The following is a 57,671-nucleotide window of genomic DNA, read 5'->3' on the forward strand; positions in this document are numbered from 1 at the left end:
AGTCTGTCCGTAAGGATCTATCAGCTCCCCTCCCTGCCGGAATTTCAGCGTTTTTGCCGAACCGCCCTGATAAACGACCGTCCGGCCGTTCTCCTCCCAAGCTACCGTATCGATCCGCTTATCCGCTCTTAGGACATCGGCGATCTCCTTTAAATCCGCCTCCGGCTTTAAACTGTAGACATAAGCCATCATGTCGTTGACGCCTAAAGCAATCTCGGTTGCAGGCGATACGGTTTCGCCTGCGGGCAGCACTTCAAAACGGCTTAGCAGCTTGGGCAGATCTATCGCCGCAGCTTGATCCTTCGGCAGCACCTTATCCATCCCGTTGTCTCCGGCTATAATGATGACACACTCCTTAAGCGCTTGCTCCAAGCTTCCGAAGGCCTCCAGCATAGATCGCAGCTCGCGATCCGTGTCCCTGATTCCGCTTAAGTCCGCCGGGCCGTGTTTATGCACCTTTCCATCGAGCTCCGGTAAATAAACGTACAAGAAATCAGGCAGTTGCTTCGACCGGATCAAATATTTGACGGTTTCAACGACGTAGCGATCGTTAAAGCCCATTAGGTCCGCCGGACCTACGGGTAAAGAGAGCTTTCCCGCCAGCGGGTTCGACAATGCCCCAAACGTCAAAAAATCCGGTCCCTTAACCGTTAGTTCCTTGGGCAAAGAGGTGATCGCGGTAACCGGATCCGGCAGCGTTAAACGGTGCTCCGCAAGTCCGCGGTAAATCAGGCCGTTTACCGAACCGGTGGTCAATCCCCGCTGCTGCAGAACTTCGTAAATCGTCGGCACTGCAGGATTTAAATCCCGCCCGTTCATATTAACGAGCGCGTCGGTCAGCACCTGTCTCGTCCCCCGCCGCAGCACCTCGAACGGCCCGGAGCCGTAGCCGATCACTTTATCGCCGTCTTGCGGATACCAGGTTAATCCGGGCAAGTGATGCCCGTCGGGGTAGGTTCCGGTTAGCAAGGAGCTGTCTATGCTTACGGACATCGTTGGAAAAGAACTGACCATATCTTTGAAATACTGCCCGCGTTCAATGAAATAGCGAAAGGTCGGAAGCTCATTTTGCCGGATCCCGCGGTCAATCGCTTGCGCCATCAGGGAATCGACCATAAAAAAAATGATCTTTTTCGGAACGGCTTGCCGCTCTGCGGCGGTTTGGATGCGAAGCAAATCTTGCTCTTGCGGAGCCTCCTGCTTATGGCAGCTTATCGTTAACAAACAAACGCCAATGACGGTCAACAAACGTTTCAGGTGTGCGTGCAGCAGCATGTTATGTACACCAGCCTTCCCTGTTTAGGGTTAGTATGTCACCTCGATCCGAGTCGATTCCAAATCGGCCTCAATCTGGCTGATATAAGTTCCGTCTCGGCCAATAGCCATGTTTTAAGAACATTCGTTCGCAAGAAAAGGTTGACAATCTCCGTCTGGAAGGTTATAGTAAATACACCAAATCGAATTAGGTTCCGCGAGTGAAGCACCTCGCAAGACAGGCATTTACTGCCTTTCTTGGAGGTGCTTTTTTGCGTGCCTGGTGATGATTAAAAAAGGTTAGGGAGCTGACGAAGTATGAAAATGCGGAAACAAATGCGTAGCCTGCTGCTTGTGATCATGATCCTGCCATTTATGTTTTTGGGGAGCGTGCAAGTTCGGGCAGCCGATTCCTGGGAAGCGGCTTGGTCCGGCATCGACGCCGTTTACGACGGACTCACCGCGGTGCAGGCCGTCGTTAAGCAGGAAAGGGCATCGATCACTGAGCTTCGCAAGAAAAATAACACAGAGTTGAAGGCGGTGAACGCCAAAGTGAAAGCGATCGACAAGACGCTGATCAGCCGCTTGTCCGCCGAAGCCGAAACGGTCCAGCGCAAACACGCTTCGCTGCTCGAGCAGTATTCCAATCTCGGCAAGCAGATTACCGCCGCGGGCAAAGCCAAAAATACGAAAAGCGCCGATTTGCTTAAATTAAAACGCAACAAACTCAAGCCCTCGGTCGCATCGGCCAAAGCGGAAATCAAAGCCAAAAAAGACGCGCTGACAGCCGCCAAAAAAGCGGCCAGCGCCAAAGCCAAAATCGTGAAGGAGGCGCTGGCCCCGGTGCAAACATTTAAGAAACAGATCTCCGCGGAAAATAAAACGATGGCCGCGGCAAAAAAATCGGTTACGGCCGCAAACAAGCGTTATAGAGCAAGCGTTAAGCTTGGTGACGCAATCGGGGCCGTAAGCGGCCTGAAGGAGGCGTATGATCAGACAAGCAAAATTCACGCCTCTCAACAAAAAGTATACGAATGGGAGAAGAAAATTTCGCAAACGATCAGCTCCGCGGCCGCCAAGCTGCCGAAGTAGGATGACGGGCTGATTCTGGAGAAGAGGCAGCGATGGAATTACACTTCCCCCGTCTGCCTCTATCCATACGTATCTGACGATTCCCCCCATTTTTAAGCGGACTTTATCTTTGGAAACGCAGCCGATTTAAGAAAGCTTGAACCCTCTTCTTTTAACACGGCCCTAGCCTCCACTTTAAAAAAGCCGTCTTCTTCCCGGGCCGATAATCGCTCGGGATACGGATTGCCCAAGAGATCATTTTGCCCCCCGAGATCGCTCTCCTTCAGCGCCATGAGCCACAAGAAGCATAGGTGTGATAGAACTTCGCGCAAACAATTAAACCCCTCCATCACTTTTCCGGAATTCTCCTTCAAATAAATCTAATATTGTTATATCGTAATATTGCGATATAATGATACATATAAAAACGCGAGGTGGTGCGCATTGATGGACAACAACTTCAAGGCCTACCAGGAGGCCGCCGACATACTCAAAGCTTTGGCCCACCCTGTTCGCCTATGCATCGTTAAGGGCTTGCTGGACAAAAAAGATTGCAACGTTACCTACATGCAGGAATGTTTAAAACTGCCCCAATCTACCGTTTCCCAGCATTTGCAGAAATTGCGCAACCTGGGCATCGTCGAAGCCGAGCGCAGCGGATTGGAAGTAAAATACCGGATCGCCAACGATCATGTAAAAAAACTGATCCGCACCTTATTTGAGGAGGAACAATAAATGAGCAAAAAAGTGCTTATCATCGGCGGCGTCGCCGGCGGAGCTTCCGCAGCGGCAAGACTCCGCCGGCTGGATGAAGACGCGCATATCGTCATGTTCGAACGAGATTCGTACATTTCATTTGCGAACTGCGGACTCCCCTATTATATCGGGGATTCAATCAAAGACCGTTCAAAGCTGCTGGTACAAACTCCGGAGGCCATGCACCGACGGTTTAATATCGACGTCCGGACCGGAAGCGAAGTGATCGGCATTGATCCGTCCCGCAAGACCGTTCGCGTCCGCAGCAAAGACCGCGGTGAATACGAGGAAAGCTATGACGCGATGATTTTGTCGCCCGGCGCCAAACCGATTCGTCCGTATTTGCCCGGCATCGAAAGCAGCCGTATTCATACGCTGCGCAACATTCCCGACACCGACCGCATCAAGCGGCGGGTCGCCGACGAACAGGCTGCTTCGGCCATCGTCATCGGCGGTGGTTTTATCGGCGTGGAAATGGCCGAAAACCTGAAGGAAATCGGTCTTGACGTTACCTTGATCGAAGGCGGGCCGCAGATTCTCTCGCCTTTTGATCCGGAAATGGCGGGTGTGCTGGCCAAAGAACTGGAAGATCGCGGCGTTAAACTGCTGATGTCGCAAACCGTAACTTCGTTTGAGGAAATGGGACAGCAAATCGTGGTCCGCACCTCAAGCGGTCTGTCGCTCGCCGGCGACATCGTCATTTTAGCTATCGGGGTTGCGCCGGATACGGCTTTCCTGAAAGAGTCCGGAATCGAATTGGGGCCGCGCGGCCATATTATCGTAAATGACAAGCTGGAAACGAACCTGGAAGGCGTCTATGCGGTGGGCGACGCCATAGAAATTAGTGATTTTGTGAACGGCTCCAAAACCGCGATTCCGCTTGCCGGACCGGCAAACAAGCAAGGCCGGATCGCGGCCGACAACGTATGCGGTCTAGGTACGGTCTATAAAGGAACACAAGGCACATCGATTATCAAAGTGTTTGGCCTTACGGGAGCGTCCACCGGCAACAACGAAAAAACGCTGCAGCGCCTGGGAATTCCCTATCATGTCATCTACGTCCATCCAAATTCCCATGCCTCGTATTATCCCGGAGCCGCGCCGATCACGATGAAGCTGCTGTTTCAAGCGGACGGGACTCTGCTTGGGGCCCAAGCAGTCGGGTATGACGGCGTCGATAAGCGTATCGACGATATCGCCACCGTCATTCACTTCCACGGCACCGTAACGGATCTAACGGAACTTGAGCTGGCTTATGCCCCGCCCTACTCGTCGGCCAAAGACCCGGTGAACATGGCCGGCTATACGGCGGAAAACGTGCTCAGCGGGCGCACGAACGTTTTCGTGCCGAAAGACTTGGCCGCACGGGACGAGCAATCGACGCTGCTTGTGGACGTGCGTTCCGAAATCGAGCACGCGGGCGGCCACATTCCCGGGTCACTGCTAATCCCTGTCGATGAGCTGCGGGACCGACTCGGCGAACTCGATCCGGCCAAGGAAATCTGGGTGTACTGCCAGGTCGGTCTTCGCGGGTACACCGCATCGCGCATCCTCCAGCAAAAAGGATACCGTGTCCGCAACCTGACCGGCGGTTATAAGCTTTACCGGATGGCTAACTATGAGCCTGGAGGAGCTCAGCTTCCTCCGGGTCGTCTCGACGCGGCGGAGGCGAAAGCGGAAGTTGCCGCGGCTGCGGCTGCGGCCAAAGAGAGCAATCCGCTTCAAACCGCAAATGAACCAGCTGTGGCGAACGAGCCGCTACGCTCCGACGCGGAGTTGGACGCCTGCGGGCTTTGCTGCCCAGGTCCGCTCATTCAAGTGAAACAAACGATGGACCGGCTTCAAGAAGGCCAAGTTTTGCGCGTAACCGCCTCGGACCCTGGATTCTACGAGGATGTGCAGGCCTGGGCCAACATGTCCAAACACCGGATGCTCCGGGTCAGCAAAAACGATAACGGCATCATCGAAGCATATATGCGCAAGGGCGGCGCGATGGCCGGGGAGGCGGCAAATGCTGAGCAGCCGGCGGCATTGCCGGAGGGCACGACAATGGTCGTGTTCAGCGGCGATTTGGACAAGGCGATCGCCTCCTTTATTATCGCCAATGGGGCTGCAGCCAGCGGAAAGAAGGTCACCTTGTTCTTCACTTTCTGGGGTCTTAACATTCTCCGCAAGCCGGAAAAAGTACCCGTAAACAAAAGCTTTATCGGCCGCATGTTCGGCGCGATGATGCCGCGGGGCAGCCGAAAATTGGCATTGTCCCGCATGAACATGATGGGCATGGGTGCCAAAATGATTCGCGGCGTGATGCAAAAAGGGAACGTATCCTCACTTGAAGAGCTGATGGACACCGCGATAAGCCAAGGCGTGGAAATCGTCGCCTGCCAGATGTCCATGGACCTGATGGGCATCGCCAAAGAAGAGCTGATCGACGGCGTCAAAATCGGCGGAGTCGGATATTATTTAGGCAAAGCGGACCAATCGGGCATTAATTTGTTTATTTAATCAGGTATCATCGAATCATCGATGTCCTAAAATTTCATTGTCCGAAGGAGTGATTTCCTTGACCGGCCAGATTCGCCAAAATAACGTGGACCGTTTCAACGGCTTCGGAACGCTTTATGATCAGAGCCGCCCGCAAGCCCCGGAAGAAGTAGCCAAAATTTTAACGATGTATCTGGGCCGAGCGCCTGAGTACGTTGCGGATGTCGGATGCGGAACCGGCCTCTCCACTATGATTTGGCTGAAGCATGCCGAGCGGGTCATCGGCATCGAGCCGAACGACGACATGCGCGGGGTCGCTTTAAGCCGTCTGCGGGAGACGGGTGCTCAGGAAAAGCTGACGTTCGTCCAGGGCCTCTCCGACCAACTCCCGCTCGCATCGGCTTCCGTCGATATCGTCACCTGTTCACAATCATTTCACTGGATGGAGCCTCAACCAACGCTGCGGGAATTCGCTCGCGTGCTGCGCCCTGGCGGCGTGTTCGCCGCCTATGATTGCGATTGGCCGCCGGCCATCGCCCCCGAACTTGAACAGGCGTACGAGCGGCTCATCGATTTTGCCGACCAGCGGGCCAGCGAACTGGCCGAAAGCGGCAAACAAGCGTACAAGTGGCCCAAAGACAAGCATTTACAGGAAATCCGGGAGAGCGGATGGTTTCATTTTTCCCGAGAGATCGTGTTCCACCATTGGGAAAGCTGCGATGCCGGCCGGTATGCGAATCTGGCCTTCAGCCAAGGCGGTCTGCAGACGGCGCTGAAATTAGGAGATGGCGAAGTTGCAGCCGCCGCGGAGCGGTTCCGCAACCAGGCCATTCAAGCATTCGGCGGCGAAACCCGGGAAATCCTGTTTAACTACCGGATGCGGCTTGGCGTTAAGTAATGACTAAAAGGCCGCCGGAGGAATTCGCTTCGGCGGCCTTTTTATGCCTAACCTCGGGTAATAGAGGTGCATAGCGCAAAATAGCGGAGATTTTTTCGTGTTGTTTAGGGACTAGGTTTGGAAAAAGCGACGAGAAGCCGCCCCAAAAAACAAGGTCAAAAAATGCATTTATTCCAGCGAAATCGGTTCATTTAAGAGAAATAGAAGCAATATATGTGGCTATTTTGTAGGCAGGTTGTCCTACCCGATCGGTCGGCTCCGGCAGACGCTGTCAAATTTCATAAAAAAAAGCAAGGCCAAAATTTCGGCCTTGCCCAAATATGCTTAGGAGAACACTTCCTCTTAGGAGGAGTGGAAAATCAATTGCAGTGCACCGCTGGATTAGCGAGCGATGACGTGGATCGGATGGCCTTCCACGAGTTCCGCGGTTTCCATCACGATTTCACCCAGCGTCGGGTGAGCGTGAATCGTCAGCGAGATGTCTTCCAGCGTTGCGCCCATTTCGATCGCGAGGCCCAGCTCGGCAATCAGGTTGGAAGCTTCGATACCGACGATTTGCGCGCCGAGAACGACGTTATTGTCGGCATTTGCGACGATTTTGATGAAGCCGTCAGGCTGGTTCAGCGAAGTTGCGCGGCCGTTGCCCGCAAACGGGAATTTGCCGGCTTTCACATTGATGCCTTTTTCCTTCGCTTCTTTTTCGGTGTAACCAACGCTCGAGCATTCCGGATCGGTGAAAACAACCGCAGGAATCGCCTTGTAGTCGACAACGGAAGGCAGTCCGGAAATCGCTTCGGCCGCTACCTTGCCTTCGTAGGAAGCCTTATGCGCAAGCGCAGGACCCGCTACGATATCGCCGATCGCGAAGATTTTCGGGTTGCTGGTGCGCCCTTGATGGTCGACTTTGACCAGACCGCGATCGGTCAATTCCACGCCGGCCAAATCCAGGCCGAGATCTCCGTCCGTGTTAGGACGGCGGCCCACCGTTACCAGCAGGTAATCGGCGGTGATTTCTTTGCTTTCGCCGTTTACGGAGTATTTCACCGTTACGTTCTTATCGGTTTGCTCCGCGCTTTCGGCTTTCGCGTTCGTTACGATTTCGATGCCGGTTTTGGCCATGCTCTTGGCCACGAGGCGGGTCATGTCCTTGTCGAAGCCAGGCAGCACGCTGTCCATGCCTTCGATAATCGTCACTTTCGTGCCGAATTTGGAGAACATTTGACCGAGCTCAGCACCGATATAGCCGCCGCCGATGACGATCAGGCTGCCCGGAATTTCTTGCAGCTCAAGAGCTTCCGTGGAGGACAAAATGCGTCCGCCAAACGGGAACGGCTTCAGTTCAATCGGACGGGAGCCGGTCGCCAGAATGCAGTTTTTGAAACGGTAACGCGGGGATTCGTGTTCGTTGAAGCAGCGGGCTTCGCTGTCATTGATGAACATAACCTCGCCGCTGAACACTTCCACTTTGTTGCCTTTCAAGAGCCCCGTTACGCCTTGGGTCATTTTCTTGACGACGCCGTTTTTGAATTCTTGCGTTTTCTTAAAATCCACTTTGACGTTTTCCGCCGTAATCCCGAAAGCATCGGCATGCTGTGCGGATTCGTATTGATGCGCCGCCGAAATCAGCGCTTTGGACGGAATACAGCCGCGGTTCAAGCAGACACCGCCAAGCTCGGATTTGTCCACGATCAGCACTTTTTGCCCCAGTTGAGCAGCGCGAATCGCTGCCACGTAACCGCCGGGACCTGCTCCGACTACCAGTGTATCGATATCAATAGATGCGTCTCCTACTACCATGATGGTATTACACCTCCATAACAAGCAGCTCAGGGTTGGCGAGCAGCTGTTTAATATAGTTCATCGCGTTTTGAGCCGTAGCGCCGTCGATCAAACGGTGGTCGAAGCTGAGCGACAAGGCCATAACCGGAGCGACAACGATCTCGCCGTCTCTAACGGCCGGTTTTTGGCTGATCCGGCCGGTGCCCAGAATGGCGACTTCCGGATAGTTGATGATCGGCGTAAAGAACATGCCGCCAGCGGAACCGATGTTCGAAATCGAAATCGTGCTTCCTTTCATCTCGTTTGCGGACAGCTTGCCTTCGCGGCCGCGCAGCGCCAAATCGGAAATCGCTTCGGCGATCATCCAGATGCTCTTGCGGTCGGCAGCTTTCACCACCGGCACGATCAAGCCGTTGTCGGTGTCGGTAGCGATACCGATGTCGTAGTGTTTCTTGTAAACAATCTCATTGTTTACGTCGTCGATGGACGCGTTGAGCGCCGGATATTTGCGGACCGCCGCCACGAGCGCTTTAACGATGAACGGCAGGTAAGTCACCTTGATGCCTTTCTTCTCGGCAACAGGTTTCATGCGGGTGCGGAAGGCCACCAGTTCCGTAACGTCCACTTCGTCCATGATCGTAACGTGCGGCGCGGTATACGCCGATTTAACCATCGCGTTGGAAATGGCTTTGCGGATGCCTTTGAACGGCACGCGTTCTTCTTCGTCGGCCACTGCGATCGGCGTAGGTGCCGGAGCCGCTGGAGCCGCCGCTGCTGCACCGCTTGCCGCAGGCGCTGCCGAAGCTGCCGCAGGTGCACCGCCGTTCTTGAACGCATCAACGTCTTCACGCGTGATTTTGCCGGCTTTGCCCGTGCCTGGCACTTGCGTGATGTCAATGCCCAGCTCACGAGCGTATTTGCGTACGCTTGGCGTAGCCAATACTTCGCGGTTCGGCGCTGCAGGAGCTGCCGCTGCCGCCGGAGCCGCCGCACTTGCAGCCGGTGCGGCTTCAGCCGGTGCCGGTGCCGCCGCTTCCGGTTCGTCATGCGCCGGTGCGTCCGCTTGCTCCGGAATGTCGCCTTCGGCGTCGATCACGGCGACGACTTGGCCTACGCGGAACACGGCGCCGTCGGTGCCGAACACTTCCTGAACCGTACCGTTAACCGGACACGGCACTTCCACGACCGCTTTGTCGTTTTGCACTTCCATAATGATATCTTCGTCGGTTACTTTGTCGCCCGGTTTGATGTGCATTTTAATAATTTCGCCCTCATGCAAACCTTCCCCAAGCTCAGGGAAACGATATTCAAATTTAGCCACCGTAAATGACCTCCTATTTCGTCGAATTAAAATTCAAGAACTTTGTTGACGCCGTCGATGACGCGAGCCGGAGACGGAAGCCATTGATCCTCGATTTGCGCGAACGGATATACGGTATCCGGCGGCGCAACGCGAAGCACTGGAGCTTCCAGGTGCAAAATCGCTTTTTCGTTGATTTGCGCGATCACTTCCGCGGCGATGCCCGCGGATTTTTGCGCTTCCTGTACGACGATGGCGCGGTTCGTTTTCTTCACCGATGCGACGATCGTGTCGATGTCGAGCGGCACCAGCGTGCGCAGGTCGATAACTTCGGCTTTGATGCCTTTGGTTTTCTCCAGCTCTTCCGCCGCTTTGACAGCCGTGTGAACCATCAGCCCGTAAGCGATGATCGTGACGTCGGAGCCTTCGCGAACAATGTTCGCTTTGCCCAGTTCAACCGTGTAGTCCTCTTCAGGCACTTCGGCGCGGAAAGCATGGTACAAGTTCAAATGCTCCATGAAAAATACCGGATCGTTATCGCGGATGGCCGAGATCAGCAGGCCTTTCGCATCATAAGGATTGGACGGAATCACCAGCTTGATGCCCGGAGTTTGCGCGATCAATCCTTCCAGGGCGTCAGTGTGCAGCTCCGCTGCTTTGACCCCGCCGCCGAACGGCGTGCGGAATACGACCGGCGCATGGTAACGTCCGCCGGAACGGTAACGCATCCGGGCCGCCTGCACCAAAATTTGGTCGAGCGCTTCAAAAATAAAGCCGACAAACTGAATTTCCGCTACCGGACGGAAACCTTGAATCCCGAGGCCAACCGCCATGCCGCCGATCGCCGACTCGGCCAGCGGCGTATCCATCACGCGCTCTTCCCCGAATTCTTTTTGCAGACCTTCCGTTACGCGGAACACGCCGCCCACATGACCTACGTCTTCGCCGAAAATCAGGACGTTCGGATCACGCTTCAGTTCCACGCGGAGCGCGTCGCGAATTGCTTCTTTCATATTCATTTGTGCCATTCTATATATCCTCCTCTTTAGAACGATCTGACTAGATTAGACTCTAACCTTATTGAAAATCGGCTTTTTGCTCTTCCAGATGCTTCGGCGTTTTCTCGAACATGCTGTCGATCAAGCCAGGAATCGTCATTTTTTCCGTTTGTTCCGCTTTTTTGATCTGTTCGTTAACGGTCGCTTTGGCTTCGTCTTTTACGCGAGCCGTATCTTCTTCGGACCACAGACCTTTTTTCTCCAAATATTTGGCGAGGCGGGCAATCGGGTCTTTTTCGCTCCATTCCCCTTCTTCTTCTTTCGTCCGGTACTTGGAGGTATCGTCGGAAAGGGAGTGCGGACGGAAACGGTAAGTTACCGCTTCAATCAAAGTTGCGCCTTCCCCGTTGCGCGCACGTTCAGCCGCTTCGCGAACGGCGGCGATGACGGCAAACACGTCCATGCCGTCGACTTTCACGCCGCGGATCCCGGCCGCAACGGCTTTATGAGCAATGGACAAAGCAGCGGTTTGTTTCGAGAACGGCGTGGTAATCGCGTAACCGTTGTTTTGCACAAAGAAAATGACCGGCAACTTGAAGGCCCCAGCATAGTTCAATGCTTCGTAGAAGTCGCCTTCGGAAGAACCGCCGTCACCCGTATAAGTAATGGCCACATGTTTTTGCTTCTTCAATTTGTAGCCCATCGCGATGCCCATGGCATGCAAAACTTGCGCGCCGATAATGATTTGAGGCATAAGTACGTTGACGCCTTCCGGAATTTGTCCGCCATGCTGATGGCCGCGGGAATACAGGAAAGCTTGATACAGCGGCAGACCGTGCCATACGAGCTGCGGCATATCGCGGTAGCCCGGGCAGACGAAGTCGTCTTTTTCCAAGGCAAATTCGCTGCCGACCATCGTCGCCTCTTGTCCGGATACCGGAGCGTAGAAACCAAGGCGGCCTTGACGGCCCAAGTTAATGGCGCGTTCATCCCAAGTGCGGGTGAATACCATGCGGTACATCAGTTCTTTCAATTGATCGTCGGAGAGCTCCGGCAGCTTATCTTTGTTAACGATTTCACCGTCCGGCGACAGCACGGACAAAGCTTCGACTTCCTCCGTATATACTTCATAAGGAATCTTGCTCATTTTTTTCACCTCGACTGAAAATTTGATTATCTTGTTCCTCTGTTATAGAATTATTATACTCCTGTTTCATTCTCAAAGTCAAAGGAATTAAGGAGAATTGTGTCATATTTTTATTTTTGTTTATATAACAGTTTTTCGAAAATAATATAACACAACCCCATTTAACCCATCATGACAAGGAGCGTGTAACAAAGCATGACGGATTCGCGTTATTTGAAACGAACCATTATTAAGGAGGAAATCGACAGCAAATACTTGGGGGAAAAACGATATCTTCGTATTTACCTGCCTCCCGGGTATAACGAAATCTTGAGTTATCCTGTCGTATACTGTCAGGATGGCGAAGAGTTTTTCAATTTCGGACGTATTGCCACGCACGCCAACCAGCTGATCCTCGACGAAGGGATCGATCCGTTTATCATCGTCGGCGTGGAAGTGGATACGAAAGTGCGCACCGAGGAATACGCCCCGTTCGGCAACCGTTTTGACGCTTATACCCGCTGTTTCACGGAAGAAATTATTCCCTTCATTGAACGGAATTATCCGGTTCGGCGCGAACGCGAAGAAAGAGTCCTGGCCGGCGATTCGCTGGGGGCGACCGTCTCCCTCCACTTGGCTATGAAAAATCCGGAACTGTTTTCCAAAATCATCAGCTTGTCCGGAGCCTACTATGGACCGTCCCTCAAACTGCTGGCCCAAGAAACGGACTTGTCCTACCTGTCCTTGTTTATGGTCGTCGGGCTGCAGGAGGATCATTACACGACCGACACGGGCACCTATAATTTCGTCGAATTGAATCGCCAGGCCAAAGCGCTGCTTGAGGAACGGGGAGCCAGGATCGTCTATACCGAAAAAGACGGTAAACATTTATGGGGCTTTTGGCAGCAAGAGCTTCCCGGAGCGCTCGTCCATTTCTTGAAATAGCGCTTTCAAAACAAACGGACGCCAAAATCGGAACAACAGAGGCCGTCTTAATATAGTAGGAAACTATTTCGGACAGCCTCTGGTTGTTTTTTTATTTAATTGCGGTGAACCGACCCGGAAGCGGCGACATGCTCGCTTTTCGGCAGCTCGGCCGGAGTTTCGGGCCTTTTGAGCGACCGGCGCGGCAGCTTCCATTTGTAGTGGACGGATAACATGCGAAAAAATACGACGATCGCAAACAGCAAAATCAGTTCCATCGTGGATTTAAAAAATCCAAAGCCCACGGCAAGCCCGGCCAGCATCGCCCATACCGCGTAAATCTCATCGCGCAGCACCAGCGGTTTGCGTCCGGCGAGCAAATCGCGGATAATTCCGCCGCCGATCCCCGTCAGTACCGCCGCTACGAGCACCGCGCTCATCGGATGCTTCATTTCCGTGGCATACAGCGCCCCTTGAATGGCAAAGGCGGACAGGCCGATGGCGTCAAAAAACACCTCCGCCCTTTTCCAATGCCGGATCCACGGCAGCGGCAAAATAAAGGCTACCAGCACGGACAACACCGCCAGTAAAATCAAGTCGTGTTGCCCCCACAGCGTTGTAACCGGGATGCCGATGAGCACATTGCGCACGATTCCCCCGCCAAACGCAGTAACCAAGCCAAGCACCATAACGCCCAGGATGTCGTATTCCTCTTCCATCGCCACAAACGCTCCCGACATGGCAAATGCGATCGTTCCGATGATGCTGAAAATGTCAAATATGTGCATTCTATTGTACTCTTCTGCCCTCTCTTTCGCCCCTTGTGCCTGCATCATCATTTTAGGCCTCTGTGCCAAAATTGTGTAGTCCTCAAATTTGAATTATACTACATGAACAAGGGATTCAACCAGAAAGGAAGAAAAGAAATGGCTGGAAAGCGCGTGCTCATTTTTGCGGGCGGACGCATCGATCCTGATGTATTACAGGATATCCAAGCGGATGATGTGTTGATCGGCGCCGATCGGGGCGCTTTATTTTTGGTAGAGCATGGAATCCGGCCGCACCTGGCGGTCGGGGATTTCGATTCCGTCAGTCCCGAGGAACTGGACAATATTAAACAGAACTGTATGGAGCTCATCGCCTGCGATCCCGTCGACAAGGACTTGACCGATACCGAGCTGGCCTACAACCTGGCGTTAAAGCAACGGCCCGCGGAAATCTTGATGACCGGCGTCATCGGGACCCGGCTCGACCATACGCTCGCCAACGTGCATATGATGCTGCGCGGCCTGCAGCAGCAAATCCGTACCGACATTTGGGACAAGCACAATTACATAACGTTAACCGGTTCGGAATGCCGGATAACGGATCGCGGTTATACTTACGTTTCCCTTCTCCCGCTTACACCCGAAGTAACGGGAATTACGCTTGAAGGATTTTTGTACCCGCTGGACAATGCCAGCTTGCGTTTAGGCCAATCGCTGGGTATCAGCAACCGTTTGACGGGGCCTGAAGGAATTGTCCGGGTTTCAAGCGGTCTTTTGCTGATTATGCAAAGCAAAGATTAATTGAAAACAATTTTGTAACCTTTTTGATCGTTTGCATGAAGTCGAAAAAACCCTTGATCCTCAAGGGTTTTTTCTTTGTAAATTGCAAAATCCTGCTTTTTTTCTTAAAAATCTGTAAACTTTAATGATATTTTAATAAATGCATTCAAACTATGAATATATCAGGTTTTTAGGAGACTATGCCATATATTAGGAGGTAACATTTCTGTTATACTTCTCTACGAACCGGTTGAAAAACAATAACTTTGGAGGTATACAACATGAACATGCGCAGCATATTCCAAAAAGTATTGACGGTCGGCATTGTGTCCACCATCGGTTTCAGCACTCTGCTTGCCAGTGGGGCTGAGCCTGTACAAGCCCAGTCGGCAACCAGCACGGCTGTTTCGAAAGGATCGCAAATCGTTAACTTCGGTAAACAATTTATGGGTACGCCTTATAAATTTGGCGCTTCTACTTCGACAACAAGAGTTTTTGATTGCTCGTCATTTATGAAGTACATTTTTGGACGGTACGGCGTTGACCTGCCCCGGACTTCCGCCGCTCAATCGAAAGAAGGCTACGCGGTTTCCAAATCCAATCTGAAGCCAGGCGACCTGGTGTTCTTCTCCAGCGGCAGCCGCGCAAACGGCCATAACGTGACTCACGTCGCCGTTTACATGGGAGGCGGTAAAATTCTGCATACGTACGGTAAACCGGGCGTGACCATTTCCGACCTGAACTCCGGAAACTGGAAAAGAACTTACCTGAAAGCCCGCCGCGTCCTGTAAACTTTAATCGTACCAGTGCAATTCACCCTTTATCCCGGCAGCCTCTCTGCCGGGATTTTTGTCTTTTCATTGCAGCATATATCCCGTTCCGCGCACCGTGTGCAGCAATTTTTGCGTTTGCCCGCGGTCGATTTTTTTGCGCAAATGACGTATATACACATCGACTACGTTCGTCCCGGCGGCGAAATCGTAACCCCATACCTGCTGCAAAATCATCTCCCGGCCGCATACCTTGCCTGCCCGTTTTAACAAAAACAGCAGCAAATCAAACTCCTTCGGCGTCAGCTTAACCTCTTCGTCCCCGCGATACACTTTGCGGCTTTTTAGCTCCATCCGCAAATCCCCATAGCTTAGCTCAGTAAGCGAACCGTCCCCGATCCGTTTAAACATCGCGATCAGATGACCGGCCCGGGCATACAGCTCGGCGATCGGGACGTCGATACTTACGACGTCGTTTGCGCCGGCCGCAAACCCGCTCACGACTTCATCCGTGTTCCATTTGCGCAATAGAAGGATGAGCGGGTAGGCGGCAAACCGGCCAACCTGCTGCAAAATTTCCCCCGCGGATAGATCCGGCAAATCCGTTCCCAGCAGCACCAGGTCCGGAAACTCGTCTTCGAGATAACGGACCGTCTCTTTTCCGTTACGATGCTGTGCGACTTCGTACCCCGCCTCTTCCAGCCCAAGTCTTAACCGTTCCCCCGCGGAAGGATCCGCCAAGGCCAACAGCACCTTCCTTTTCATTTTCGCCCCAACCACCTTGCCTGCAAATGCCAATCCTATTTAATAAGATGATCATTCTTCGCAAAAACCATTCCAAAGGCCTTTGGGGGTTGGGGCTTTTGCCGTTCTTCGGACTTTACCCCAAAAAGCGGTCATAGATTCCTTTGGCTTCCACCGGATCTTTCGTGCCGTGAATCAGGGCCCGTCCGTCCTCAAACAAAACCAGACGCCGTTCTCCGATCGTGTAGGACAGCAGAAACGGATTCACTTCCACTTTGCCTTCATTTAACCGGCTAAGCGTTGCCGCCATATCAGGCAGGTTCAACCGGCGCTTTTGGGCCGGACGGATCTGAACCGTATCCCTGCCGCAGAGCACTTCCGTTTTTCGGTGGCTCGCCGCGGATAAGTACGGAAAGCCGGGGTGCGCACCGCAGGAAGGACAGTCTTCCCGTTTGGCGGAAGCCACCTTAATGGAAGCTTGTTCGTTGCGCCACAAATCAAAGGTCAACAGCGTTCCGCGCAGCGCTTCCGGATGCCCGGTCAACAGCTTTAACGCCTCCGTTGTCTGATGGGCCACAACCATTTGGACCGCCGAAGGGATGACGCCGACCGTATCACAGGTTTCGCCGCCCATGGGGATGCTCCCCAGCAAACAGTTCAAGCAGGGCGTCACTCCCGGCAAAACCGTAAACGTGATGCCGTAGCTGCCGACGCAGCCTCCGTAAATCCACGGAATCCGGTACTTTTGCGAAATATCGTTGATCACCATCCGGGTATCGAAATTGTCCGTGGCGTCCATAATCAGATGCACGCCGGGGATAAGCGCCTCCAGTTCTTCGGGGCCCACATCCGTCACCAATGCCTCGATCTCAACCGTACTGTTGATCGCCTTTAGCCGCTCGCTCGCCGCGACCGCTTTCGGCACTCTTCCGGCGGCATCCGCTTCCGAAAACAGCTGCTGCCGCTGCAAATTGCTCCATTCGACATAATCGCGGTCCGCGATAACGACATGCCCCGCACCAGACCTGGTGAGCGACTCGGCGATCCCGGTTCCGAGCGCTCCCGCGCCGATGATCAGCACCTTCGCTTTCCCCAGCATATTTTGGCCATCGGCGCCGATCGGAGCAAAAAGCTTTTGCCGCGAATAGCGATCGACTTTATCCCCCGGTACTGCGGTATCCTCTAACTTCATGAAGGTATCCTCCCCATAATCCGCCTGGATGTGTATATAGCTAATTTTATCATCTAGGCTGCGGATTGTAACTTAGGGAATCCACCCACTTAGGGAGTTACAACCCCCGATCTGAAGCATTTCGCCTGAAAATATCCGCTTGCCGCCGCCGCCCGCTCTCCGGGAAACACCTCGCTAACCTCATAATCGGCACTGCTCGCTTCCGGACAAGTGTCCCGGAAATAATACTTAAGCCCGTTTCTCCTATTCACTCCGCCAAGTACGGCATCGCTTCTCACCAGGCGTCCGCCGCCCAACGCATAATTGTTGTAGTAGCGGTCGCCGATCGGTATGCCTTGCAAAAACACAAGCACCCCAACGTCGTCCAGCGTATTGCTCCATTCCTCCTGTGAAATGACCGGCAGCGTGAACGTATAATGAACGCCCTTCTTTAGGGCAAACTCATTATGTCTATGGATTACCTTTGCCAGATCCTCCTCGATACTGTGCACAATGGCCGTGCGCCGCACCTGATCAAACCGTTCATCGTCTTGAAGAAGCGGAATCGTAAGCTCCGATTTCAGTTCGGTTTGCAGTCCGTCCTCCCACTCATCCAAACCGGAGTCGTGTGCTGTTATATGCCGGTCCAGCGTAAAGGAGACATAATTGCCGAAGGCATCCGCGTATGCGTAAGGCTTCTTGAGGCTCCATCGGTGCGTCATCTCGGGACTGCCGTCCGCATCGGCAGACTCCGCCGCCGCATAAATCGAGTATCCGTCATAATCTATAACGACGATGGCAGGTATGTATACCAGCAAAGCCTGCTGGGCCAGCGGGTCATCCGTCACCCCAAAATGAATGTACAAGCTTTGCAGCAGCACGGAAAGAGCGCGGTCTTTATCGGCGCGCATCCATTTTTGCGAACCGTACCCGCTTTCGTATCGTTGGAGCTCGTTGAGGTTCAGCGCGCTGCCGCCATCTTGGGCGGCCGTTCTCAGCGCCGTCGTATACCGCGTTTCGAGCATGTTCGTCTCGCGGATATTTTCGGCATGCAAGCTGCCGAGCCAAAGGAACGGGCTGACGATAAGCACAAACACGACCGCCCAATCAGTAATCTTCATTTAATACCATTCCTCCGTAGGACAACACATCTTTGTAACCCGCTGCCGTCCCGGTTCCATATAAAAATTCGGAGAGCACGTCATACGGCGAACGGGACCGGGCCTTTACGGTAACGCTGAAAAAATCTCCCGCCTGCAGCGTGTACTTCACTTGCTCTTCGCCGGCTGCCGCCCGGTTCTCGCTAAACAGAACGCCTAGGATATCTTCGGTGTAATAGGCGTCGTAAACGACGCTAAACCGGTCTTGAAACGTGTCCGGATCGGCCGGATCGCCGTATTCGGGGTGATATTTTTTGTGCCGGTGTTCAAGCTCAATATCGTAAAGATTTCCTTTGGCTTCCAGGCTGCGGGTAAATTGCTCGTACATCACCGGTGAGATATACCCTTTCGTACGAACCGCATCGGCAAACTCGGTCAAGGCGTGATAAGCCGACATATAGCGGATATCCGCTTCCCTTTGCGCCGTTTGAACGGCCGGAAACAAGTACAGCAGCAATACGGCGAGCAGCGCGGACGCGATTTTGGACAAAGCGTTGGTCATATTGAACGTCCCCTCATTTTTTCGTGAAAACTAGCTTCAACAACCGGCTGCCGGCATCGTATTCACGCCGGGTTTCGTATTGCCCCTGCAGGTCAATCAAAGCCAGCGCCTCCCTGCGCCTTTGTTCCATAACCTCGGCCGGTTCATCACCGGTCAAAACCGTAAACCGCCGGCCCTCCACCTCGACCGGTACGCCGAGCTCAACCCATAGCTGCAGGCCGAAGAGCAAGCTGAGTCCGGAGTATGCTTCCGCCCGGTCCGGCACGGCAACGGCAACATCGGACGGAACAGCCAACGTCCCCGCAAGCGCACCGTCCGCTAAAGAAAACACATTCCGCTCCTGAACATGGGTTTGCGCCGCCAGCTGCTCCAGCGCCAAATCCTGCCGCTCCGCAAAACTTAACGTGATAAAGGCCGCGGCCAGGCTAAACGATACGGAAAGAAGCAGCCAAAGTATGCTTTTCAGCTGACTCATCATCTGTCCGTCCGGCCCGACTCAACGATTTACCGTCGTTTGCGTAAATATAAGGCCGCGTACGACATTAGAGTTATCCTTGACGACCTGAGCCTTAAATTTCCCGCTGGGGTTTACGTATTCATCCAGCTTTTCATTCCATGAATCGCTGATGTCCGCACTGCTTTTGCCTGTAACCGTACCGTAATCCCTCGATGAAGACGCACCGATGTTCAAAATGTATCCGTACCATTCCCCAACGCTGTTCTTCCCGGTTTTTACCTGAATGCCGAACTGGTCGCGATCCTGGAATTTCCGCAGCGCGTTTGTCACCTGCGAACCGCTGATCGTCGTATCGTCGTACACCGTAAAAGAAGCCTGGGACAACTCCGTCTGAATGTCGGAAAAATTGTTCTGCGCGGTTTTTGTCGCCTCCTGGGCGGAAACGAACAAAATGACCACAATCGTAATCAAAGCGATCGTCAAGAAAATACCGGCAGCCACCTTTAGAGCGGATGAAGCGTTATTCATAGGTACAGTCCTCCTTGGTTCATCATAATTTTTGGATTTGTTCAAAATACAAGCCCATTTGCTGAAAGCTCATCCAAATGAGCGGAAATACCAGGTACGCAAACACAAGCGAATACATGGGCGCAAACCCGATCATCCGGCCGAATCCGGCCTTTACATCAATCGACTTCTCGTAATCGAGCCGCCGCTGTTCAAAATGATAGGACATCTCGCTGTCCAAATCGTCAAACGCATCGGCTATCGTGATTTTTTCCGAAGCCAGCAGCAGCTTGTCCGCAAGCCGCCGGAATTCGTCCAGCACCACCTCCCGTTTCAGCTCCTCCAAAGCGGCTTCGGCCCCGTGGCCGTAATCCAGCAAGCATTTTTGCAGCGGTGTCCTGAAAATGACGGCATAGGAAGCCAGCCATTCCAAAATTTCCTCCACCGAAATTCGCTCCAGCTCCCGCAATATGGCGATCATCGTCTGGAATTGATAAACCTCGTGCCTCATGTCCATCAGGCGCATGCTGCGCTGAAACATCAGCGACCAGAGGGGAAAATAATATCCGGCCCCCCCGGCCAGAAGCGCAAGCAGCAGCTCCCACCATTTCAGGTACTCATCGTTCCAGCGCTGAAGCTTGCCCTGAATTCGCTGAGCGGCAGCGGAAATGTCTTCGCGGGTTGGGGCCGTACGCCCGCTGCCCATCAGCGACGCAGCCGATTCGGCAACTTCATCAACCTTCGCATCGCCGGCCATGCCAAGCTGTTTCATCACCCGGGCGTCCAGTTCGGCTTGAACGCGGGCCTCGGCCGTCTCTTCCTTCGTAAGCGAGCCAAAAAACACCGCTCCGGCCGGAGGCTCCAGCAAAATGTATTGCCGGGACAAATGATGAAGCGTAAAAACGGCAACCAGCGTAACCAACAAACCGCTGACAAATAAAGCGACGCGCCTTATCTGAAACAGCTCCACAGGCAGCGTATGGTTCGTATCCTTCAGCAGCCGGGCAAGCTTGTGGTAAGCCTCCGTGGCAGGGCGCGGCACAAACCGGCGGCCCAGCGTTCCAAGTCCGCGCACCTTTAACAAACGAGCTTCCCAGGGAACTTTAGCCTGCCCGGCGCGGTATGCCGTCTCTTCCTCGCTTTTCAACTTTTGCAGCAGCAGGTAAGAAAGCAGGATGATCAGAAACAGGCCGATTTTGATCACCATCCCCGCTTTGCTTAAATAGAACTGGTCCATCAGCGGGAAATGGCTTCTCGCCCATACCTCCACAGGTTTCGTAAAGAAAACCGGCGTCAGGGCAATCACATGCAGCCCTTTCAACAAATAATCCAGCCGGTTTTTACGGATCAGCTCCAGTTGAATTTCCCCGGTAAGGCTGGTTATCCCCCGCAAATACAAAGAGCCCTGCGCACGTTTGCGATCCCCGTATTCGAGCACCAGCCTGGAGATGCCGGCAAAAGCTTTCAGGAAGCGGCTTGGCGCCGTTTCGTAGTATTTCTCCAGCGCTTCGTCCGGGTTTGCGTCCGTCAGCGCCTCGCCGATCATATGCGCGTGAATTCCGATTTCCCGTCCGGTGGTTTCCCCCGCCTCCTCGATCGCGTCGGCGACCATGCCGTGCCGGTGGTAAGCATGGCGGACAGCGGCAAAGAAATCGAGCATCTGTTCGAGCAGCCTGGTCTCCTGCCTGTTTACGTACCCGTCGAGCAGCACGCCTTGAATCACCGTCCCGGCGATCAGCAGCGACAACACGAAAATCCAGTTCGGATTTAATGCTGCCAGAACTCCAACGACGGCCACATACGCGCCTGCGGAGAAATAAGCGAATTTCATCGTTTCGCGCCGGAGTTCAAACTCGTCGAACCGGTGGACCGGAGCCAGCCGTTTGCGGATTTTCAAAGCATAATGCCTAAGCGGCGCAAGCTTCATCCAAAGCGCATAAGATCTCATCGCAAAGGCGGAAAAGGTCCGGTTCAAGCTGTCCCTCGCTCCCCGGCCAGCCCTTTCGGCTGCGCCCTCCTCAAACCCCAGCGCCTCCTCGCGCGAGCCGATTAAGCGGCCGGCCGCATACAACAGGCTGAAACCGATCAGCGATATTCCCATCACCGCGATAAGCGCCGATTTAAGCTCCAATTTTCTCCCCCCAATACGCCTTGGCAAACCGTCCGAACGAAGCCGCGTCCTCCGGCGTCATCTCGCGGATCATCGCTTCCCGGCAGCGCTTTGAGATCGGCTGCACGGCGACGTAACAACCGTCCCGGTATTCAACGATCACCCGCTCGGAATAACCGCGCCGGTACGGCATGGCCCCGTAAACCAAGCCACCTCCCGTTTCATCGTTCGCGCCCGGCTCGCCGGCTTCCTTTTCGTCCGGACGGCAGCACTCCGTGATCCGCTCGATATAACGCTTCCCGCTCATATCCCTGCGCAGGTGCACATCGAAATCGATCGCCGAGGCGACCTGCAATTCCGCCACGCGTTCATCGCGGAACACTCCGGTTTTCAGCAAAGAATTCCGCAGCGATTCCATCAGATCGCGGAACGTTTTGGCGTGATGCGTAAACAGGGTGAACAGGCTGGCCACCTGCGCCATCTGCACCATCCACGCGGCGACCTCGTCCGTGGCCACCTCGCCCAAAATGTTCACGGTGCCGTCGGTTTTTTTCTGCAGATCAAGCCCCGCCTGGCCGCTGACATAATCCGTCTCCCGGAAGCTCAAAATGTTTCTGCCCGTATAGATCCTGCGCAAATTCAGCTCAAAAGACATCTCCTGGACGCGCAGCGTATAGGAGGCGTAAATATGCTTGACGAGCGCCATCAGCAGCGTCGTTTTGCCCGAGCCCTGCGAACCGGTAATCGCGGTAATGCGGCTTCCTTTCATAAGGAATTTCAGCAGCTCTATAGGCAGCGGCGCATTTTCTCCTTGGATAAGCTGCTCCAGCACGGCGTTTTTCACATCGAATTTGCGAACAAAAAACGCCCACGACTCCGCAAACGGCGGTCTGACCACCACGACCCGCGAACCGTCCTTCATCTCGTTGACTTTATAGCCGTTCGCTTCGGACAGCTGGCCGGGTAAATTAAATTTGTAAATGTTCTGGCACACCCGCTTCAGCTCGGCTACGCTGCCGAACGACAGGAAGGAAAGACGCACGCTTTTGCCTTTGTAAAAAATCCATACGCTGTCCCAGGAACGGGAAACTTCTTCCCCATCCTCGTCGGTTCGGCGCAGCGCATCCTTCTCCGCCCCCTGCCCGCCCTCTGCCGGGATCGCCGCCATATGCGCAGGGATGCCGCTGACGCCGCCGCTCACGCCGTCAATCCGCTGCCCCAGCAGTTCGTCTACGACGGAAAAGCCTTTGTACGCCTGATAAATGCGCTGCACGACGAGATCGAGCTTTTCCCGGAACGTCAACAAGCGGTATTCACGGTAAAAAATACGGTCCACATCCTCGGCGTTGATCTCATAAACAAACGTCCCTTCTTCCGCTTTGGGAGCTTTGGGCGCATCCAGGCCGTACTCTTCGATCAACCGGGATAACCCATCGGTTCCGAAGTTCAGCTTATATAGATACAAAACGATGTCGAAGCGGTCCTGAACCGTCAGCCGGTCCCTGTCCCCAAACGGAATAATCCGGTCGATATTGTCTTCCCCGACCCCGTAGCCGTGGGCCAGTAAATCCTTGATAAAGGATTTCACGTACCGTTTGTCCTGCGCATCGCCATATGTACATCCCCGCAGCGCCTTGCGCAGCTCGGCCCGCGCTTTGACCCGGCGGTTCCAGGTCTCTTCGCCCATTCCCCAATCATTGGCGTGCGAACGGCTAAGCTCGTGCAAGCTGCGCTTCACGTATTCGATCAGCGCGGGAAACGAATAGCGGTCGTCGCCCGCCTTGCTTATTCCCGGTCCGCCTGCGGCGGCACGCGCCCTCACCCATAGGAAGAGCAGCGCCAGCAGCGCAATCAGGACGATAAGCAGCAGGTTAACGATTTTGTCGTTCAAACCTAAGCCCCCCTCTCGCGTGCCGCCTGCCCCGCCGCTTGCCCCGCAAGCTCCAGCAGATTCCGGCTCAAATCCCGGCAGCATGACAGCATGGCTTCCCGCGAGCCGCCCCGCTTCGGAAGCAGTCTGTACCGGCGAAAAAACGACAGGACGTCCCGATCGTTCCACGCGTCCGCAAACTCGGTGTCGTAAGGGATGCCGTGGACCGGCAGGTCGCTGCGATAACGGCGTTTCAGATTGGCCAGATTCAAGGCGCAGCCCGGATCGTAAGGGGCCAGGACCACGCACAGTTTGCGCCGGCCCGCCAACGGTTGATTCGCGAGCGCGGCAAAAAAATCGTCCAACTGCGACCGCCGCTGCTGCAGTACCGCCACCACAATCTCCCCTTCGCTGCCGGCCGATGCTTCCGGCAGCTCCCGGATTCGCGGGGCGTGCCGCAGCACCAGGTCGTAGCTCTGTTCGGCGGCCATTGCCAATTCCAAGAGCCCCTCCCCTTCGCCAAACCCGGACGTACCGCGCAAATCGCCGGCCCGAACCCCGGTCGCCAAATCAAGGCGGCCGCGAATGACGGGCAGCGTGTAATCGGAGTAATTCGCCTTCGTCAGCAGCCCGCTGGCCGACAGGCGAAGCAAAGCATCCGCCCCGTATTCGCTAAGACCCGTGTCCATAGCGCCGGTGTCTCCCGGTCCGGATTCCGGGGCATGGCGGCTTCCCGCCCGCAATCCCTCCTCTACGCCGCTGCCATGACGCCCGTCATTTAACAGCAGCACGCGCAGCGGATAATGGAGGCCTACAGTGACGGCGCAGGCCGCGGCTACGTTTGCCGCATACCCATGCCCGGGATCCCAAAACATAACCATGCTCATGCGCGTCTCCTTTCCGCGCGGCGCAGCGCTCTTTTCGCCGCTCCGGCTTCAAAGCCGGCCAGCCCGCTGAGGAGCCGGCGCAGCGCCCGTTTGTAAGATCGGGACAAGCGGCTCATGGCAAGCCGGCGCCCATGTTCATTTTCAAGCTGTACGGCCTGATTGAGCTCATTCCATGGAATGATGATTTCCTCCTCATGCCACTGGATTCCGATATCGTCCATAAAGCCGAGAATATAGTCGGTGCTGAGATAGCTGTCCACCGTTCGGGTAAAAACCGGGCGCACGCGCATCCCCCGCAGCTCCGGCCGCATATTCACGAGACCGCGCAGCCACCGGGCGGTCGATTCGACCTCATAACGATCAAAGGAAGTGACCAAAACCAACTCATCGGCGGAAGCGAAAATATCCGGCGAAGCGGCGTGTAAAGCTTCCAAATCAACCAGCTCGTAATCGTAGTCCTTGACGCCCTTTCCATCGTGTCCATCCGCAGCATTATGGAGCAGCCGCATGTCCAGCGGTCCCGCCGCCACGTCAAACCCGCAAAACTCCGTCACCGGCAGGAGTTGCTGAACTTCTCCGATCGAGTAGCGGTATTTGCCGCCTTCCGTGGCATCGGCCAGCAGCACGCTCCGTCCCGCGGCCGTTAAAGCGCTGCTTAAATAAAGCAGCAGATCCCGTTTATCGCTTTTGCCAATAAATACCCAGCGCTTCATTTCTCCTTCCCCCTGACCTCTATTTCATTTGAAAGCTGTCCGCTTCAGCCGGCGTTTCATTCTGCAGCGCCTCCTGTGCGTCCACCCGGCTGCTGGCGAATTCGGCAGCCTGACGCGGGGACATCGAGTATAGGTCGCTCTCCAGCCTTTCCCGCGCGGCGGCGTTTAAGGCGTTCTCCGCCTCCCGGACGATGTTCGGATCCTTTTTGATCAGCTGCATTACCGCGCCGTTCGCCGGATAAGTCGGCGTCGACTTGCCCTGCAAATAAGGTTCGACGTAGGTCAGCGCGTAAATGGACGCTTTATGCAGGTAAGCGTCGACGATGGCGCTGGAAAGGGATAAAATCTCCGCTTCGCCCAGCGTTACCGTCACCGTTCCGGTGGCCAGCGCTTCGATCTTTTTCTTGGACAGCAAAATATAGTCCTGGCCGGTCGGAAACTGAATGCGGATATCCACGACATCGCCCTCCTTCAAGGCGGCCGGAAGCAAAACAAAGCTCATTTCCCGCCAGCGCAAATCGTCCGTCGTCGGCGCTTCCTTGTACAGCAGCGTCTCCGTTAATAACGTAAACGGTCGCAGGGTGATCTTGGCGATCTTGCCGGCGATGTCCTCCCTTGACTTCAGGGCGTCGGCCGGGATGCTGTCGGCCGGCAGCTCGACCTCCTTCATATCGTCCGCTTTGATCGGATGCCCCGCCCGAATCTCGCTGACCGGCACCCATCCCCTGACCGTTGCGCGGTTCGCTTCTTTCCGCAATCTTTCGATTTCCGTTTCGTATTTCTGCTTTAACGCCAGCCTCTCCGATTGATTTTGCTTCCCCTGATGTACGGCATATCCCGCGAAAATCAAACCCATCGCGGCGGCTCCCGCGAGCCCGGCGCAGATCAATTGCTTCGTTTTCCGTCTCAATCTTGACATCTGTTCATCTCCCTACCTACAATTTCTGCTTTGCAAGAAAGCCCCTGCCGCCTCGCTTCGGCCGCGGCAGCAGGCCGTCGCAGAGCGCCCGGAGCGCCGCGGTTACGGCTTCACCGGGGTCAAACGGATCCGGCTCCGGCGGAATGGCGTACACGCTGCGCGTCCGCAGCCTTTTGGCAAGCCGTTTTGCCGCGGATGCGGAGGCCAAAGGGACGCAGAATTTCCAGGTAGACGGCCATTTCCCGGCCAACCCCGCAGCTTCGGCGAACCGCTCCAGCTCCTCCGCCCGCCATTCTGCGGCCGAGCCGACGACGAGGGACAAATCGGCGCGTCTGAACTCCTCCAGCTGTTCCTTTTGCCGGCCGCTCCCCAAATCGCATACGAGATACTCATATCCGCCGGTCAGCAGCTCGAGCCATTCGGTGCGCGAAGGCGCTCTGATGTATTGAACCCCGCCGATGCGAAACTGCCGCTCCGCGGAGGAGGCGGACTCGCCGAGCGCGACCCGGGCAAGCCGCTGAAAAGCCGGCGATTTTGCCTCCATTTCGGCGATCGCGATCCTTTTGGCGCTGCGGGACAGCACATGGGCCAGCGCGATCGCCGTGTGGGTCGTTCCCGCTCCCGGCGACGCGCCGATGACGGCGATGACCGCCGTTCTCCCCCCGGCGGCAGGCTGGACGCCGGAAACAGGCCCCTCCCAAGCGGATAGGGAGGCGGCCGCTTGGTCCGCCGCTTGCGGCCGGAGCACTCCCCGCAGCGCTTCGCCGGCCGCTTCCGCCGAAGCATAACGCGCTTCCGGCCGCTGCTGAAGCAGCCGCTCCAGAACCGGAAGCAGCGCGCCGTGCCCCCGGCCGCGCAAACACTCTTCCGCCTCCTGCGTCCATGCGCTGCATTTGCAGCCTGTTCCCAAATACAGCAGCACCGCGCCAAGCGAATACAAGTCTGCGCGTCCGTCGCTCTGGCTTCCGCCGTATTGCTCCGGGGCCGCAAAACCTACCGTGCCGAGCTGAACCGTGTCTTCGGCTTTATCCGGCGAATACGTGCGGGCGATACCGAAATCGATGAAGCGAACCTGGCCTTTGCCGTCCACCAGTAAATTGGACGGTTTCACGTCGCGATGGATGACGGGCGGACGATGCGTATGCAAATAATGCAGCCCCTCGGCGATTTGCAGGCCGAACCGGATCAACGTTTCCGTTGGCATACGTCCTTCTCGCGTCTTCACATAACGATCCAAATGCTCCCCCTCGATGTAATCCATCACGATGTACGAATAACCTGTACCGCCTTCCTGGATGAAATCGACGATGCGCGGCAGCCGCGGGTGGTTCAGCGAAATGAGCAGCTCGGCTTCCTGAGCCACCAGCACGCTGTGCCCCGCTGCCGCCTGGCTTTCCTTCACGGCCCAAACCTTCCCCGGCAGCTTCAAATCCGAAGCGAGGTACACCCGGCTCATCCCGCCTTGTCCGGCAACCCGCTCAATCGAATAGCGCCCGGCCAGCAAATCTCCGGGGGCCAACTGCGGCACAAAAGACAAGCTCAACCCCTCCTTTTCAGACGCAAAAAAGGGAAAGCCCCCATCCCACTGCTTCAGCCGTAAGGCCAAAGGCAGCGAAACAGGATACTTTCCCTTCGCGGTCATTGTATAATTTTGGAATTAGTATAGGACAGGTTTGCACCAATTGTAAAGCATTTTTTTTGCACGAAATTAATTTATGGAATTAATATTTAATCATATACAAAGTAATCTCGTCGCGGTTGTGAAACAGCTGCTTCGCCCGCTGCACTTGCAGCCTCGCATCCTGGAACATGCCGATGACCTCTTGAATCAATGCCATCGGTTTTTTGTGCATCAGCTTCACCGTAACGATCGCCGTTCCTCCGGGGACGAGCGCATACAGAAGGCTCGTTACCAGCTTGGCGGCAAGCTTCGGGCTCCAGCTCATATCGCACACCAGCAGGTCGAACTGGTGCTCCTTGAATTTTACGCTGTCGGCGTTGCGCTGCACAAAGGTCAGTTTCGGCGATGACAGCAAGGAAGGATGCAATTTGGCCGTATCGACCGCCGTTACGTTCAGCCCGCGTTCCAGCAGAAAGGAGGTCCATCCCCCCGGGGCCGCTCCGATATCAAGCGCTTCGCGAAACGAGGCAAACGGGATGCCGAACGTCGCTTCCGCTTCCAGCAGCTTGAATTTGGCCCGCGAAATTTGCCCTTCCTCTTTCCGGAAACGGATGGCCCCGCCGTTCCAGTCGGACAGATTGTCCTCCGGGCGAGCCACGCCAGCATAAACCCGGTCGCGACTGGCAAACACAGAGATCACCCAGTCCGCGTCCCGGACGACGAATTCCGTACCGGCCAATTCCTGCAGTTCATTTTGCAGCGCATCTTTCATTTCCGCGGCCGTTCCGCTCCATAAGCCGTCCTCCGACTTGCGCGTTTGTACGGCAACGCGGGCGCCGGGCAGCCGGAAATCGCCCAGCAGAAACTTGCGCAGGGCCGGCAGCCAGCCGTGCCGATCGGCATCCGCTTGCTCGCCGGGACACCATTCCCAGTCGACCAAAAAAGCGTGGCGAAGAAATAACGGAGGTGCGGCGGCGAGTTGTTCCGTCACTTCCTCCACCACCTTCTGCAGGGTGGCGGCAAACACTTCGCCGGGAATCAGCATCGTGCTTTTCACGCTGCCGAACGCCCGCCGCAGCTCCTCCTGAGCATACGGCGCGAAGCCGTGATTGGCCGTGCAAATCCATTTGGATTGGGGCGGCACCTTGCAATCCCGGGCGATCTCATCGAGCCGTTCGAACGAAATCGGTCCGTTATGCAGCAGCACATGCTCCGGTTTGTTCGGGTATAAAATTTCGTACATGCTCTTTCTTCCGGAATTGCTGGACGTGTGCAAATAAATTTCCCGCGGAAACAGGCCTTCCCGCACCATGGCCGCGGCCATGTCCGTACCGTTCTTCTCCCCCGGTCCCATATCGTAATCCAGCGATAAAATGTCTACCTCCGTTAATCGCAGCAATTCCAGACATTCGTCGACGGTGCGCGCTAGCGTAAACCCTTGTGGACATCGGCGAAAATCGTCCATATATACATGAATCAAGTTAGTTCTTCCTTTCCGCGGTATTTCAGCTGCTTAGGCTTCCACCCACCGCCTCACTCGCTCCAAATCGTCTCTATAGGTCCCATCTTCTCCGGTTTCACTCTCAAAAATAAGCGGTGCGTTCCGGATGGCGTCGATCTTCAGCAACCAGCGAAAACCGGATTCGCCGATATAACCCTGGCCGACGCGGGCATGACGGTCCTTTCGCGATAATACCGGGTATTTCGAATCATTGAAATGAACGGCGCCCAGGCCGTCCCAAAACCCAAGCCGCTCGGCTTTCTCCGCAAAGTCCTCATCGCCTTCTCCCCGCCACATCCCCGCAGCAAAAGCATGGCAGGTGTCGAGGCAAAAGCCGATCCGCTCCGAATCCCGGCACAAACGGCGAATTTGTACCAGCTCATCGATCGTCATGCCCATATCCCCGTGATCGCCGGCCTGATTTTCAATGAGCAGCTTCGCCGCCCCCTCCCAGCCGTCGAGCACATCATTAATACATTGTATAATATTTTGGTATCCTTGTAAGGGGTTTCCTGACTTAAATGTGCCAAAATGAACAACAATTCCCAAAGAACCGCAGGCCTCCGCAATGGCCAAGTCGTTGCGCAGCGAATCCACGACTCTCCGGTACGGGGCGGTGTCATCCGAACTTACCGCCAAATTGCTCGGATACGGCGTATGCGCCACGGAAACAAGGCCATGCTCGCGGCAAAAGCTTCGGCAGCTCGCCGCATCCCGCGGGTCGAAGCTTTTTACCGTAAGGCTGCGGGGGTTTTTGGGAAAATACTGAAAGGCTCCGCCTCCAAGCCCCAGCGCCGCTTTGGCGGCCCCGAAATATCCCCCGCGAATGCTTAAATGTCCCCCGATTTTCAGCTCAGCGGTCATGTTGGCAGCCCGGACTGTAGAACACTTTTCGTCCGTTCATTTCCGCTTTCACGATGGAATCGCCGCAGCGCGGACAGGGCTCTCCCTCCCGGTCGTACACGCGGCAAATCCCGTTTGCCCCGCCGGTGAGCGTATCGTTCTTGAACAGCGGCAGTTCGATGTATCCGCCCGCTTCGATCGCTTCCAGGAGCACTTCTCTCGTCGCTTTATAGAGATGCGACAAGTCTTCTTCGCTCATGTTTTGCAGCTTGGCCATCGGCAGCAATCCGGCGGCAAATGCAATTTCATCCGCATAGCGGTTGCCGATGCCGGCGATGACGTCCTGGTTGACGAGCGTCGTTTTCAAGCTGCCGCGGCGTTTGCGCAAAATCGAGATGAACCGCGCTTCGTTCATTCTGCGGTCAAGCAGCTCCGGGCCCAAATGCGCCATGAGCTCCTCTGCTTCCTTGGCGCTGTGCAGATGCAGATGCCCAAGGCGCAGGCCGATGAAATAAAGCGCCTGGCCATCGGCAAAGGCAATTTCGATTTGCGTGTTCCGGTCCGGCCGGTCCTCTTGCGAGCCCAAATAAAGCAGTCCGCCTAACATCAAATGCAGCAGCAGGCGTTTGCCGTTGTCCAAGTGAAACAGCAAATGCTTGCCCCGCCGCTCTATAAAAATGATTTGTCTGCCGGTGAGCTCCCCGGCAAACGCGGCAGCCTCCATATTAATCGACTTCTCCCGGTGAATCGTGATTTCCGTCATCGGAACATCCAAAATGTGCTGTGACAACTGAATTCGATAATTTTCCATTTCCGGCAGTTCCGGCATGGGTCATCTTCCCTTCGTTCATGTGGTTCATGATTTGGAACGTTTCATGGATTCATAAGTTCGTTCATTGGTTCATTCGTTGCTTCGTCTTCGCCGGACGTCAGCCGATCAGGCCGGCAACCTCATCCAAGTTTCGGCATACCGCATCCGGCCGGAAGCCGGAGGTTTTGATCGCGTCCGGCAACCTTTCTTCGGTCGTCACTCCCGTCAACGTCAAAATCGTCCCGCAGCCCGCGTTTACTCCAGCGGCAATATCGGTCAGCATGTTGTCTCCGATGACGGCCACTTCTTCATTCCGCAAGCCTAAGCGCTTGATGGCAAAATTCATCAGCGGCTCGGCCGGCTTGCCGATAACGACGGGTTTGACCCCCGTAGCCGCTTGAATTGCGGCGGACAGCGTCCCCGCTCCCGGCATCAAACCTCCCGTCGAGGGCAGCAGCAGATCGGGATTCGTCAGCACGTACCTGGCGCCCCCGCCGATCCAGCGGGCCGCTTTGGTTAACGTTTCGTATGTAAAATTGCGGTCGATTCCCTGGACGACCACATCCGGCTGTTCCTCGTCCAGCGGCAGCCCCGCATTCTGAAGCGCGGTCAGCAGCCCCGCTTCTCCGATCGCCGCCACCTTGACGCCGGCCGGCAGCTCGCCAGCGATATATTCCGCCGCCGCCACCGCCGAGGTGCAGACGTCTTCCGCTTTGGCGGGAATTCCCATTGCCCGCAAATGCCCGGCAACCTGCTCCGGAGTCCGGGACGAATTGTTCGTGACGAATAAAAAAGGGATCTTTTTGTCCAGCAACGCCGAAACGAGGCGATCCGCACCGGGAATCATCCGCGTCCCGTGGTATAACGTGCCGTCCAAGTCAATCAGAAACGCCTTCCATCTCTCAGGCAATATTTTCATCCTTCCCATTTGGACCTATCCATTTCATTGTACCTATTTCACCCAGGATCAGGCAAATTTCCGCCTTAGCTTTTTTGGGAATTTGTCAAAAAAACGTCTTGACGCGCTTGTTGGCGTCGAAGCCCCTCGAAGCTAAAGAAAACCGGGCCTTGGCGCAATGCCAAACTTTGCAGGCGGCTGTCATTTCCTGCGCTTTCCCGGAAAATATTTTTCAGCTCTCCCGATCGCATCGGCGCCGAACCGGATACAGCACATGCTCCCTGGCCAGCTCCGACCCGGCAAAAACCGCTTTAGCCTCATCCTCCAGCCGGCCGAGCTGTTCCTCGGATTTGTACCGCGAGCTGAAATGGGTAAGAAATAAATGCTGCGCTCCGGCATCGCGCGCGGTCTGCGCCGCTTGTCTAGCCGTGCTGTGGTGATATGCGTGCGCGGTGTCGGCCAATTCATGCAAAAAGGTGGATTCATGCACCAGCACGTCGGCGTTTTGGGCCAGTTTTTGGGCCGCGCTGCAAGGGCGGGTGTCGCCGAGAATCGTAACGATCCGTCCCGCTTTCGGCTTTCCGAGCACATCAACGGCATGCAGCGTTTCTCCGCTTGGCGTTACCACGCTTTCTCCTTTCTTCAGCTTGCCGTACAGCGGTCCGGGGCGAATGCCGAAGCGTTCCAGCACTGCGGCGTCCAGCTTGCCGGGAAGGTCCTTCTCGACAACGCGGTATCCGTAGCTGGCAATCCGGTGCTCCAGCAAAGCGGCTTCCACGCGAAAGGTATCATCCTCGAACAGCAGCCCTCCATCATGTTCTACGATTTCAAGCTTGTAATCGATTCGCGATTCGCTTAGCCCAAGCGTGGTTTCCACAAATTTTTTCAAACCCTTGGGTCCGAATATGGTCAGCGGCGAATCCCCGCCCTGGTAGGCGCGGCTGGAAATCAGTCCGGGAAGGCCAAAAAGATGGTCGCCGTGCAGGTGCGTGATGAAGATATATTCCAGCTTGCTCAGTTTCAGGGGCGAACGGAGAATCTGGTGCTGCGTCCCTTCGCCGCAATCGAACAGCCACAAGGAACGGCGTTCCTCAAGCAGGCGCAGCGCCAACGAGGTTACGTTGCGTTCCAGCGACGGCACCCCGGCATTGGTCCCCAAAAAATAAAGTTCCATGCACATCGTCCTTCCGGTTGTAATCAAGTCATCAATGAAAAACTGGCAAAATAGACTGCCAAAACCCTCCGTAAATCGGAGGGTTTGCCAGAAGCTTCTTTATTTAAGAGGTTATGAACGCGCATTTTATGCTTTGTCCACATTAAAATACTTGGCCTCTGGATGAGCGAACACCATCGCCGACACGGAGGCCTCCGGCTCCATCATGAAGCCTTCCGTCAACGCGATCCCGATGTCCTCCGGATGCAGCAGATCAAACAGCAGCTGCTGATCTTCAAGATCCGGACAAGCCGGGTAGCCGAACGAAACGCGAATCCCTTGGTAACGTGCCCCGTGGCGCTGCTTCATGGTCATATCCGCCGGATCCGGGAACCCCCAAATGTCCCGCATGATGTGGTGCACGCGCTCGGCCAGCGCTTCCGCCAGCTCCAGCGCAACCGCCTGCAGCACATGGGAGCGGAGATAGTCGCCCCGTTCTTTCCATGTCTCGGACAATTGGCGGACGCCCTGCCCGGCCGTAACGACGAGAAAACCGACGTAGTCCATCTCTCCGCTGTCCACCGATCTCAGGTAATCGGCAAGGCACAGATAAGGCTCCACCCGCTGGCGCGGGAAGCTGAACCGTTTGATCACTTTGCCGTGATCGGCCGGATCATAGATCAATATATCGTTACCCGACGATTGCGCCGGGAAGAAGCGGTACATCGCCTGCGTGCGGATAATACCGTCCGTTACCGCCTCCAGCAAAATTTGGTCCACGGTTTGTTTTAGCTCCACCGCTTTTTCGTTCCCCGCCGCGAGCAGTTGCTCGACGGAGCCGCGCAAACCTAAATGATGTCCCAAAAGCATTTGCCAATTCACATAAGGAGTAATATGGCCGATCGGATAATCGCGCAGCACATGCCGCTCCAAATCCGGCGGGATAAACACCGGCGCGTCGGTGCGGATTTGCGAACGGTGGACGCGGGTCAGCTCAGGCAACGGCTCGGCAACGGCCACCGCCGCCGCGTCGGCCTCTTTCTCCGCTTCCATCTCCAAGCGCAATTGCTCCCGGCTCGCCGGGTCCATCAGCTTGTTGGCCAAGTCCAGACCGTCCATTGCGTCTTTGGCGTAGACGACCATGCCGTTATACTCCGGCCGGATGCGCGTTTTCGTAAACTTGCGCGTTAGGGCAGCCCCGCCAACCAGAATCGGCACGTCGATGCCCGCGTTGCGCAAATCCTGCGCAGTAAGCACCATCTGCTGCGCCGATTTGACGAGCAGGCCGGACAAGCCGATCGCGTCGGCTTTCTCTTCCCGATATGCTTCAATAATGCGCTCTGGTGGTACTTTTATGCCCAAATTCACGATTTGGTAACCGTTGTTGGACAGAATGATCTCCACCAGGTTTTTGCCGATATCATGAACGTCGCCTTTTACGGTAGCCAGCAGGATTTTCCCCTTAACGCTCGATTCGTTTTTCTCCATAAACGGTTCGAGATAAGCAACCGAAGCCTTCATGACCTCCGCGCTCTGCAGCACCTCCGCGACGATCAGCTCGTTGTTGTTGAACAGCCGCCCGACTTCCTCCATCCCGGCCATCAGCGGACCGTTGATGATCTCCAGCGCGCTGTATCGTTTCAGCGCTTCGTCCAGATCGGGAATCAGTCCTTCTTTCGTGCCCTCTACCACGTAGGAAGCGAGCCGTTCTTCCAGCGTCAGCTGTATCGTACGTTCCTTTTTCTCCACTTTTTTGTTGCGGAAAGCCGCCACGAACGCGGCCAGCGTCTCGTCATTGGTATGATAAATAAGTTCTTCCGCCAGCCGCCGCTCTTCCTCCGGAATCTTCGCGTACCGCTCCAGCTTTTCCGTGTTGACGATCGCATAATCGAGGCCGGCCTTGGTGCATTCGTACAAAAATACGGAGTTCAGCACCTCGCGGCCCGCTTCCGGCAGACCGAAAGACACGTTGCTGACCCCAAGCACCGTTTGGCAGCTAGGCAGCGCCTCCTTGATCAGCCGGATGCCTTCAATCGTTTCCTTGGCGGAGCCGATGTACTGCTCGTCCCCCGTTCCCACCGGAAACACGAGCGGGTCAAAAATTAAATCCTCGGCGTTTAATCCGTACTTGTTCACGAGCAAATCGTGGGAACGTTTGGCCACTTCCAATTTGTCTTCGCGGGTGATCGCCTGTCCGCGTTCGTCGATCGTCCCTACGACCACGGCCGCCCCATATTTATGGATCAGCGGGACGACGCGTTCGAATTTTTCTTCCCCATCCTCAAGGTTAATGGAGTTAATAATCGATTTCCCCTGGCAGTATTTCAGCGCCAGGTCGATGACCTTCGGATCGGTCGTATCGATCATCAAAGGCACTTTCACCTTCTTGACGACCAGTTCAAGAAACTTCTTGATGTCCTCCGCTTCGTCGCGGTCCGGATCCTGAACGCACACGTCGATCACCTGGGCGCCGTTCTTCACCTGGGCCCGGGCGATTTCCGAAGCCTCTTCGTATTTGCCTTCCACGATGAGGCGTTTGAATTTTCGCGACCCCAGAACATTCGTTCGCTCTCCGACCAAATAAGGCCGATTTGCCGCTTCGACATAAACCGGCTCGATTCCAGACAACGCCGGAGGGTGGTCTCCGGCCAGCGTGCGCGGCCGGTATCCGCTCAGCTTCTGCGCCAGGGCGGCGATATGTGCCGGGGTTGTGCCGCAGCAGCCGCCCGCGACGTTCAGCCACCCCTCCTCGGCGAACGCGGCCATTTTCTGGGCCAGCGATTCCGGGGATTCGTGGTATTTGCCGTTTTCATCCGGCAGTCCAGCGTTCGGGTGGCAGCTTACCGCGGCTTTCGCAATGCCGGAAAGCGTGCGGATATGATCGCGCATAAATTCCGGGCCGGTGGCGCAGTTCAATCCAACCGAAATCGGCTTCAAATGCTCGAGCGAAATATAAAACGCTTCGATATTTTGCCCGGCCAAAGTCGTACCCATCGGCTCGATCGTTCCGGAAATCATCAGCGGCAGCTGTTTCCCCGATTTTTGCAGCGCCCGCGTTATCCCGATACTTCCGGCTTTCACGTTCAGCGTATCCTGGGACGTTTCCAGCATCAGCGCATCCACGCCGCCATCGATCAGGGCGATGGCCTGCTCCTCGTAGCTTTCGGTTAATTCGTCGAAGGTGACCCCGCCGGTGACGGACAGCGTTTTGGTCGTCGGACCAAGTACGCCAACGACATATCTCGGATGGTCCGGCGTACTGTATTTCTTCGCGGCCTCTACGGCTAGCTTTGCCGCCGCCAAATTCAATTCCCTTGCTCTATGGGATATATCGTATTCGGCCAGAACAACGGAGGTTGCCCCAAACGTATTCGTTTCTATCAGGTCGGCTCCGGCCGCCAAATATTGCTCGTGAATGCCTTGAATCACATCCGGACGGGTGAGAACGAGCATCTCGTTGCAGCCATCCAGCTCTTCCCCGCCGAAATCGCTCGGAACAAGGTTCTCCTGCTGGATCATGGTGCCCATGGCGCCATCAAGTATCAATATTCGTTCTTTTATTCGGTCTTCCAGGCTCGGTTTGCTCATGATCATGTCCCTCCCGTAAAACGTTAAGACTTAGTTTAACAGAATAAAGCGTTGAAGAAAAGAGAGGACAGGCGTATGAAATGTTGCAAAAAATGTTGCAAAAAACAAGCTGCCCTCATCTCAGCGGATGCAGGCAGCTTGATCGTTGTTGCGCGCGGGGCTTTTATGTAATGATCGATCGGCGTTACTGTACCGTAAACTGCTTGGACGGCATCGAATGTTGATCCCGTGCGGTCACATGGGAAATCACTTTATAGGTTCCCGGCTCCGCAAACTTGCGCTCGAGGACATAGGCGCCGTCTCCGGCGCTTTTTACCGTCACTTTGCTGTGCTCGGCGTTTTCGTCATCGGTGTTCCAAAATTCGAACGTAACCTCCTGCGCGTCATCGACGTTTTCCCCCCGATGCCCCACCTTGGCGGTAAACGTCACGGTCCCGCCGCTTTCAACGGTATCCGGCGTTACTTCAAGATCTACCCGGATCGGCTCCAGCGGTCCATTATCCACCGCCGCCGTTTCGCTTCGTCCGCAGCCGCCAAGCACCGTGATCAACAATACCATAACGGCGATCCGCCCGGCTTTTCCCTTCAATGGATTTCCCTCCTTTTCGCTTATTCCGTACATTCGTTTTGAGATTGGACGTTCGTACGCAAGCTTACGCCAATCGCGCGATAATTTCGTGCAGCTCGGACAAGTGCGAAATTTCGTAATCGGGCTTGATTTCGTCGCTAGGCTGTTTTCCGTCGCGATTGATCCATATGGCCGTCATGCCGACGCTGAGCGAGCCTTTGATATCGGTCGTCAGCTTGTCGCCAACCATAATCCCTTCGCCGGCATCGATCCCTAACCGTTCCAGCGCATGGCGGAAAATGGACGGATCGGGTTTGCCCTTGCCGAACTTGCCGGAAATGATGATCTCGTCAAAAAACGGCGCCAGCTCCGGCACGCCGTCGAGCTTCTCTTGCTGCAGGGCCGGGCAGCCGTTGGTCAGCAGCAGCAGCTTAACGGTTCCGTGAAGTTCCTTGAGCACTTGAAACGTTTCTTCGTAAACATGCGGACGGGCGCGGCGCTCTTTGGCGAACCGCTCCGCCAGTTCCTCGCCGAGCTGGTCGTTATCGACGCCGACGGCCAGCAACCCGCGCCGCCAGGACTCCTTGCGGTATACCGGGGCAAGCTGCTCCAGCTGGCGGAACTCCGGCTGCTCTCCGGCCGAAAACGTAGCCCATAGGCCTTCAAACGGATTAATCCCGATCATCTTCGTAAACGGATACGTTTCGTAAGACTCGTACAGTCCGCGTGCTTCCCGCCGCACCGCTTCCTCCAGCTCTTCCGGCTCGATTCCCGGAACCCGCTGCGCCGCGAACTCGCAGGCAGCGGCAAAAGCTTCCTTTACGCTGCGGTCATCCCACAGCAGCGTATCGTCCAAATCAAAACAAACAGCTTTAATCGTCATCGTTTCAACCTCGCTCCATGATCTCCCTATGGGGGCAAATGAACAACGCATTCCTTATTCCTTGACCAGCTTCACGTGATGCGTGTTGGCATACAGTTCCAGCCGCGCGGCCATCGCCTCGGTGTCAAAGCGGTTGCGCGTCCGGTAAAATACCCATTTTGCATCCCGGATTTTCGGCTCAATTACGATTTTGTTCCGGCTTACGATGATTTTGCTGATATTTCCGGCATCCAGAGATTTGTCCCGGTTAAATTTCGAGGTGTAGAGCCAGCTTTTGTTGATGCGCAAATACGGCTTGCGGAGAAATATGGCGAGCGCCAGCACGGCGTAAAGGATGATCGTAATCCAATACATCATCGTATTCACCTCGGCCGAATTCCCGATGATGCCGACGCTGGCATAGAGCAGAGCCAGCAAGAACAGCACGATCGGCAAAATAAAGTTGCGCCCTTTGAAGACGTCGCCTTCCCCGTTAGGTCCCAAGACGCTTCTCGCGTTTCTTCCGCCCTGCCCGCTCCCCAAATTCGGGCCCTTTCCTTTTTTCTGCATCCGGAGCTGATTCCGCTCCACTTTCCGGTCAAACGAAGCCATGCATGTTCCTCCCCTATTTATCTACAATCTCGATCGATTCGAGTTGCCGGCGAAAATTTCTGCGGACATTCTCCAGGTATGTTTCGCGAAGCTGGGCTCTTTCCAGCATCTCGTCCTGCGTTAAACCTTCCGTTTTATGCTTGCGGGCCAGTTCGTTAATCCGCTTTACCAAAGCATCGATGTCCATATCTTCCTCCTGGATTCATTTACTATGCGCTCCGATGATTCCGGTTTAGCCGCACTTTGGCGGAACAAGCATCATGCAGGGCATTAATTCTTACTTTGACATGAGAAAAAGAGCTTGTCAAGGCGGCGGAAATCACTCCAGAACGCCAATGGCAAGCCCCTTTAGTTTATAGAAATGGTTTAAAAAGTCCGCTTTGACGACAGCCCCTTATAAACACGCGCTAACATATATAAGAAAATAACGATTTCCGTATGTTGTACGTATTGTCATTCCAAAGGAATGAACAAAATATCCCCCGCCTTAATCTCGCTAGAGTTCAACCCGTTGACGCGAATCAACTTCTTGATGTAGACGCGCGTGTCCGATCCTTGCGGCTTATGTTCAACCGCGATTTCCCACAATGTATCCCCGGGCAGAACAACGACTTGCTCAAGCTCCCGCTCCGGACGGCCGGAATCGGAGGAGGCGGCAAATGCCGTTACCACGCCCGTACAAGTAAGGCTCAGCACCAGAAGAAAAACGGCAACCTTGGCGAGGCTGTGACGAAACATCGAAATATGTAGTCTTCTCTTTGCGGGACGAGTAAAAGAAGGTTGGTCATAGATGCTTCTATAGGTAGTGTATCTTGGCATAAATTCATCACTCCAAACAAGCGTTCTTATTAATGCCATTACTATAACACGAACATTTGTTTGATTCAACACTTTTTTCGAACAATTGTTCCCTTTTTTCTTTAGTGCGAGTTTAAAAAGTCAGTTATTCAGCACCGAGAAAGTTGGTTGAAGCCGTGGACGTTAGGAGCTTAGCGTTCGTTTTGGGTACGTGAACACCTGAATGCTTCCTTAGGAACATGCTTCGGAAGCATATGCTAGAGCCCGGCTGAATTCAAGATTCGACGTCGAAACCGCTTCATAATCCGCTTCGTGATCAAAAGATTACTTTTTGATTTCTTTTTAAAGCTTACTTTTAGAACTAATGTTTGTGCGAACGGAAGTTCTGTGTTATAATTTTTCCAAACGTTACTAAATGGGGTTGATCCGATATGTCAAAGATATCCAGCCGGCAACAGGCCATTCTGGAATTTATCCGCAATGAAGTTCGCGCCAAGGGATACCCTCCCTCTGTCCGGGAGATTGGGGAAGCTGTAGGACTTGCCTCCAGCTCTACGGTTCACGGCCATTTGGACCGGTTGGAGAAGAAGGGGCTGATCCGCCGCGATCCGACCAAGCCGCGTGCCATCGAGCTGTTGAATCAGGAAGAATCCGAGAGTTTCAATAACTTCGCTCAAACCGTCGCACGCGTTCCCGTCGTGGGCAAAGTCACGGCCGGTGTTCCGATTACCGCCACGGAGAACATCGAAGATTACTTTCCGCTGCCGGATCATTACACAAGAGACGGAGAAATCTTCATGCTCTCCGTAGTTGGGGACAGCATGATCGAAGCCGGCATACATAATGGAGATTACGTGATTGTCCGCCAGCAGCAGACAGCGAACAACGGGGATATCGTGGTTGCGATGACCGAAGACGACGAGGCGACGGTCAAAACCTTTTACAAGGAGAAGGACCATATTCGTCTGCAGCCGGAAAATCCGACCATGGAGCCGCTGCGTCTGAAGCACGTGACCATCCTCGGTAAAGTGGTGGGCTTGTTCCGGGATCTGAACTGATTCATTTTACGGCAATGAAAAAAGGACGAAGCAGAACAGTCTGCAGCGTCCTTTTTTCCACTTGAAATTTTCATCGGAAAAGGGATGATGCACCCCTCCGTCCGCTAGTCCCAATCCAAATCCGGGAAATAAGGCATCGTTCCGTAGCCGGATTTTCCCCGTCTGCCTCGCATTCCCCATCCAAACCCGAATCCCGCCCGTTCGGAAACCCACCACTGTTTCAAACGATACCGGCGCCGCTGATATCTTTTGAGTGCGGTAACCATTTCATTCAACCTCCTTATATCTATAAGGTATCCAATCGCTGAATAAAAAACGGCATAATTACAGTTTCCAAAATATTCTAGTCCAATAAACGGACTCGCCAGGCCGGTTGATGGAAAAAGTATGAACTGCATAAGATTATTTTTTATCTTAACCCGTTGCGCTGAGCCTTCCAGTGTGATGGTACTTGGATCGAAGGAGGATCTCCGGTCCGGCTCTAACAACATAAGGACAAAAAACGTCGTTATTCCGGCGAAGTCCGTCAATTTGAGAGAAAGAGAGACAATTTATGCCGCTATTTTCCCCCGCCCTCGAGAAAATGCTGCATTCCGGACGGTTCACAGGTCAATAAGAACAAAAAATGCCGCTAATGGGGATAAATATGCCTGGGTCCGGATGATAAGTACATAAAGTGCCGCTATTTTGAAGGTCAACGGTGTATCGTTCCACCCGACGGTTAGCCGTACCATCCAACAGGTTGGTCATTCTACTCGACAGGTCAGCCGTTCCACCCGACAGGTTAGCCGTTCATCCGGCGCAAAGTCGTTCCAGCAGCAGGCTGTTAAGCGTCGATATCCTAGGCTGAGCCCATTATTGCCCGCAAAAAACAAAAATCCCCTGAGGCCAACGGCCCCAAGGGATTCCTCAATTAATACAGCGTCATGTACTGATCGCGTTCCCACGGATGTACTTGCGTGCGGAAAATATCCCATTCGATTTCCTTCAACTCGTAGAAATGGGTCAAGGCGTGATCGCCAAGCGCCTCGGAAATGATTTCGCTGCGGAGCAGCTCGCCAAGCGCTTCCTTCAGATCGGCCGGCAGGCTTGGAATGCCTTCTTCGACGCGCTCTTCCTCGGACATCACATAGATATTGCGATCGACCGGTTCCACCAGCGGAAGCTCCTTCTTGATGCCATCCAGGCCCGCTTTGAGCATCACGGCAAGCGCCAGGTAAGGATTGGCCGCCGGGTCAGGGTTCCGCACCTCGACCCGGGTGCTGAGGCCGCGGGAAGCCGGAATCCGGATCATCGGGCTGCGGTTGCTGGAAGACCAGGCCACATAACACGGCGCTTCATAACCCGGAACAAGGCGTTTGTATGAGTTGACCGTCGGGTTCGTGATCGCCGCGAACGCGCGGGCGTGCTTCAGAATGCCGGCCATGTAATGACGGGCTTCCTTGCTCAGGCCAAGCGGATCGCTTTCCTCATAAAACGCGTTCGTATCCCCTCTAAACAGCGATTGGTGGCAGTGCATCCCCGAGCCGTTGACGCCGAACAGCGGCTTCGGCATAAACGTGGCATGCAGGCCGTGCTGACGCGCGATCGTTTTGACGACCAGTTTGAACGTCTGAATCTGGTCGGCCGCTTTGACCGCATCCGCATATTTGAAGTCGATTTCGTGCTGGCCTGGAGCCACTTCATGGTGAGAAGCTTCGATCTCAAAGCCCATCTCTTCCAGCGTCAGCACGATTTCGCGGCGGCAGTTCTCGCCAAGGTCCGTCGGCGCCAGGTCGAAGTAGCCGCCTTGGTCATTGAGTTCCGTCGTCGGATTGCCTTTGTCATCGGTTTTGAACAGGAAAAATTCCGGTTCCGGACCAACGTTCATCGAGGTGTAGCCCATTTCCTCCGCTTCCTTCAGCACGCGCTTCAAAATGGCCCGCGGATCTCCGGCAAACGGCGTGCCATCCGGCATATACACGTCGCAAATCAGGCGGGCAACGCGATCTTCAGTCACCCAAGGGAAAACCACCCAGGTATCCAGATCCGGGTAGAGGTACATGTCAGATTCTTCGATACGAACGTAACCTTCGATGGAAGAGCCGTCAAACATCATCTTGTTGTCGAGCGCTTTTTCCAACTGGCTGACCGGAATTTCCACGTTTTTGATCGTACCGAGCAAGTCGGTAAACTGCAGGCGGATAAAACGTACATTTTCCTCTTTGGCAATGCGCAAAATATCTTCTTTGGTGTAACTCATGAATTACCTCTCCCAACATTTAGATTATTTTTTGAAAAAGCGGGACAGCTCGCCTTGGATCAGGGAAACCTGATTCGGCTTGCTCCCGGTGACCAACTGCTGCTTCAGCATGCGGTAAAGCTGAGAATCGGTCATTTCTTTCCGCTTCTCTTCCGTGTCCTTCGTGATCACCGTCGCCTCCTGGGATTCACGTGACATCGGATTCATCACCTGCTTGATGCCGGCGATATTAACGCCTTTATCAATGAGACCTTTAATCTCCAGCAGCCGCTCGACATCATTAAAAGAGAACATACGCTGGTTTCCCGAAGTGCGCGCAGGCACAATCAACTCATGCTGTTCATAATATCTGATTTGTCTTGCCGTCAAATCCGTGAGCTTCATTACGATACCGATAGGAAATAAGGCCATATTTCTGCGAATTTCGTCACTCATCGCTCTCAACCTTCCAGTTATATAATCTCTTGACCTTATCATATGTGAGTTATCCTAACATGTCAATAGATATGTTAGGATAACTCACAACAAGTTGCGGTCTTTCATCGTCTGGAGGGCGGTAAGCAACCCGAATTTCACGTGAGAATAAGTTAATCCGCCCTGCATGTATGCGATATAAGGGGCGCGTATCGGCGCGTCGGCGGACAATTCCAGGCTTCCTCCCTGAATGAAGGTGCCGGCGGCCATAATCACGGGATGCTCGTAGCCCGGCATATCCCAAGGCTCCGGCACGACATGACCGTCCACCGCGGCCGCCTTTTGAATGCCTTGCACGAAAGCGATCAATTGCTCCGGACCGCTGAAGGAAATCGCCTGGATCAAATCCGTGCGCCGCTCGTTCCACCCCGGCCGGCTTTCGAAGCCGGCCCGCTCGAATACCGCCGCCGCCAGGACGCTGCCTTTGACCGCTTGTCCCACGATGGTCGGCGCCAGGAACAGCCCCTGGTATATGCCGCGGGTCGTCCCCAGCATCGCCCCGACTTCCCCGCCGATTCCCGGCGCCGTCAGACGATAGGATGCGAGCTTCACGAGGTCTTCGCGCCCGCAGATATATCCCCCGGTTTCCGCCAGGCCGCCGCCGGGATTTTTGATCAAAGAGCCGGCGATCAGATCGGCGCCGACCTCGGTTGGCTCCCGTTCTTCGGTAAATTCGCCGTAGCAGTTGTCGACGAACACGATCGCCTCCGGTTTGAGCGCTTTAACCTCGCGCACCATCTCCCCGATTTGTTCGACGGTAAAGGAATCGCGCCAATCGTATCCCCGCGAACGCTGGATGCCGATCACCCTCGTCCTATCGGTAATTTTCCCTCTCACCGCCTTCCAATCGATTGTGCCGTCGGCAGTTAGCTCCGCCTCGTTATAGGCGATTCCGAAGTCCTGCAGCGAGCCGCTGCCGTCTCCCGGCTTACCTATCACTTTATGTAGTGTATCATAAGGACGGCCCGTGATATAGAGCAGTTCGTCCCCGGGACGTAAGACACCGAACAATGCCGTCGCGATCGTATGCGTTCCGGAAGCGAAATGAGGGCGGACGAGCGCCGCTTCCGCGCCGAATACGTCAGCGTACACGAGATCCAGCACCTCGCGTCCGCGGTCATTGTAGGCGTATCCGGTCGATCCGGAAAAATGGTAATCGCTCACCTGGTGCCGCTGAAACGCTTCGATGACTTTCCACGAGTTGTGATCGACGATTTCGTCGATCTCCCGAAACCTCCCTTCCGCCTTACGCTCGGCCGCTTTTAGCCAATTTACGATCTCATCCGAAAATACCGCCATCTTGTTGTTCTCTCTCCCTTATCTCGATTCGTTCGTTTCTTCATGGACGTCAGGCTTTTGAACCGCAAAAGGAGCGAGCTGATCCCCGTATTTCGCAAAATCCGCCTGGTTTACGTTCACATCGTAAATCATGTCCGCCTCATCCATTTGCTGATTCACCACATCGCCGATCCGGTACAAAACGGAGGCGAGATCGCCCCGCTCCGCCGGAATCCGAAACGATTTGGTTCCGCCGGACAACCTGCGCTGCACCGCTTCGCGGATCGCGGCCAGGTCCCGTTCATCGTAAGCGCTGATCTTTAAGAACCCTTCGCCGGAGGGCAGCATCTGCAAGCCATCGGGCCGGCAAAGATCGATTTTGTTGAACAGAACGATCTGAGGTTTCCCCCCCGCCCCCAGCTCGGTTAAAATCCGCCCCACGACCGCCATCTGCTCCTGACGCATCGGCGACGACGCGTCGACGACGTGAAGGATCAAGTCCGCCTCGTTCACTTCCTCCAGCGTCGCGCGGAAAGCGGCCACCAAATCATGCGGCAGGTTTTGAATGAATCCGACCGTATCGGTCAGCACCACCTCTTTGCCGCCGGGCAGCGGCAATAGGCGCGTCGTCGGATCAAGCGTGGCGAACAGCTGGTTCTCCACGTACACGTCCGCGTTCGTAAGCTGCCTCAGCAGCGTGGATTTGCCGGCGTTCGTATAGCCTACCAGCGCCACCTGCACGACCCCGGTCTCCTTGCGGCGGGCCCGATGCAGACGGCGGTGCCGCGTCACCTCTTCCAGTTGACGCTTCAGCTCGCCGATGCGGCGCCGGATATGGCGGCGGTCCATCTCCAGCTTGCTTTCCCCCGGTCCCCGCGTGCCGATGCCGCCGCCAAGCCGGGACAGGTTTTTGCCGTGGCCGGACAGCCGCGGCAGCAGATAGGTCAGCTGAGCCAGCTCCACCTGAATGATCCCTTCCCGCGTTTTGGCCCGCTGGGCAAAAATATCAAGGATCAGCTGCGTGCGGTCGATAATTTTGGCGTCCAGCATCTCCTCCAGATTGCGCACTTGCGCCCCGGACAGCTCCTGGTCGAAGATCGCCGTATTCGCTCTCAGGCGGTCCATGAGCTCCCTCAGCTCCAGCACCTTGCCTTTACCGATAAGCCAGCGCGGATCCGGTTTGTCGCGGTTTTGCACCGCCGTCTCCGCCACCTCCACGCCCGCCGTCTCCGCCAGCCGGACCAATTCGTCCAAAGAATAGGACGGATCGATCCCGGTTTGCTTCGTCTCCGGGGTAATCAAGCTAACGAGAACGGCGATATCCTGAATTTTGTCGTTGGTCTCATGTAATGATTTGGCCATAAACCACTGCTCCTTATATCAACCGGTTATCCCTTTTTCTCCAGCTTCAGATCCTCCGTCCTGAGCGTCATCAGCTCCAGTTTGCCCGGGGAGCCGCCGCCGTATTGGTTCAGCAGCCGGACGGCCTGCTGGCGGATCGAACGTTCGATCACGTTGCGGACGTAGCGGGCGTTGCTGAACAGATGTTCGCTTTCGCATTTTTCCTTAAGCAAATGCTGCTTTAGTTTGAGTATCGCCTGGGGCATCAGGATATAATCCCTTTCTTTGGCCATCGCTTCGGCGATCTGTATCAACTGGTCGATCGTATAGTCCGGAAAATCCATCTGGATCGGAAACCGGGACGGCAGCCCCGGATTCGTTGACAGGAAAAAGTCCATTTCATCGGAATATCCGGCCAGGATGAGAATGAACTGGTTCTTCTGGTCCTCCATCGCTTTGACCAGCGTATCGATCGCTTCCTTGCCGAAGTCTTTCTCCCCGCCCCGCGCCAGGCTGTAGGCTTCGTCGATGAACAAAATGCCGCCCAGCGCTTTTTTGACCAGATCGCGCGTTTTTTGCGCCGTATGGCCGATATATTCGCCGACCAGGTCGGCCCGCTCCACCTCGATCAAATGCCCTTTGCTCAGCACGCCCATCCGTTGAAACATCTTGGCCACGATGCGCGCCACCGTCGTTTTGCCGGTGCCCGGATTGCCCTTGAAAATCATATGATATACCTGCGGCCCCGACAGCAGGCCCGCTTCCGAACGCATGGAAGCGATCTGTAAAAACGCGAAAATTTCGTACATGAACTCCTTAATATGATCCAACCCGATCAGGTGATCCAATTCCTTTTGAATTTCCACGAACAGCCCTTGCTGCGGCAAAGCTTTGGCGGCCGGGCCCGGTTCGCTTTCGGGAACGCTCTGCGAGACGACCGGCGGCTCGGCGCTGCGTAAAATGACGTTGATTTGCCGGGACGGTCTCTCATCCGAAGAGCCGCTTCTGGCTATAACACGCCCAGACACAGGGACATCACCTCTTTTATAAAGGTAATCAAAAATTCGTCTTTCCATCACGAAGAAACTCAAGCGGTCTATTCGACGTCGAACCTTGAATTCAGCCGGGATTTCCGTTGCTCACGTAGGCGTGCCTACGCTCCGCCGCTCAATCCCTACGCTTCATCCAACCTTTCGGTGCTAGAAACCCGGATTTTTGATCTTAATTTAAAGGGGCAGGTTGAAAAAAGGCAGCCTTTTTCGAAGCACACTTTTAAATGTATTCTCTCTCCCTGTCCGTTATTAGAAGTTTTGTCACCCTCGGCCCAAAGCGAGCGCCAGCTGATCCATTTTCCATTTCGTATAAGCCAAAATCTCCCGTACCGTATTGGGAATCGGTTTAAGCACCGCGGATTTCTTCAACGACAGCTTCGGGTCATGATAGCCAAACGCCTCGGCGATTTCCAGCGCCCGGTTCCCGTGATACGTATGCGTAATAATGAGAGCGGAATCGTACCCGCGCTCCTCCATGATCGCCTGGCTGAATTTCAGGTTTTCGAACGTGCTGGTCGCCTCGTTTTCAAGCAGGATTTTTTCCCGCGGGATGCCGCTGCGTTCCAGATAATTCGCCATGCCCTCCGCTTCGGTGTATTTGGAGTTGGCCGTATCCCTGCCGCCGGTCAGCAAAAACAGCTTAAACTTCCCCTCCTTATAATCCTGAATGCTCTGCTCCAGCCGCTCCCGCAGCCCCGGGCTCGGTTCGTCCCCCCACAGAGAAGCTCCCAGCACGATGCCGACATCGGCCGGTTCGGAGCGGCTGGCGCTCACGGCCGGATTTCGCTCGATGCTGCCGATCTGGGCCAGCACATAAAGCACCCAGGCCAGTCCCAGCGCGCACAATACGAGGCCCCAGCGAATCAACTTTCCCCGTATCCCCCGTTTTTTCCGTACCGGTTCGCCAAAAGTCAACGTTGTTCTTTTCTTGGCAAAAAGCATGTCTCAACCTCCATCGGGATGCGAATCCGCGTTCATAAACCCGCTGCGGTAATGCTCAAGCGACAACTGAAAAAGCGGAAAGCGCTGCTTGTTAATGGCATGAAGCAGTTCATGGGCCGTCTCTGCTGCCAGATCATAATCTTTTACCGTAATAAGGCCGCTTGTAAGCGCGTCGTCAAGTTCATCCTGATCGAGCAAAAACACTTCTCCGGTCTTTAACACGACGATATCCAAATACAAATCGTCAAACCAGGGCACGCCCTGATCCGTAATCCCCTGCGTTTTGCAAATATCGATATACCATTCCACGATTTCCCCTTGGTCATCGAACATCGCCGTGACGACGTAATGGGCCCCTTTCGGGTAGTACTGCAGCCAGGTAAACCCTTTGTCGGCAATGCGAAACGTGTGTCCTCCATAGGTTTTCCACAGCGGATCGCGAAGATCTTGAATCGTATACAACGTCACATGCCCCGTGAAGACATCGTTTTGTACAAACTTGGATTTGAACTGACGCTGGGTTATGCGGCGCCAGTTCGCGCGGTCTCCGAATTTTCGCTTCATAGATTATAGCCCTTTCACCAACAATGTACTATCACTTTACCATATTTGAAAAAGAGTCACAAAACAGCCGCAACAAACGGGAAAAGACCCCCGGACGCTAAACGCGCCGCTCTGGAGGTCTTTGCCTTGCGGGTGGTTGGCCCGCGGGTTCGCGTGCCATATAGATCGATCGGCGCTTTCGGGAATTCGGCAGGTTAGCCTCCCGTCCCCTGAATCGCTTCATTCGCACCAGCCGGTGCGTTCAGCCCGTTCCCTGAATCGGTTTGGCCGTTATTTCCATCGGCGGGTGGCGCGGACGTATCCGCATTTCCTTCGCCTAAGCCGCCGTCAGGAGGAACCACGGTACCGGGATTCGAGACGCCCCCGTCTCCGTTCCCGCTTCCGTTTCCGGGGTTGCCGTTGCCATTACCGTTGCCATTGCCATTGCCTTGGCCATTCCCTAGGCCATTTCCGTTGCCTTGGCCATTTCCGTTGCCGTTCCCCTGGCCGTCTCCCGAGCCATCCTCGTTTCCGGGCGGGAAACCTTGATTTCCGCTGCCGTCGTCAATTTGCCCATCCCCCGGCAATCCCTGGTTGCCATCACCGTCTGCGCCCGGATCGGGCAGATCGTCCATCGGATCTTCGCCCGCTTCGATCAACACCTGGGCATTGTTCGATGGATCGCTTTCCGCGTCGTTGACGGGGTCGTAAGCCGTAACACGGTAGATATAACCCGTTCCCGGGGTAATGCTGATGTCTTCCGTTTCCGTAGCGCTGGAATCCATAATATGCGTGAAATCCGTTTCCGAAGCTTCACGGCGGTAAATCCGGTAAACCGCACCGGCTTGTTCCACGCCTTTCCAGCTAAGCGCAACCGTACCGGTATCCGCGTTATAGACCGCGCTGAGTTCGGACGGCGCCGCCGTCTTCGGTTCCTCTTGCGCCGGCGGCTTCAGGTTGGCCGGTATCGGGAAATCCTTGACCGGCACGCCGGCCAGCGCCTCTTTCATCACCGCCGCGAACAGCGCCGCGGTCTGGCCGCTGCTTCCGTTCAGCAGATGGTCTTTATCCGCATTGTCATAGCCCATCCAGATCGCGGCCGTCCACTCCGGCGTGTAGCCGACGAACCACACGTCGCGGTTTTTGCTGCTTCGCAGGCCCGGGATGCCGTGCTGCGTCGTCCCCGTTTTCCCGGCAACCGGACGGTCGATTTTTGCCCGCCGGCCCGTCCCTTCATTGACGACGTTTTCCATCATTTTCGTCATATAGTAGGCCGTGCGTTCGCTGATTACCCTTTTCGGTTTCGGCGGGTTGTATTTATATTTAACTACCCCGTTATGATCGACAATCTGCTTAATCGAATACGGAGGGTTGTATTCCCCGCCGTTGGCAAACACGCTGAACGCCCCCGCCATTTCCAGCGTGTTCGTCCCGTAGGTCAAACCGCCAAGCGCGATCGCCAGGTTGCGGTCGTTTTTGTCCATCGTGATGCCCATTTCCTGCGCGTATTTCACGCCTGTGCCGGCCCCGACCTCATTCAGCAGCCACACGGCCGGAATGTTCTCCGATTTCGTCAGCGCGGTCGTCAGGTTGATCGTGTTCGAATAGCCGTGCAGATTCGTCGGACAATAATCGCCGAAGCACTGCTTATTGTTCGGGATCTGCGAATCCGGCGTAAATTTGCCTGATTCGAGCGCCGGCGCATAGGACACGATCGGCTTAAACGCCGAACCCGGCTGTCTGCGGCTGTTCAGGCGGCTGTAGCCTTTGCGCTGGTAATCCCGGCCGCCAAGCAGAGCGACGAGGCTGCCGTTCTCATGGTTCATGATGACGATCGAACCCTGAACCTGTTTATCGTCCTTGCTTTTTTCGAAATAATCGTCGTTGGCGAACGCCTTCTCCACCGCTTTTTGCGCCTGGGCGTCCATCGTCGTGTAAATTTTGTAGCCGCCGCGGTTCAGCTCGTCTTCGGTGAGGCCAAACTTCTCCTCGGCTTCCTCGACCACATAGTCTTTAAAGGCGAGGTAGCTTTGGTTGCTGGCCGGCGGTTCGTAGTCGTAAACCACCTTTTTCGCCTCGTCCCGCTCCTCGGCGGTAATGTATCCTTCCTGATACATCAGGTCGAGAACGACGCCGCGGCGCTCTTGAGAAAGCTCAGGATTCCGCAGCGGGTTATATTTGGACGGCCCTTTGGGCATAGCCGCCAGTGTGGCCATTTGCCACAGCTTCAGGTCGTTCAAATTCGATTTGCCGAAGTAGCGGATGGAAGCCGCTTTAATTCCGTACACCGTTCCGCCGAAATTAATCCGATTAAGATAAAGCGTTAAAATTTCATCTTTCGTTTTGTGACGTTCCAGCGCCATCGCAATCGACATCTCCGTCGCTTTGCGGAAAAACGTTTTGTCCGCGCTGAGGAAAATGTTTTTGGCGAGCTGCTGCGTAATCGTACTTCCGCCTTCCACCAGGGAACGGGCCACGACATCCTTTACCGCCGCTCTGCCGATCGACCAAAGATCGACGCCGTTATGCTCGAAAAACCGCCGGTCTTCCGTGGCGACAAACGCTTTTTTGAGCAGGTCCGGGATTTCGTCTGCGTCAACAGGCTCGCTTTTGTCGATCGAGAGCTCCCCCATCAACGCGCCGTTACGGTCGTATACCTTGGTTGTTTCGTAGACCGTCAGCTTGTCCCCGTTTTCCATGAGGATCTTTTCGCCGCTGACCGTAATGTACATATAACCCGCAATCGCGCAGAAAACCGCGAACGCGATCGTGAAAAACGAAGTCCACAGCAGTTTCTTTACGGTCAGTTTTTTCTTTTTGCGCGCCTTCGGCGCCTTTCCTTTTTTCCCCGATTTATTGCTTCGTTCCAGTCTTGGATTTTGGCTGGACATGGTTTCTCTGACCCCCTTTTACCTCTCCGTTAAAGGTTCGGCCTCCGCCCTCAACCCCCGGCGGCAGCGCCGCAGCGAGGCGGTTGAACCCGCTCCCGGTGAATCCGGAGCGCCCAAAAATGCCCGGAACGAAAAGAACAACCTGGGTCAGGTTGCTCTCTCCTTTTCCTATACCTTTAACGTATTGAAATCAAAAAAGTTTCACTATCGCTTTAGCCCTCGTTCTGCGTTTCCTGCATCAGCGACACGTTGCGCTGCGGCTGGAACGTGGAAATCGCGTGCTTGTACACCATTTGCTGGCGTCCGTCGCTGTCGATGACGATCGTGAAGTTGTCAAAGGCTTTGATCGTTCCCCTGATCTGAAATCCGTTCGTCAGAAATACCGTCACCGGTATGCTTTCTTTGCGAAGCTGGTTCAGAAATGTATCCTGGATATTAATGGTCTTGTTCATAGCCGTACCCCCAATAGGAATCAATTAGTGTTTTGAATTATATTCAAGATCAGCGGGAAACTTTCCTGCTATTATAGCATGGGCCGCCGCCAAAATCCCGGAAAAATTTTCGCCGCTCCCCGCATCGATCCAGGCGATCTCCTTCATATGCCTGAACCAGGAGAGCTGCCTCTTGGCGAAACGCCGCGTATCCCTCTTTAGTTTCTCCACGGCTTCCGGCAGCGGAACGCCGTCCTCCAGGTGTTCGGCGATTTCCTTGTAGCCAAGCCCCTGCATGGACACGAGTTCCCGGGAATAACCCTGACGAAGCAGGCGGCGCACCTCATCCACAAGACCAAGCCGCAGCATTTCGTCAATTCTCCGTTCAATACGGTTATAAAGCATTTGCCGGTCCATTGTCAAACCGATGACGCACAAATCGTACGGGGACTCCTTGATTTGTTTGTCCAATTGCTCCGATAGAGTCGTTCCCGTCAGATGGTGGATTTCCATGGCGCGAATCACCCGCCGCACATCGTTCGGATGCAATCGGGCGGCAGATCTGGGATCGATGGCCGCCAGCTTGGCGTGCAGCGCCTCCGCGCCGTGTTCTTCGGCGTACGCCAGCTCCGCGGCGCGGAACGCCTCGTCGGCCCCGGCTTCCGTAAATTGGAATTCATAGCAGACGGATTCGATATACAGCCCCGTCCCCCCGACGATAAAAGGCAAATGCCCGCGGCTTTCGATCTCCGGAATCAGCTTGCGGCACCACTCCTGAAATTGGGCGGCGGAAAAAGGCTCGTCCGGCTCCAGCACGTCGATCAAATGATGGGGGACGCCCTCCATCTCCGCCGGAGCGATTTTGGCCGTGCCGATGTCCATGCCCCGGTACACCTGCATCGAATCGCCGGAAATCACTTCGCAGGAAAACGCTTTGGCGATTTCGACGCTAAGCTTCGTTTTGCCCACCGCCGTCGGACCGACGAGCACCAGCAGCCGCGGTTTCTTATTTATGGTCAAGCGCGATCACTCCGTAAGCTATTTTGGTATGGGCGCGGGCGCTCGTCTCGAAGCCAAGCCGGGCAAATTCGCCGCTCCCTTTTTGTTCCTTCATGACGACCGTTTTCCGGGCGACCCGGCACGCTTCCCGCACCGCCTCCGCGCTCAGGCTGCCCGCGTTGGCAAAGGTTCTCAGCGGCGAAATCGAGGAAGAATCCTCGAGCGGATGCCGGAACATCGGATCGAAATAAACGATGTCCGCGCTTTTGTCGGGCATGCCGCGCAAAACCTCCAAATGGTTCCCATGCACCGTTTCGATGCGCCGCAAAGCGGCGTCAAACTCCGGCAGCCCGGAAACATAGTGCTTCAGCCCCTCCTGCAGCAGCGCCCAGAGCGGAAACGAATCCTCCAGCGCCAGCACCCGGCCCCCGGGGCCGGCGGCAACGGCGAAAACGCTCGCGTCGGAGCCGAGACCGGCCGTGCCGTCGATGACGAAGTCGCCGGGGGCGGCGCGGGCCGCCTCCAGCATGGCGTCGCTTTCGCCTTTAAGCAGCCGCTTGGCGCGGACGAAACCCATGCTGGGGTGGAACGTCAGCGGCTCTTGCCCGGCCCGGTGCAAACGAACCCCCTGCTCCATAACGACCAGAATGTCGCCGTCTCCGTAACGCTCGGCCAGCTTGGCCAGCGAGGTCCGGCCGCGCGGCACGCGGGTTGCCCCGGTCAGTGCCGCCAGGTTTTGAGCCCGCTCAAGCACGGCGGGAGTCTCGCGGTCTCCCGTAGTAATTAACATGATGAAATTCCTCCGTTCGCGCCGCTCACATGACCCGCTTGAACAGCTTTTCCAAATCGTACGCCGTAAACGAAACGATGATCGGTCTCCCGTGCGGGCAAGTGTACGGCTGTTTGCAGGCCGCCAAGCGGCGGATCAGCGTGTTCGCTTCCTCCGGCGTCAGCTTCTGGTTTGCTTTGATCGAAGCTTTGCAGGACACCATCGTGGAAGAGGCCTCGCGCAGCTTGGCGAGGTCGATGGCCCGCTCGTGCAGCACCCATTCCGCCATTTCCTGGATGATCGCTTCTTCTTCCCCTTGGGGAAACCAATACGGGTGAGAGACGACGCGGAACGTGCCCCCGCCGAAATGCTCAAGGATGACGCCGGCCTGTTCGAACCAGTGCAGCCGCTCCTTCAGCTTGGCGCTGTCCGACGGCGTAAATTCCAGAGTAATCGGGATCAGCAGCTCCTGCGAAGCGTCCGCCGGATGGCCGAATTTTTCGTAATAATATTCGTAATTCACCCGCTCATGCGCGGCGTGCTGGTCGATCAAATACAAGCCCTCTTCGTTCTGGGCGATGAGGTATGTGCCGTGATGCTGTCCGATCAGGGACAGCTCCGGGAAGGCCGGAAGCTCCGGCGCCGCCGCAGGCGCGCCGTACAGCGCTTCCGGCATCTCCTGCAGCCGCTCGGGGCGCAGCGGCTGCTGCGATGCCGAGCCGCCGCTATACGCGGCGGCGGCGCTGTCCCGGCCAAGCCCTCGCAAAGCGGGGGCTTGGCCGGGGTTTGCGGCGGCGCCTGGCGTTGCGCCAGCGCCGCTTCGGGCTGCGCGGCGCCGTACGCGCCGGCGCCGGCAGGGCCCCGCTCCCGCAGCGTCAGGCCTGCGGCCGCTGCGGGAGCGCCCGGGGCGGTCCGGGCGGCCGAGCCGCCGCCCGGAAGCGGGCCGCCGGCGGCGCCTTCGGCGAACGCGCCGCCATCCGTGCCCGGGGCGCGCTCCGGCGCCGCCCCGGAAAAGCCGCGGTCCGCCATGCCGGACCGCGCGCCTATGTCCGCTCCGCCCCAGGCCTCCGGCCGGAGCGTCCCGTTCCCCGCCGCGCCCGGCTGCCCGGCGGCGGCTTCTCCCGCGCCGCCATCCGGCGCGGGGAAGTGAAACTGCTCCTGGATCACCGCTTTGCTGGATCCTCTGCCAATCTGCTGCCGCACGACCTGCGGAATCAGCACCAGACCGTTCAGCACGCTGCGGATGCTGCTCTCCACAAACCCGTTCAGCTCGGGCTCCTTGCTGAAACGGACCTCCAGCTTCGCCGGATGCACGTTCACGTCCACCAGCGACGGATGCATGTCCAGCATCAATACGACCAGCGGATAGCGGTTGATCGGCAGCAGCGTATGGTAGGCTCTTAGAATCGCCTGATGCAGGCCCTGATTGCGGATGTAGCGGCCGTTCACGATCGTGGACATCCCGCCGCGGTTCGACCGGGCCAGATCGGGTCGGCCGATGTAGCCCGTGATCCGGTAATCCAAGTCCTCGGCTTCGATCGGCACCATCCCTTTCGATGTGTTTACGCCGTATATGGCGGCGATGACCTGCAGCAGGTCCCCGCCGCCCGGGCTCTGCAGCAGCGTGTTGCCGTTATGCCGCAGCGTAAAAGCGATGTTCGGGTGAGCCAGCGCCTGCCGGTACACACAGTCCGAGATGTGCCCCAGCTCCGTCTGGATCGTTTTCATATATTTCAGCCTTGCCGGAGTATTGTAAAATAATTCCCGCACCGTAATATCCGTGCCTTGCGGCGCGGCGGTCTCTTCGTTTTGCTTCAGCGTTCCGCCTTCGATCACGATCTGCCGGCCGAGCCCGGTGTCGTCGCTGGAGGAGACCAGCTTGACCTTGGCGACGGCGGCGATACTCGGCAGCGCCTCGCCGCGAAACCCAAGGCTGCGGATTTGAAACAGGTCGCGGCCTGATGCGATTTTGCTCGTCGCGTGGCGGTAAAACGCCGTCTCGCAGTCCTCCGGGGCGATGCCGGAGCCATTGTCCGTCACCCGGATGAGCTCAAGACCGCCTTCTTCCACCGTCACTTCAATGCTTGTCGCCCCCGCGTCGACGGCGTTTTCGACCAATTCCTTGACGACCGACGCCGGCCGTTCCACCACCTCGCCGGCGGCGATCTGGTTGGCGATATGCTCGTCCAATACTACGATTTTTGCCACTTGTTTTCCCTCCCGCCTTGCCGTTTCCGTTCATTTCTTGGCTACATGTCTTTAGCCTTCATCTTGAGCTCGTTCACGAGCTGCATCGCCTGCAGCGGCGTCATATTCATCAAATCGGCACTTTTAAGCATGTTAATGATCTGCCGGGCCCCTGGGTCCTCGGCGGCCGGCTTCGCTTTCTTCGGCGGCGTTTCGTCGCCAAAGATGGACAGCTGCACAACTTCTTCCGCACCCACAAGCTCGTCCTTCAAGGATGTCCGCGCTGCCGCCGCCTCTTGCGAGGCCGATGCATACTTGCCGGCGGACGTAGACGGGTCCATGGTCCCGGTGCTATAGGACAGCGTCGTTTCGCGATTCAGCGCGGCGCCGGCGAGCTGCGCATCCGCCGCCAGGCCAGAGCCGTCCGTACCCGCGGCTTCCCCGCTCGATCCTTGCCCAGCCGGAGACACCCCATCTCCCGCATTCGTTTTCGCTCCCGCTCCGCCGCCGGACACCGGCGCCTTTTGCTCCAGATCCTGAAGCAGCCCGTAGGCGCGTCCGATGATTTCCTCCGGCAGCCCGGCCAAACGGGCGCAGTAGATGCCGTAGCTCGTATCCGCGGCCCCCGGGATCAGCTTGCGCAGGAAGTGGACTTTGTCCCCGCTCTCCTGCACGGCCATGCTGTAATTGCGCAAGGACCCGAGGCTGTGCTCCAGATGGGCCAGCTCGTGGAAATGCGTGGACACCAGCGCCTTGCAGCCGATTTTGTTGTGCACGTATTCGATCACCGCTTGTGCGATGGCCATCCCCTCGCTGGTCGACGTTCCCCGGCCCAATTCGTCGATGATGATCAAGCTGCGCGGCGTTGCTTTTTCGGTCATGATCTGAATGTCGGCCATTTCAACCATAAACGTGCTCTGGCCGCCGATCAGATCGTCCGCCGCCCCGATCCGCGTGAAAATGCGGTCAACCAGCGGAATTTCCGCTTTGGCCGCGGGCACGAAGCTGCCGATCTGGGCCAGGATCGATATCAGCGCCACCTGGCGCATATACGTGCTTTTCCCGGCCATGTTCGGCCCGGTGATCAAGAGGATGCTCGCCTCCTCTTTGCGCAGGGCGGTGCCGTTGGCGATGAACGCCGTATCGTTCATGACCGATTCCACCACCGGGTGGCGGCCCTGCTCCACGATCAGGTCATATCCGTCGGTCAGCGCCGGCTTCACGAAGCGGTTCTCCGCCGCGACCACCGCCAGCGAGCGCAGCACGTCGATTTCGGCGATCCGTTCGGCCAACTGCTGCAGCCGGGGAATTTCCGCGGCGATTTTCTCCCGCAGCTCGCTGAACAGCGCATACTCCAAATCGACCATTTTTTCCTCGGCCTCGAGAATCAGCGCTTCTTTCTCCTTCAGCTCGGGGGTGACAAACCGCTCGGCGTTGGCCAGCGTCTGCTTCCGTTCGTAGCGGCCTTCCGGGAGCGCGGACAGGTTCGCCCGCGTAACTTCGATGTAATAGCCGAACACTTTGTTGTAGCCGATCTTCAGCGATTTGATGCCGGTCGCCTGCCGTTCGGCCGCCTCAAGCTCGGCGATCCAGCGCTTGCCGTTTACGCCGGCCTCCCGCAGCTCGTCCAGCCGCGCATGATAACCGGCTTTAATGATCCCGCCTTCCCGCACCGATACCGGCGGATCGTCGGCAATCGCCGCCTCGATCATATCGGCCAGATCCGCGCAATCGTCCATCGTTCCCGCCAGCCGCCGCAGCGTGGACGAATCCGCGCTTCCGCACAGCTCCTTGATCGCCGGCACCTGGCGCAGCGAAGTTTTCAGCGCGACCATATCCCGCCCGTTGGCGCTGCCAAACGCCACCTTGCCGACGAGCCGTTCCAAATCGTAAATATTGTGCAGCGAGCTGCGCAAATCCTCACGCAAAATAAAGCCGCCATGCAGATGCTCGACCGCTTCGAGCCGTTCCTCGATCCGCGCGCGCTGCAGCAAAGGCTTGTCGATCCAGCGGCGCAGCAGGCGCGAGCCCATCGATGTCTCCGTCCGGTCCAGCAGCCACAGCAGGGAGCCTTTTTTGGAACGTTCCCGCACCGTTTCGACCAGTTCGAGATTGCGGCGGGTAAACGGATCGAGAATCATAAACTGCTCGGGCTCGTACGCGTGAATCTTCGTCAACTGCCCCAGCGAACGCTTTTGCGTTTCGCTCAAGTAACCGACCAGCAGGGCGATGTTTTCCCGGCGTTCGGGCTCCAGGCGGATC

51 protein-coding genes and 2 pseudogenes (2 of these 53 cut by a window edge) are annotated in these 57,671 nt (G+C 55.8%); 8 read left to right on the forward strand and 45 right to left on the reverse strand.

The features are described from left to right. Positions 1 to 1,275 carry the 5' portion of an alkaline phosphatase family protein gene (locus NYE74_RS20210; RefSeq protein WP_341005145.1) on the reverse strand. 357 nt of this gene lie to the left of the window's left edge, so the window shows 1,275 of its 1,632 coding nt (coding positions 1-1,275); it begins with the start codon at positions 1,273 to 1,275; its stop codon lies off the left edge, out of view. 297 nt (positions 1,276 to 1,572) lie between these two features. Between NYE74_RS20210 and NYE74_RS20215 the strand changes: the two genes are divergently transcribed. Then, the gene (locus tag NYE74_RS20215) at positions 1,573 to 2,346 is read left to right on the forward strand and encodes a hypothetical protein (protein WP_124332148.1); all 774 of its coding nucleotides are present in this window, start codon (positions 1,573 to 1,575) and stop codon (positions 2,344 to 2,346) included. Between the two features lie 92 nt (positions 2,347 to 2,438). On the opposite strand, the gene NYE74_RS20220 is transcribed toward NYE74_RS20215, so the two are convergent. Beyond that, positions 2,439 to 2,678: a hypothetical protein gene (locus tag NYE74_RS20220; RefSeq protein ID WP_124332149.1), complete on the reverse strand. Its 240-nt coding sequence runs from the start codon at positions 2,676 to 2,678 to the stop codon at positions 2,439 to 2,441. Between the two features lie 94 nt (positions 2,679 to 2,772). On the opposite strand from NYE74_RS20220, the gene NYE74_RS20225 reads away from it, so the two are divergent. The 3 genes from NYE74_RS20225 to NYE74_RS20235 are packed head-to-tail and all read left to right on the forward strand — an operon-like array spanning position 2,773 to position 6,463. Next, entirely contained in the window at positions 2,773 to 3,060 is a 288-nt protein-coding gene (locus NYE74_RS20225) for an ArsR/SmtB family transcription factor (RefSeq protein WP_036623091.1), read from the forward strand. After that, positions 3,061 to 5,586: an FAD-dependent oxidoreductase gene (locus NYE74_RS20230; protein ID WP_341005146.1), complete on the forward strand. Its 2,526-nt coding sequence runs from the start codon at positions 3,061 to 3,063 to the stop codon at positions 5,584 to 5,586. A gap of 58 nt (positions 5,587 to 5,644) precedes the next feature. Beyond that, complete coding sequence (locus NYE74_RS20235; RefSeq protein WP_155620177.1) at positions 5,645 to 6,463, forward strand: class I SAM-dependent methyltransferase; 819 nt, start codon at positions 5,645 to 5,647, stop codon at positions 6,461 to 6,463. A 381-nt stretch (positions 6,464 to 6,844) separates the two neighbouring features. Here NYE74_RS20235 and lpdA read toward each other — a convergent pair whose 3' ends face one another. The 4 genes from lpdA to pdhA are packed head-to-tail and all read right to left on the reverse strand — an operon-like array spanning position 6,845 to position 11,687. Further along, a complete protein-coding gene (gene lpdA / locus NYE74_RS20240; protein ID WP_155620150.1) occupies positions 6,845 to 8,260 on the reverse strand; it encodes a dihydrolipoyl dehydrogenase in 1,416 nt (471 codons plus the stop codon). Between the two features lie 7 nt (positions 8,261 to 8,267). Continuing rightward, a complete protein-coding gene (locus tag NYE74_RS20245; RefSeq protein ID WP_240751752.1) occupies positions 8,268 to 9,563 on the reverse strand; it encodes a dihydrolipoamide acetyltransferase family protein in 1,296 nt (431 codons plus the stop codon). A gap of 26 nt (positions 9,564 to 9,589) precedes the next feature. Then, the gene (locus NYE74_RS20250; RefSeq protein ID WP_036623099.1) at positions 9,590 to 10,570 is read right to left on the reverse strand and encodes an alpha-ketoacid dehydrogenase subunit beta; all 981 of its coding nucleotides are present in this window, start codon (positions 10,568 to 10,570) and stop codon (positions 9,590 to 9,592) included. A 49-nt stretch (positions 10,571 to 10,619) separates the two neighbouring features. Then, on the reverse strand, positions 10,620 to 11,687 hold the full coding sequence (pdhA, locus tag NYE74_RS20255; protein WP_036623100.1) for a pyruvate dehydrogenase (acetyl-transferring) E1 component subunit alpha: 1,068 nt from the start codon (positions 11,685 to 11,687) through the stop codon (positions 10,620 to 10,622). A 195-nt stretch (positions 11,688 to 11,882) separates the two neighbouring features. Here pdhA and NYE74_RS20260 point away from each other — a divergent pair, with 195 nt between their 5' ends. Beyond that, positions 11,883 to 12,611, forward strand: coding sequence for an alpha/beta hydrolase (locus NYE74_RS20260; RefSeq protein ID WP_036623101.1), 729 nt, complete (start codon positions 11,883 to 11,885; stop codon positions 12,609 to 12,611). Positions 12,612 to 12,706: 95 nt separating this feature from the next. Here NYE74_RS20260 and NYE74_RS20265 read toward each other — a convergent pair whose 3' ends face one another. Then, positions 12,707 to 13,378, reverse strand: coding sequence for a trimeric intracellular cation channel family protein (locus tag NYE74_RS20265; protein WP_036623102.1), 672 nt, complete (start codon positions 13,376 to 13,378; stop codon positions 12,707 to 12,709). Positions 13,379 to 13,516: 138 nt separating this feature from the next. Between NYE74_RS20265 and NYE74_RS20270 the strand changes: the two genes are divergently transcribed. Further along, positions 13,517 to 14,158: a thiamine diphosphokinase gene (locus NYE74_RS20270; protein WP_341005147.1), complete on the forward strand. Its 642-nt coding sequence runs from the start codon at positions 13,517 to 13,519 to the stop codon at positions 14,156 to 14,158. A 260-nt stretch (positions 14,159 to 14,418) separates the two neighbouring features. Continuing rightward, positions 14,419 to 14,928: a C40 family peptidase gene (locus NYE74_RS20275; RefSeq protein WP_036623106.1), complete on the forward strand. Its 510-nt coding sequence runs from the start codon at positions 14,419 to 14,421 to the stop codon at positions 14,926 to 14,928. A gap of 66 nt (positions 14,929 to 14,994) precedes the next feature. Here NYE74_RS20275 and NYE74_RS20280 read toward each other — a convergent pair whose 3' ends face one another. From NYE74_RS20280 to NYE74_RS20390, 24 genes and pseudogenes are all read right to left on the reverse strand, one after another. Beyond that, positions 14,995 to 15,672 (reverse strand): response regulator transcription factor, encoded by a 678-nt coding sequence (locus tag NYE74_RS20280; RefSeq protein ID WP_341005148.1) that lies wholly within the window; start codon positions 15,670 to 15,672, stop codon positions 14,995 to 14,997. Positions 15,673 to 15,787: 115 nt separating this feature from the next. Then, positions 15,788 to 16,843: a ThiF family adenylyltransferase gene (locus NYE74_RS20285; protein ID WP_036623109.1), complete on the reverse strand. Its 1,056-nt coding sequence runs from the start codon at positions 16,841 to 16,843 to the stop codon at positions 15,788 to 15,790. Between the two features lie 89 nt (positions 16,844 to 16,932). Beyond that, positions 16,933 to 17,943 (reverse strand): hypothetical protein, encoded by a 1,011-nt coding sequence (locus NYE74_RS20290; RefSeq protein ID WP_036623110.1) that lies wholly within the window; start codon positions 17,941 to 17,943, stop codon positions 16,933 to 16,935. After that, complete coding sequence (locus tag NYE74_RS20295) at positions 17,930 to 18,484, reverse strand: hypothetical protein (protein WP_036623111.1); 555 nt, start codon at positions 18,482 to 18,484, stop codon at positions 17,930 to 17,932. Before NYE74_RS20295 ends, NYE74_RS20290 begins: the two co-directional genes overlap by 14 nt. A gap of 13 nt (positions 18,485 to 18,497) precedes the next feature. Then, positions 18,498 to 18,959: a hypothetical protein gene (locus NYE74_RS20300; protein WP_341005149.1), complete on the reverse strand. Its 462-nt coding sequence runs from the start codon at positions 18,957 to 18,959 to the stop codon at positions 18,498 to 18,500. A gap of 21 nt (positions 18,960 to 18,980) precedes the next feature. Further along, positions 18,981 to 19,469: a hypothetical protein gene (locus NYE74_RS20305; protein WP_036623113.1), complete on the reverse strand. Its 489-nt coding sequence runs from the start codon at positions 19,467 to 19,469 to the stop codon at positions 18,981 to 18,983. Between the two features lie 22 nt (positions 19,470 to 19,491). Then, positions 19,492 to 21,579: a hypothetical protein gene (locus NYE74_RS20310; RefSeq protein WP_213510349.1), complete on the reverse strand. Its 2,088-nt coding sequence runs from the start codon at positions 21,577 to 21,579 to the stop codon at positions 19,492 to 19,494. Continuing rightward, positions 21,569 to 23,449: an ATPase, T2SS/T4P/T4SS family gene (locus NYE74_RS20315; protein ID WP_341005150.1), complete on the reverse strand. Its 1,881-nt coding sequence runs from the start codon at positions 23,447 to 23,449 to the stop codon at positions 21,569 to 21,571. The genes NYE74_RS20310 and NYE74_RS20315 overlap by 11 nt, the downstream gene beginning before the upstream one ends. 2 nt (positions 23,450 to 23,451) lie before the next feature. After that, positions 23,452 to 24,309, reverse strand: a complete 858-nt coding sequence (locus NYE74_RS20320; RefSeq protein ID WP_341005151.1) for a hypothetical protein — start codon at positions 24,307 to 24,309, stop codon at positions 23,452 to 23,454. Between the two features lie 2 nt (positions 24,310 to 24,311). Then, on the reverse strand, positions 24,312 to 25,028 hold the full coding sequence (locus NYE74_RS20325) for a MinD/ParA family ATP-binding protein (RefSeq protein ID WP_036623117.1): 717 nt from the start codon (positions 25,026 to 25,028) through the stop codon (positions 24,312 to 24,314). Positions 25,029 to 25,047: 19 nt separating this feature from the next. After that, entirely contained in the window at positions 25,048 to 25,947 is a 900-nt protein-coding gene (locus NYE74_RS20330) for an SAF domain-containing protein (protein WP_341005152.1), read from the reverse strand. A 16-nt stretch (positions 25,948 to 25,963) separates the two neighbouring features. Continuing rightward, positions 25,964 to 27,475: a serine/threonine-protein kinase gene (locus tag NYE74_RS20335; protein WP_240752600.1), complete on the reverse strand. Its 1,512-nt coding sequence runs from the start codon at positions 27,473 to 27,475 to the stop codon at positions 25,964 to 25,966. A gap of 193 nt (positions 27,476 to 27,668) precedes the next feature. Next, positions 27,669 to 28,730: an SAM-dependent methyltransferase gene (locus tag NYE74_RS20340; protein ID WP_445323424.1), complete on the reverse strand. Its 1,062-nt coding sequence runs from the start codon at positions 28,728 to 28,730 to the stop codon at positions 27,669 to 27,671. A gap of 75 nt (positions 28,731 to 28,805) precedes the next feature. Further along, positions 28,806 to 29,033: pseudogene (locus NYE74_RS33365) on the reverse strand (cyclic-phosphate processing receiver domain-containing protein); the annotation flags it as partial. A gap of 48 nt (positions 29,034 to 29,081) precedes the next feature. Then, positions 29,082 to 29,933 (reverse strand): deoxyribonuclease IV, encoded by an 852-nt coding sequence (locus NYE74_RS20345; protein WP_341005154.1) that lies wholly within the window; start codon positions 29,931 to 29,933, stop codon positions 29,082 to 29,084. Continuing rightward, a complete protein-coding gene (locus tag NYE74_RS20350) occupies positions 29,923 to 30,741 on the reverse strand; it encodes an Fpg/Nei family DNA glycosylase (RefSeq protein ID WP_124332155.1) in 819 nt (272 codons plus the stop codon). The genes NYE74_RS20345 and NYE74_RS20350 overlap by 11 nt, the downstream gene beginning before the upstream one ends. Positions 30,742 to 30,841: 100 nt before the next feature. After that, positions 30,842 to 31,633, reverse strand: a complete 792-nt coding sequence (locus NYE74_RS20355) for a TIGR01457 family HAD-type hydrolase (protein WP_227872760.1) — start codon at positions 31,631 to 31,633, stop codon at positions 30,842 to 30,844. Positions 31,634 to 31,853: 220 nt separating this feature from the next. Next, a complete protein-coding gene (rnz, locus tag NYE74_RS20360) occupies positions 31,854 to 32,795 on the reverse strand; it encodes a ribonuclease Z (protein ID WP_124332156.1) in 942 nt (313 codons plus the stop codon). 126 nt (positions 32,796 to 32,921) lie between these two features. Beyond that, positions 32,922 to 36,362 (reverse strand): methionine synthase, encoded by a 3,441-nt coding sequence (gene metH / locus NYE74_RS20365; RefSeq protein WP_124332157.1) that lies wholly within the window; start codon positions 36,360 to 36,362, stop codon positions 32,922 to 32,924. Positions 36,363 to 36,546: 184 nt separating this feature from the next. Then, positions 36,547 to 36,951 carry a FixH family protein gene (locus NYE74_RS20370; protein ID WP_227872761.1) on the reverse strand — a complete coding sequence of 135 codons (405 nt, stop codon included), beginning with the start codon at positions 36,949 to 36,951 and terminating at the stop codon, positions 36,547 to 36,549. 64 nt (positions 36,952 to 37,015) lie between these two features. Further along, complete coding sequence (locus NYE74_RS20375) at positions 37,016 to 37,813, reverse strand: HAD family hydrolase (RefSeq protein ID WP_115311188.1); 798 nt, start codon at positions 37,811 to 37,813, stop codon at positions 37,016 to 37,018. 54 nt (positions 37,814 to 37,867) lie between these two features. Beyond that, positions 37,868 to 38,404, reverse strand: coding sequence for a hypothetical protein (locus NYE74_RS20380; RefSeq protein ID WP_036623127.1), 537 nt, complete (start codon positions 38,402 to 38,404; stop codon positions 37,868 to 37,870). Between the two features lie 13 nt (positions 38,405 to 38,417). Continuing rightward, a complete protein-coding gene (locus tag NYE74_RS20385; RefSeq protein ID WP_082207779.1) occupies positions 38,418 to 38,591 on the reverse strand; it encodes a DUF896 domain-containing protein in 174 nt (57 codons plus the stop codon). 266 nt (positions 38,592 to 38,857) lie between these two features. Continuing rightward, positions 38,858 to 39,142, reverse strand: coding sequence for a LysM peptidoglycan-binding domain-containing protein (locus NYE74_RS20390; RefSeq protein WP_227872762.1), 285 nt, complete (start codon positions 39,140 to 39,142; stop codon positions 38,858 to 38,860). 491 nt (positions 39,143 to 39,633) lie between these two features. Here NYE74_RS20390 and lexA point away from each other — a divergent pair, with 491 nt between their 5' ends. Next, entirely contained in the window at positions 39,634 to 40,260 is a 627-nt protein-coding gene (gene lexA, locus NYE74_RS20395; RefSeq protein ID WP_036623131.1) for a transcriptional repressor LexA, read from the forward strand. 104 nt (positions 40,261 to 40,364) lie between these two features. On the opposite strand, the gene NYE74_RS20400 is transcribed toward lexA, so the two are convergent. The 14 genes and pseudogenes from NYE74_RS20400 to mutS all read right to left on the reverse strand — a co-directional run. Further along, on the reverse strand, positions 40,365 to 40,526 hold the full coding sequence (locus tag NYE74_RS20400) for a hypothetical protein (protein ID WP_164815291.1): 162 nt from the start codon (positions 40,524 to 40,526) through the stop codon (positions 40,365 to 40,367). A gap of 647 nt (positions 40,527 to 41,173) precedes the next feature. Continuing rightward, positions 41,174 to 42,502: a type I glutamate--ammonia ligase gene (glnA, locus tag NYE74_RS20405; protein WP_036623132.1), complete on the reverse strand. Its 1,329-nt coding sequence runs from the start codon at positions 42,500 to 42,502 to the stop codon at positions 41,174 to 41,176. A 24-nt stretch (positions 42,503 to 42,526) separates the two neighbouring features. Continuing rightward, complete coding sequence (locus tag NYE74_RS20410; RefSeq protein WP_036623134.1) at positions 42,527 to 42,937, reverse strand: MerR family transcriptional regulator; 411 nt, start codon at positions 42,935 to 42,937, stop codon at positions 42,527 to 42,529. A gap of 84 nt (positions 42,938 to 43,021) precedes the next feature. After that, a complete protein-coding gene (locus NYE74_RS20415; RefSeq protein ID WP_124332159.1) occupies positions 43,022 to 44,275 on the reverse strand; it encodes a methionine gamma-lyase family protein in 1,254 nt (417 codons plus the stop codon). A gap of 18 nt (positions 44,276 to 44,293) precedes the next feature. Then, a complete protein-coding gene (hflX, locus tag NYE74_RS20420) occupies positions 44,294 to 45,616 on the reverse strand; it encodes a GTPase HflX (protein ID WP_270619422.1) in 1,323 nt (440 codons plus the stop codon). Between the two features lie 26 nt (positions 45,617 to 45,642). Beyond that, positions 45,643 to 46,623, reverse strand: a complete 981-nt coding sequence (gene spoVK, locus NYE74_RS20425) for a stage V sporulation protein K (protein WP_036623137.1) — start codon at positions 46,621 to 46,623, stop codon at positions 45,643 to 45,645. 285 nt (positions 46,624 to 46,908) lie between these two features. Beyond that, entirely contained in the window at positions 46,909 to 47,589 is a 681-nt protein-coding gene (locus NYE74_RS20430) for a YdcF family protein (protein ID WP_051985453.1), read from the reverse strand. Positions 47,590 to 47,592: 3 nt separating this feature from the next. Beyond that, positions 47,593 to 48,153: a DUF402 domain-containing protein gene (locus tag NYE74_RS20435; protein ID WP_036623139.1), complete on the reverse strand. Its 561-nt coding sequence runs from the start codon at positions 48,151 to 48,153 to the stop codon at positions 47,593 to 47,595. A gap of 194 nt (positions 48,154 to 48,347) precedes the next feature. Then, a complete protein-coding gene (locus tag NYE74_RS20440; protein WP_341005156.1) occupies positions 48,348 to 51,023 on the reverse strand; it encodes a PBP1A family penicillin-binding protein in 2,676 nt (891 codons plus the stop codon). Between the two features lie 212 nt (positions 51,024 to 51,235). After that, entirely contained in the window at positions 51,236 to 51,475 is a 240-nt protein-coding gene (hfq, locus tag NYE74_RS20445) for an RNA chaperone Hfq (RefSeq protein WP_036623142.1), read from the reverse strand. 24 nt (positions 51,476 to 51,499) lie between these two features. Beyond that, positions 51,500 to 52,474, reverse strand: a complete 975-nt coding sequence (gene miaA / locus NYE74_RS20450) for a tRNA (adenosine(37)-N6)-dimethylallyltransferase MiaA (RefSeq protein ID WP_326044586.1) — start codon at positions 52,472 to 52,474, stop codon at positions 51,500 to 51,502. Next, a complete protein-coding gene (locus NYE74_RS20455; RefSeq protein ID WP_326044587.1) occupies positions 52,461 to 53,243 on the reverse strand; it encodes a class I SAM-dependent methyltransferase in 783 nt (260 codons plus the stop codon). Before NYE74_RS20455 ends, miaA begins: the two co-directional genes overlap by 14 nt. Positions 53,244 to 53,268: 25 nt before the next feature. After that, positions 53,269 to 55,430: pseudogene (gene mutL / locus NYE74_RS20465) on the reverse strand (DNA mismatch repair endonuclease MutL). Between the two features lie 41 nt (positions 55,431 to 55,471). Beyond that, positions 55,472 to 57,671: the 3' portion of a DNA mismatch repair protein MutS gene (mutS, locus tag NYE74_RS20470; protein WP_213510343.1), read on the reverse strand. The gene runs 647 nt beyond the window's last position; the window shows 2,200 of its 2,847 coding nt (coding positions 648-2,847); its start codon lies beyond the right edge, outside the window; its stop codon occupies positions 55,472 to 55,474.

Origin of the sequence: Paenibacillus sp. FSL P4-0127 (assembly GCF_038007325.1) — a bacterium.
Classification (GTDB): Bacteria; Bacillota; Bacilli; order Paenibacillales; family Paenibacillaceae; genus Fontibacillus; species Fontibacillus macerans.

Excerpts from the sequence above, each read along its gene's own strand:
- NYE74_RS20215 (WP_124332148.1), top strand. The coding sequence starts at position 1,573 with ATGAAAATGCGGAAACAAATGCGTAGCCTGCTGCTTGTGATCATGATC.
- NYE74_RS20225 (WP_036623091.1), top strand. The coding sequence starts at position 2,773 with ATGGACAACAACTTCAAGGCCTACCAGGAGGCCGCCGACATACTCAAA.
- NYE74_RS20230 (WP_341005146.1), top strand. The coding sequence starts at position 3,061 with ATGAGCAAAAAAGTGCTTATCATCGGCGGCGTCGCCGGCGGAGCTTCC.
- lpdA (WP_155620150.1), bottom strand. The coding sequence starts at position 8,260 with ATGGTAGTAGGAGACGCATCTATTGATATCGATACACTGGTAGTCGGA.
- NYE74_RS20250 (WP_036623099.1), bottom strand. The coding sequence starts at position 10,570 with ATGGCACAAATGAATATGAAAGAAGCAATTCGCGACGCGCTCCGCGTG.
- pdhA (WP_036623100.1), bottom strand. The coding sequence starts at position 11,687 with ATGAGCAAGATTCCTTATGAAGTATATACGGAGGAAGTCGAAGCTTTG.
- NYE74_RS20260 (WP_036623101.1), top strand. The coding sequence starts at position 11,883 with ATGACGGATTCGCGTTATTTGAAACGAACCATTATTAAGGAGGAAATC.
- NYE74_RS20265 (WP_036623102.1), bottom strand. The coding sequence starts at position 13,378 with ATGCACATATTTGACATTTTCAGCATCATCGGAACGATCGCATTTGCC.
- NYE74_RS20270 (WP_341005147.1), top strand. The coding sequence starts at position 13,517 with ATGGCTGGAAAGCGCGTGCTCATTTTTGCGGGCGGACGCATCGATCCT.
- NYE74_RS20275 (WP_036623106.1), top strand. The coding sequence starts at position 14,419 with ATGAACATGCGCAGCATATTCCAAAAAGTATTGACGGTCGGCATTGTG.
- NYE74_RS20280 (WP_341005148.1), bottom strand. The coding sequence starts at position 15,672 with ATGAAAAGGAAGGTGCTGTTGGCCTTGGCGGATCCTTCCGCGGGGGAA.
- NYE74_RS20285 (WP_036623109.1), bottom strand. The coding sequence starts at position 16,843 with ATGAAGTTAGAGGATACCGCAGTACCGGGGGATAAAGTCGATCGCTAT.
- NYE74_RS20290 (WP_036623110.1), bottom strand. The coding sequence starts at position 17,943 with ATGAAGATTACTGATTGGGCGGTCGTGTTTGTGCTTATCGTCAGCCCG.
- NYE74_RS20295 (WP_036623111.1), bottom strand. The coding sequence starts at position 18,484 with ATGACCAACGCTTTGTCCAAAATCGCGTCCGCGCTGCTCGCCGTATTG.
- NYE74_RS20300 (WP_341005149.1), bottom strand. The coding sequence starts at position 18,959 with ATGAGTCAGCTGAAAAGCATACTTTGGCTGCTTCTTTCCGTATCGTTT.
- NYE74_RS20305 (WP_036623113.1), bottom strand. The coding sequence starts at position 19,469 with ATGAATAACGCTTCATCCGCTCTAAAGGTGGCTGCCGGTATTTTCTTG.
- NYE74_RS20320 (WP_341005151.1), bottom strand. The coding sequence starts at position 24,309 with ATGGTTATGTTTTGGGATCCCGGGCATGGGTATGCGGCAAACGTAGCC.
- NYE74_RS20325 (WP_036623117.1), bottom strand. The coding sequence starts at position 25,028 with ATGAAGCGCTGGGTATTTATTGGCAAAAGCGATAAACGGGATCTGCTG.
- NYE74_RS20330 (WP_341005152.1), bottom strand. The coding sequence starts at position 25,947 with ATGTCAAGATTGAGACGGAAAACGAAGCAATTGATCTGCGCCGGGCTC.
- NYE74_RS20345 (WP_341005154.1), bottom strand. The coding sequence starts at position 29,933 with ATGACCGCTGAGCTGAAAATCGGGGGACATTTAAGCATTCGCGGGGGA.
- NYE74_RS20350 (WP_124332155.1), bottom strand. The coding sequence starts at position 30,741 with ATGCCGGAACTGCCGGAAATGGAAAATTATCGAATTCAGTTGTCACAG.
- rnz (WP_124332156.1), bottom strand. The coding sequence starts at position 32,795 with ATGGAACTTTATTTTTTGGGGACCAATGCCGGGGTGCCGTCGCTGGAA.
- metH (WP_124332157.1), bottom strand. The coding sequence starts at position 36,362 with ATGAGCAAACCGAGCCTGGAAGACCGAATAAAAGAACGAATATTGATA.
- NYE74_RS20375 (WP_115311188.1), bottom strand. The coding sequence starts at position 37,813 with ATGACGATTAAAGCTGTTTGTTTTGATTTGGACGATACGCTGCTGTGG.
- NYE74_RS20380 (WP_036623127.1), bottom strand. The coding sequence starts at position 38,404 with ATGGCTTCGTTTGACCGGAAAGTGGAGCGGAATCAGCTCCGGATGCAG.
- NYE74_RS20385 (WP_082207779.1), bottom strand. The coding sequence starts at position 38,591 with ATGGACATCGATGCTTTGGTAAAGCGGATTAACGAACTGGCCCGCAAG.
- NYE74_RS20390 (WP_227872762.1), bottom strand. The coding sequence starts at position 39,142 with ATGTTTCGTCACAGCCTCGCCAAGGTTGCCGTTTTTCTTCTGGTGCTG.
- lexA (WP_036623131.1), top strand. The coding sequence starts at position 39,634 with ATGTCAAAGATATCCAGCCGGCAACAGGCCATTCTGGAATTTATCCGC.
- NYE74_RS20400 (WP_164815291.1), bottom strand. The coding sequence starts at position 40,526 with ATGGTTACCGCACTCAAAAGATATCAGCGGCGCCGGTATCGTTTGAAA.
- glnA (WP_036623132.1), bottom strand. The coding sequence starts at position 42,502 with ATGAGTTACACCAAAGAAGATATTTTGCGCATTGCCAAAGAGGAAAAT.
- NYE74_RS20410 (WP_036623134.1), bottom strand. The coding sequence starts at position 42,937 with ATGAGTGACGAAATTCGCAGAAATATGGCCTTATTTCCTATCGGTATC.
- NYE74_RS20415 (WP_124332159.1), bottom strand. The coding sequence starts at position 44,275 with ATGGCGGTATTTTCGGATGAGATCGTAAATTGGCTAAAAGCGGCCGAG.
- hflX (WP_270619422.1), bottom strand. The coding sequence starts at position 45,616 with ATGGCCAAATCATTACATGAGACCAACGACAAAATTCAGGATATCGCC.
- NYE74_RS20430 (WP_051985453.1), bottom strand. The coding sequence starts at position 47,589 with ATGCTTTTTGCCAAGAAAAGAACAACGTTGACTTTTGGCGAACCGGTA.
- NYE74_RS20435 (WP_036623139.1), bottom strand. The coding sequence starts at position 48,153 with ATGAAGCGAAAATTCGGAGACCGCGCGAACTGGCGCCGCATAACCCAG.
- NYE74_RS20440 (WP_341005156.1), bottom strand. The coding sequence starts at position 51,023 with ATGTCCAGCCAAAATCCAAGACTGGAACGAAGCAATAAATCGGGGAAA.
- hfq (WP_036623142.1), bottom strand. The coding sequence starts at position 51,475 with ATGAACAAGACCATTAATATCCAGGATACATTTCTGAACCAGCTTCGC.
- NYE74_RS20455 (WP_326044587.1), bottom strand. The coding sequence starts at position 53,243 with ATGTTAATTACTACGGGAGACCGCGAGACTCCCGCCGTGCTTGAGCGG.